Origin of the sequence: Sphingomonas sp. CCH21-G11 (assembly GCF_001555965.1) — a bacterium.
Classification (GTDB): Bacteria; Pseudomonadota; Alphaproteobacteria; order Sphingomonadales; family Sphingomonadaceae; genus Sphingomonas.
The window spans coordinates 1-57,373 of sequence record NZ_LSHX01000019.1 but is presented as its reverse complement, the minus strand read 5'-3'; the positions used below and the strand labels follow the sequence as shown (position 1 = coordinate 57,373).

The 57,373-nt window shown below is 68.5% G+C and carries 53 protein-coding genes (1 of these 53 cut by a window edge); 30 read left to right on the top strand and 23 right to left on the bottom strand.

The features are described from left to right. Positions 1–1,085: the 5' portion of an FAD-dependent monooxygenase gene (locus AX676_RS04410; protein ID WP_066477215.1), read on the bottom strand. 133 nt of this gene lie to the left of the window's left edge; the window shows 1,085 of its 1,218 coding nt (coding positions 1–1,085); the start codon lies at positions 1,083–1,085; its stop codon lies beyond the left edge, outside the window. Positions 1,086–1,213: 128 nt separating this feature from the next. Between AX676_RS04410 and AX676_RS04405 the strand changes: the two genes are divergently transcribed. The 4 genes from AX676_RS04405 (at position 1,214) to ribA (ending at position 6,362) form a co-directional block, all read left to right on the top strand. After that, a complete protein-coding gene (locus AX676_RS04405) occupies positions 1,214–3,553 on the top strand; it encodes a DNA translocase FtsK (RefSeq protein WP_066477217.1) in 2,340 nt (779 codons plus the stop codon). 78 nt (positions 3,554–3,631) lie between these two features. Further along, the gene (locus tag AX676_RS04400) at positions 3,632–4,261 is read left to right on the top strand and encodes a LolA family protein (RefSeq protein WP_066477220.1); all 630 of its coding nucleotides are present in this window, start codon (positions 3,632–3,634) and stop codon (positions 4,259–4,261) included. Positions 4,262–4,509: 248 nt separating this feature from the next. After that, positions 4,510–5,304, top strand: a complete 795-nt coding sequence (locus AX676_RS04395) for an exodeoxyribonuclease III (RefSeq protein WP_066477223.1) — start codon at positions 4,510–4,512, stop codon at positions 5,302–5,304. Beyond that, positions 5,301–6,362 (top strand): GTP cyclohydrolase II, encoded by a 1,062-nt coding sequence (ribA, locus tag AX676_RS04390; protein WP_066477226.1) that lies wholly within the window; start codon positions 5,301–5,303, stop codon positions 6,360–6,362. Before AX676_RS04395 ends, ribA begins: the two co-directional genes overlap by 4 nt. 309 nt (positions 6,363–6,671) lie before the next feature. Here ribA and AX676_RS04385 read toward each other — a convergent pair whose 3' ends face one another. Next, positions 6,672–7,352: an HAD family hydrolase gene (locus tag AX676_RS04385; RefSeq protein WP_066477228.1), complete on the bottom strand. Its 681-nt coding sequence runs from the start codon at positions 7,350–7,352 to the stop codon at positions 6,672–6,674. Next, a complete protein-coding gene (locus tag AX676_RS04380) occupies positions 7,349–8,032 on the bottom strand; it encodes a YggS family pyridoxal phosphate-dependent enzyme (RefSeq protein ID WP_066477229.1) in 684 nt (227 codons plus the stop codon). Before AX676_RS04380 ends, AX676_RS04385 begins: the two co-directional genes overlap by 4 nt. Before the next feature lie 22 nt (positions 8,033–8,054). Between AX676_RS04380 and AX676_RS04375 the strand changes: the two genes are divergently transcribed. Then, the gene (locus AX676_RS04375) at positions 8,055–8,618 is read left to right on the top strand and encodes a thiamine phosphate synthase (protein WP_066477235.1); all 564 of its coding nucleotides are present in this window, start codon (positions 8,055–8,057) and stop codon (positions 8,616–8,618) included. On the opposite strand, the gene AX676_RS04370 is transcribed toward AX676_RS04375, so the two are convergent. Next, on the bottom strand, positions 8,591–9,313 hold the full coding sequence (locus AX676_RS04370) for a hypothetical protein (protein WP_066477350.1): 723 nt from the start codon (positions 9,311–9,313) through the stop codon (positions 8,591–8,593). The two genes, AX676_RS04375 and AX676_RS04370, sit on opposite strands and share 28 nt — an antisense overlap. A 188-nt stretch (positions 9,314–9,501) precedes the next feature. On the opposite strand from AX676_RS04370, the gene AX676_RS04365 reads away from it, so the two are divergent. The 6 genes from AX676_RS04365 (at position 9,502) to AX676_RS04340 (ending at position 15,962) form a co-directional block, all read left to right on the top strand. After that, a complete protein-coding gene (locus tag AX676_RS04365) occupies positions 9,502–9,936 on the top strand; it encodes a DUF3576 domain-containing protein (RefSeq protein ID WP_066477351.1) in 435 nt (144 codons plus the stop codon). A gap of 10 nt (positions 9,937–9,946) precedes the next feature. Then, entirely contained in the window at positions 9,947–12,484 is a 2,538-nt protein-coding gene (gene leuS, locus AX676_RS04360; RefSeq protein WP_066477238.1) for a leucine--tRNA ligase, read from the top strand. Further along, a complete protein-coding gene (gene lptE / locus AX676_RS04355) occupies positions 12,481–12,978 on the top strand; it encodes an LPS assembly lipoprotein LptE (RefSeq protein WP_066477243.1) in 498 nt (165 codons plus the stop codon). The genes leuS and lptE overlap by 4 nt, the downstream gene beginning before the upstream one ends. A 10-nt stretch (positions 12,979–12,988) precedes the next feature. Beyond that, positions 12,989–13,999, top strand: coding sequence for a DNA polymerase III subunit delta (gene holA, locus AX676_RS04350; protein WP_066477244.1), 1,011 nt, complete (start codon positions 12,989–12,991; stop codon positions 13,997–13,999). A gap of 117 nt (positions 14,000–14,116) precedes the next feature. Further along, a complete protein-coding gene (locus AX676_RS04345) occupies positions 14,117–15,142 on the top strand; it encodes an AI-2E family transporter (protein WP_197417152.1) in 1,026 nt (341 codons plus the stop codon). Then, positions 15,135–15,962 (top strand): DUF72 domain-containing protein, encoded by an 828-nt coding sequence (locus AX676_RS04340; RefSeq protein ID WP_066477251.1) that lies wholly within the window; start codon positions 15,135–15,137, stop codon positions 15,960–15,962. Before AX676_RS04345 ends, AX676_RS04340 begins: the two co-directional genes overlap by 8 nt. On the opposite strand, the gene AX676_RS04335 is transcribed toward AX676_RS04340, so the two are convergent. The 7 genes from AX676_RS04335 to hemC form a co-directional block, all read right to left on the bottom strand. Next, entirely contained in the window at positions 15,946–17,331 is a 1,386-nt protein-coding gene (locus AX676_RS04335) for an alpha-amylase family glycosyl hydrolase (RefSeq protein ID WP_066477253.1), read from the bottom strand. The two genes, AX676_RS04340 and AX676_RS04335, sit on opposite strands and share 17 nt — an antisense overlap. 108 nt (positions 17,332–17,439) lie before the next feature. Further along, positions 17,440–18,567 (bottom strand): CaiB/BaiF CoA transferase family protein, encoded by a 1,128-nt coding sequence (locus AX676_RS04330; protein WP_066477256.1) that lies wholly within the window; start codon positions 18,565–18,567, stop codon positions 17,440–17,442. Beyond that, positions 18,564–19,085, bottom strand: coding sequence for a GNAT family N-acetyltransferase (locus AX676_RS04325; protein ID WP_066477258.1), 522 nt, complete (start codon positions 19,083–19,085; stop codon positions 18,564–18,566). The genes AX676_RS04330 and AX676_RS04325 overlap by 4 nt, the downstream gene beginning before the upstream one ends. 135 nt (positions 19,086–19,220) lie before the next feature. After that, positions 19,221–20,405 carry an acyl-CoA dehydrogenase gene (locus tag AX676_RS04320; protein ID WP_066477353.1) on the bottom strand — a complete coding sequence of 395 codons (1,185 nt, stop codon included), beginning with the start codon at positions 20,403–20,405 and terminating at the stop codon, positions 19,221–19,223. 9 nt (positions 20,406–20,414) lie between these two features. Continuing rightward, complete coding sequence (locus AX676_RS04315; protein ID WP_066477260.1) at positions 20,415–21,350, bottom strand: hypothetical protein; 936 nt, start codon at positions 21,348–21,350, stop codon at positions 20,415–20,417. 32 nt (positions 21,351–21,382) lie between these two features. After that, complete coding sequence (locus AX676_RS04310) at positions 21,383–22,042, bottom strand: uroporphyrinogen-III synthase (RefSeq protein ID WP_066544120.1); 660 nt, start codon at positions 22,040–22,042, stop codon at positions 21,383–21,385. Next, positions 22,039–22,959, bottom strand: coding sequence for a hydroxymethylbilane synthase (gene hemC / locus AX676_RS04305; protein ID WP_066477264.1), 921 nt, complete (start codon positions 22,957–22,959; stop codon positions 22,039–22,041). Before hemC ends, AX676_RS04310 begins: the two co-directional genes overlap by 4 nt. Before the next feature lie 42 nt (positions 22,960–23,001). On the opposite strand from hemC, the gene tsaD reads away from it, so the two are divergent. Then, positions 23,002–24,036, top strand: coding sequence for a tRNA (adenosine(37)-N6)-threonylcarbamoyltransferase complex transferase subunit TsaD (gene tsaD / locus AX676_RS04300; protein WP_066477265.1), 1,035 nt, complete (start codon positions 23,002–23,004; stop codon positions 24,034–24,036). Next, positions 24,033–25,004, top strand: coding sequence for an NAD(P)H-dependent glycerol-3-phosphate dehydrogenase (locus tag AX676_RS04295; protein ID WP_066477267.1), 972 nt, complete (start codon positions 24,033–24,035; stop codon positions 25,002–25,004). Before tsaD ends, AX676_RS04295 begins: the two co-directional genes overlap by 4 nt. 144 nt (positions 25,005–25,148) lie before the next feature. Here AX676_RS04295 and AX676_RS04290 read toward each other — a convergent pair whose 3' ends face one another. After that, positions 25,149–25,334, bottom strand: a complete 186-nt coding sequence (locus AX676_RS04290) for a DUF1674 domain-containing protein (protein ID WP_066477269.1) — start codon at positions 25,332–25,334, stop codon at positions 25,149–25,151. Between the two features lie 69 nt (positions 25,335–25,403). On the opposite strand from AX676_RS04290, the gene htpX reads away from it, so the two are divergent. The 5 genes from htpX to purH all read left to right on the top strand — a co-directional run bounded on the left by htpX (position 25,404) and on the right by purH (position 31,855). After that, entirely contained in the window at positions 25,404–26,351 is a 948-nt protein-coding gene (gene htpX, locus AX676_RS04285) for a zinc metalloprotease HtpX (protein ID WP_066477271.1), read from the top strand. A gap of 154 nt (positions 26,352–26,505) precedes the next feature. Then, entirely contained in the window at positions 26,506–27,789 is a 1,284-nt protein-coding gene (locus AX676_RS04280; RefSeq protein WP_066477273.1) for an RsmB/NOP family class I SAM-dependent RNA methyltransferase, read from the top strand. A 42-nt stretch (positions 27,790–27,831) separates the two neighbouring features. Beyond that, complete coding sequence (rpe, locus tag AX676_RS04275) at positions 27,832–28,494, top strand: ribulose-phosphate 3-epimerase (RefSeq protein ID WP_066477276.1); 663 nt, start codon at positions 27,832–27,834, stop codon at positions 28,492–28,494. Continuing rightward, on the top strand, positions 28,491–30,227 hold the full coding sequence (locus AX676_RS04270; protein WP_066477279.1) for a heparinase II/III family protein: 1,737 nt from the start codon (positions 28,491–28,493) through the stop codon (positions 30,225–30,227). The genes rpe and AX676_RS04270 overlap by 4 nt, the downstream gene beginning before the upstream one ends. Positions 30,228–30,265: 38 nt before the next feature. Further along, positions 30,266–31,855: a bifunctional phosphoribosylaminoimidazolecarboxamide formyltransferase/IMP cyclohydrolase gene (gene purH, locus AX676_RS04265; RefSeq protein ID WP_066477355.1), complete on the top strand. Its 1,590-nt coding sequence runs from the start codon at positions 30,266–30,268 to the stop codon at positions 31,853–31,855. Between the two features lie 15 nt (positions 31,856–31,870). On the opposite strand, the gene AX676_RS04260 is transcribed toward purH, so the two are convergent. The 7 genes from AX676_RS04260 to ubiG form a co-directional block, all read right to left on the bottom strand. After that, positions 31,871–32,029 (bottom strand): Flp family type IVb pilin, encoded by a 159-nt coding sequence (locus tag AX676_RS04260; RefSeq protein WP_066477281.1) that lies wholly within the window; start codon positions 32,027–32,029, stop codon positions 31,871–31,873. Positions 32,030–32,094: 65 nt separating this feature from the next. Then, positions 32,095–33,603: a lipopolysaccharide biosynthesis protein gene (locus tag AX676_RS04255; RefSeq protein ID WP_066477283.1), complete on the bottom strand. Its 1,509-nt coding sequence runs from the start codon at positions 33,601–33,603 to the stop codon at positions 32,095–32,097. Next, on the bottom strand, positions 33,600–34,862 hold the full coding sequence (locus AX676_RS04250) for a cation:proton antiporter (protein WP_231726125.1): 1,263 nt from the start codon (positions 34,860–34,862) through the stop codon (positions 33,600–33,602). The genes AX676_RS04255 and AX676_RS04250 overlap by 4 nt, the downstream gene beginning before the upstream one ends. Beyond that, the gene (gene polA, locus AX676_RS04245; RefSeq protein ID WP_066477290.1) at positions 34,859–37,630 is read right to left on the bottom strand and encodes a DNA polymerase I; all 2,772 of its coding nucleotides are present in this window, start codon (positions 37,628–37,630) and stop codon (positions 34,859–34,861) included. The genes AX676_RS04250 and polA overlap by 4 nt, the downstream gene beginning before the upstream one ends. Positions 37,631–37,680: 50 nt before the next feature. Next, on the bottom strand, positions 37,681–37,965 hold the full coding sequence (locus tag AX676_RS04240) for a DUF427 domain-containing protein (RefSeq protein WP_066477293.1): 285 nt from the start codon (positions 37,963–37,965) through the stop codon (positions 37,681–37,683). Positions 37,966–38,084: 119 nt separating this feature from the next. Beyond that, positions 38,085–39,572, bottom strand: a complete 1,488-nt coding sequence (locus tag AX676_RS04235; protein WP_443026017.1) for a S41 family peptidase — start codon at positions 39,570–39,572, stop codon at positions 38,085–38,087. Between the two features lie 328 nt (positions 39,573–39,900). Beyond that, entirely contained in the window at positions 39,901–40,650 is a 750-nt protein-coding gene (ubiG, locus tag AX676_RS04230; RefSeq protein ID WP_066477297.1) for a bifunctional 2-polyprenyl-6-hydroxyphenol methylase/3-demethylubiquinol 3-O-methyltransferase UbiG, read from the bottom strand. A 55-nt stretch (positions 40,651–40,705) separates the two neighbouring features. Between ubiG and AX676_RS04225 the strand changes: the two genes are divergently transcribed. After that, positions 40,706–41,971 (top strand): aspartate kinase, encoded by a 1,266-nt coding sequence (locus AX676_RS04225; protein WP_066477298.1) that lies wholly within the window; start codon positions 40,706–40,708, stop codon positions 41,969–41,971. Positions 41,972–42,354: 383 nt separating this feature from the next. Here the strand turns inward: AX676_RS04225 and AX676_RS04220 are convergent, their stop codons facing one another. The 4 genes from AX676_RS04220 to AX676_RS04205 form a co-directional block, all read right to left on the bottom strand. After that, a complete protein-coding gene (locus AX676_RS04220; protein WP_066477356.1) occupies positions 42,355–44,148 on the bottom strand; it encodes an AMP-dependent synthetase/ligase in 1,794 nt (597 codons plus the stop codon). A gap of 67 nt (positions 44,149–44,215) precedes the next feature. Beyond that, positions 44,216–45,883 (bottom strand): gamma-glutamyltransferase, encoded by a 1,668-nt coding sequence (gene ggt, locus AX676_RS04215; protein WP_066477299.1) that lies wholly within the window; start codon positions 45,881–45,883, stop codon positions 44,216–44,218. 46 nt (positions 45,884–45,929) lie between these two features. After that, a complete protein-coding gene (locus tag AX676_RS04210; RefSeq protein WP_066477307.1) occupies positions 45,930–46,166 on the bottom strand; it encodes a DUF2061 domain-containing protein in 237 nt (78 codons plus the stop codon). A gap of 130 nt (positions 46,167–46,296) precedes the next feature. After that, positions 46,297–47,286, bottom strand: coding sequence for a quinone-dependent dihydroorotate dehydrogenase (locus AX676_RS04205; protein WP_066477359.1), 990 nt, complete (start codon positions 47,284–47,286; stop codon positions 46,297–46,299). A 287-nt stretch (positions 47,287–47,573) separates the two neighbouring features. On the opposite strand from AX676_RS04205, the gene AX676_RS04200 reads away from it, so the two are divergent. From AX676_RS04200 to AX676_RS04150, 11 genes are all read left to right on the top strand, one after another. Beyond that, on the top strand, positions 47,574–48,425 hold the full coding sequence (locus AX676_RS04200; RefSeq protein WP_066544118.1) for an AraC family transcriptional regulator: 852 nt from the start codon (positions 47,574–47,576) through the stop codon (positions 48,423–48,425). Between the two features lie 58 nt (positions 48,426–48,483). Further along, on the top strand, positions 48,484–48,915 hold the full coding sequence (locus AX676_RS04195; protein WP_066477311.1) for an SUF system Fe-S cluster assembly regulator: 432 nt from the start codon (positions 48,484–48,486) through the stop codon (positions 48,913–48,915). 4 nt (positions 48,916–48,919) lie between these two features. Beyond that, positions 48,920–50,383, top strand: coding sequence for a Fe-S cluster assembly protein SufB (gene sufB / locus AX676_RS04190; protein WP_066477318.1), 1,464 nt, complete (start codon positions 48,920–48,922; stop codon positions 50,381–50,383). A gap of 445 nt (positions 50,384–50,828) precedes the next feature. Continuing rightward, the gene (sufC, locus tag AX676_RS04185; RefSeq protein WP_066477320.1) at positions 50,829–51,665 is read left to right on the top strand and encodes a Fe-S cluster assembly ATPase SufC; all 837 of its coding nucleotides are present in this window, start codon (positions 50,829–50,831) and stop codon (positions 51,663–51,665) included. After that, entirely contained in the window at positions 51,662–52,435 is a 774-nt protein-coding gene (locus tag AX676_RS04180; protein ID WP_066477323.1) for a SufB/SufD family protein, read from the top strand. The genes sufC and AX676_RS04180 overlap by 4 nt, the downstream gene beginning before the upstream one ends. Further along, positions 52,428–53,693 (top strand): aminotransferase class V-fold PLP-dependent enzyme, encoded by a 1,266-nt coding sequence (locus AX676_RS04175; protein WP_082731313.1) that lies wholly within the window; start codon positions 52,428–52,430, stop codon positions 53,691–53,693. The genes AX676_RS04180 and AX676_RS04175 overlap by 8 nt, the downstream gene beginning before the upstream one ends. Next, complete coding sequence (locus AX676_RS04170; protein ID WP_066477325.1) at positions 53,690–54,163, top strand: SUF system Fe-S cluster assembly protein; 474 nt, start codon at positions 53,690–53,692, stop codon at positions 54,161–54,163. The genes AX676_RS04175 and AX676_RS04170 overlap by 4 nt, the downstream gene beginning before the upstream one ends. Further along, on the top strand, positions 54,163–54,522 hold the full coding sequence (locus tag AX676_RS04165; RefSeq protein WP_066477328.1) for a HesB/IscA family protein: 360 nt from the start codon (positions 54,163–54,165) through the stop codon (positions 54,520–54,522). The genes AX676_RS04170 and AX676_RS04165 overlap by 1 nt, the downstream gene beginning before the upstream one ends. A gap of 504 nt (positions 54,523–55,026) precedes the next feature. After that, a complete protein-coding gene (locus tag AX676_RS04160) occupies positions 55,027–56,049 on the top strand; it encodes a GTA baseplate fiber-binding domain-containing protein (protein WP_066477330.1) in 1,023 nt (340 codons plus the stop codon). 22 nt (positions 56,050–56,071) lie between these two features. Further along, positions 56,072–56,575 carry a DUF2793 domain-containing protein gene (locus AX676_RS04155; protein WP_066477334.1) on the top strand — a complete coding sequence of 168 codons (504 nt, stop codon included), beginning with the start codon at positions 56,072–56,074 and terminating at the stop codon, positions 56,573–56,575. A 106-nt stretch (positions 56,576–56,681) separates the two neighbouring features. Then, positions 56,682–57,373, top strand: a 692-nt coding sequence (locus AX676_RS04150) for an outer membrane protein (RefSeq protein ID WP_156441212.1), incomplete at its 3' end; no start/stop codon positions are given.

Below are 57,373 nucleotides of genomic sequence, written 5' to 3'. Positions count from 1 at the left end.
CGGCCCGGTACGCCATAGATGCGGTTGAGGCTGTCGGTGGCGAGCGCGACCATGAAGGTGTCGAGGCTGCGCCAGCGTTCATACCGCTTGAGCAGCTCGGCATCGCCGGGGTCCAGGCCGATGCGCATGCCCTCCACCAGCACCTCGACCAGTGCCGCGGCATCGCGAAAGCCCAGATTGACCCCCTGGCCGGCGATCGGGTGGATGCCGTGGCCGGCGTCGCCCACCAGCGCCAGCCGCTCGGCGGTCAGGCGCGCGGTATGGTGAAAGCCGAGCGGATAGCTCGACCGCGGCGCCAGCCGGTCGAGCCGGCCGAGCACGCCGCCCATGCGCTTTTCGGCTTCGGCCAGCCAGGCGCGGTCGGACAGCTTGAACATGCCGGGCTGATCGGCGGCCTTGACCGTCCACACCAGCGCGGAGCGGTGGCCATGCGCGTCGTCGTTCAGCGGCAGGATCGCGAACGGCCCCTCGGGATAGAAGATCTCGAACGCGACATGGTCGTGCGGGCGTTCGTGGTGGAACGCGGTGATCATCGCGGCATGGTCATAGGTCCAGCGCGCGACCTTGATCCCCGCCGCCTCGCGCATCGGCGATCCGCGGCCGTCGGCGGCAACCACCAGCCGCGCGGCGACTTCGCTGCCGTCATCCAGCGTGGCGCGCACGCCATGGGCATCGCGCACCACGTCGACCGCGCGTCGTCGCGACCGCAGCTCGACCCCGCCGGCCGCCTGCACCGCGTCATGCAGCGCGGAGCGCAGCACGCGGTTCTCGTACATCGTGCCCAGCGCATCGTCGTCCGCGCCGGCGACGAAATCGAGCGCGCCGGGGGCCAGGCCGTCGCTGGCGCGGATCGCGCGGATCTCGCACCCCTTGCCCGCCATGCGGTCGGCAACGCCGATCGCGCCCAGCATCCGGTGCGACGCGCTGGAAATCGCCGATGCGCGGCCGTCGAAATCGGGGGCGAGCGTCGCCGCCGGATCGGCCGGATCGACGACGATCGCGGTCAGGCCATGGGCGTCGAGCGCGACGGCGAGCGCGCTGCCCACCAGTCCGCCGCCAAGGATAAGCAGGTCTGCACGGTCCATCCCGGCGGTCTAGAGCCGCGCGGCCACGCTGCCAATACGGACGTTGCATCCCCGCATCGGCTTGACGCCACGCGCGAACAAAGCGAGACTCCGTGCCGGTTTCCAGTTTTTCCCCGGGGGGTTTCGCGATGGCGAGCCGCACGCCGCCCAGTTTGTGGCGCGATTCGATGAAGGCCGGTGCGCGGCGCAGCATGGTCATGCTCGGCGCGCTGGCGCTGTTCGCGCTGACGCTGCTCGCGGCGGTCGCGCTCGCCTCCTATCATCCGGGCGACGCGTCGTTCAGCACGGTGGCGGGCCCGGACGTCGCCAACCGCGCCGGCGTGGTCGGGGCGTGGCTCGCCGACCTGTTGCTGATGGTGTTCGGCGTCGCGGTAGCGCTGGTGCTGCCGCTCGGGCCGATCCTGGCGGCGCGGATGTGGCGCGACGTGCCGGTCGGGCCGTGGGGGCGGATGCTGCGCGACTGCCTGATCGGCGTGGCGCTGATGGGCACTGCGCTCGCCTTCGTTTCGACGGCGTCGGTGCAGAGCCTGCCCGCGGGCTGGGGCGGCGTCATCGGCTATTCAATTGCGTCGCTGATCCAGTGGGTCGTCGGATTCATCCCCGATCCGGTCGCGGTCACCTGGACCAATCGCGGCGTGGCCGTGGCGGTGGCGATCGCCGGCGTCGTGCTGTGGGGGCGCGGGCTGACGATCGAATGGCCGGAGGCGCGCTGGCGGATGCCGCGCCTGCCGGCGCCACGCGCGCGCCGCGAGACCGGCGACGCCGATGGCGAGCCGATGCGGCGCGGGCGCGGCGATGTGGAGGACGACCTGCACGACGATCCGCCGCTGATCAGCGCCCCGCGCAAGGTCGCGCGGCCCGATCCGCGCCCCGGCCCGGTCATCGCCGACCGCGCGCTGCCGCCGTCGACCGCCCGGCCCAAGCCCCAGCAGGAATCGCTCGACCTGCGCGACAATTACCGCCTGCCGCCGCTCGACCTGCTCAAGCCCGCGCCCGAACGCGCCAGTCCTGTCGCGGACAAGGCCGCGCTGGAACGCAACTCGCGGCTGCTCGAAAGCGTGCTCGACGATTTCCATGTGAAGGGCCAGATCGTAAAGGTCTCGCCCGGCCCGGTCGTCACCATGTACGAATTCGAGCCCGCGGCGGGGATCAAGGCGAGCCGGGTGATCCAGCTCGCCGACGACATCGCGCGCAACATGTCGGCGATCTCGGCGCGCGTCGCCACCATTCCGGGCCGCAGCGTGATCGGCATCGAGCTGCCCAATGCCAAGCGCGAGATGGTCAGCCTGCACGAGCTGGTCGGCAGCCAGCAGTTCGAGGAACAGGGCGCGCAGCTGCCGATGGTACTGGGCAAGAACATCGCCGGCGATCCCGTCATCGCCGACCTTGCCCCGATGCCCCACCTGCTCGTTGCCGGCACCACCGGCTCGGGCAAGTCGGTCGGGCTCAACTGCATGATCCTGTCGCTGCTCTACCGGCTGACGCCCGATCAGTGCCGGATGATCATGATCGACCCCAAGATGCTGGAACTCAGCATGTACAAGGGGATTCCGCACCTGCTCGCCGACGTCGTCACCGATCCGCCCAAGGCGGTGCGCGCGCTGAAATGGGCGGTCGAGCAGATGGAGGAGCGTTATCGCATGATGGCGAGCGTCAATGTGCGCAGCCTCGCCAGCTTCAACGACAAGGTGCGCGCCGCCCGCGCCAAGGGCCAGACGCTCGGCCGCCGCGTCCAGACCGGCTATGATCCCGACACCGGCAAGCCGATCTATGAGGAGGAGACGCTCGACCTCCAGCCGCTGCCGCAGATCGTCATCATCGTCGACGAGCTCGCGGACCTGATGATGACCGCGGGGAAGGAAGTCGAGTTCCTGATCCAGCGCCTGGCGCAAAAGGCGCGCGCGGCGGGCATCCACCTGATCATGGCGACGCAGCGCCCCTCGGTCGACGTCATCACCGGGGTCATCAAGGCGAACCTGCCGACGCGAATCAGCTTCCACGTCACCAGCAAGATCGATTCGCGCACCATTCTGGGCGAACAGGGTGCCGAACAGCTGCTCGGCCGCGGTGACATGCTCTACATGCCCGGCGGCAAGCAGCTGGCGCGCGTCCACGGCCCGTTCGTGTCGGATGACGAAGTGCAGGCGGTGGCCGAGCACTGGCGCGCGCAGGGCGAGCCCGATTACATCACCGCCGTCACCGAGGAGCCCGAAGAGGGCGGCTTCGCGCTCGACGGGTCGCCGGTCGGCGGCGACAGCCCGGAGGACCAGCAGTATCGCCAGGCCATCTCCTTCGTCGCGTCGAGCCAGAAGGCCTCGACCAGCTGGCTGCAGCGCCAGATGCGGATCGGCTACAACAGCGCCGCGCGGCTGATCGAGCGGATGGAAAAGGAAGGGCTCGTCTCCCGCCCCGACCATGTCGGCCGCCGCGAAGTGCTGATGGACGAGGACGGGCGGCCGTTGAATTAGGCCCCGACCTGGCAACCGGGCGGGTTCACCGCGCGTTCAAGCCCCCCAACCTACGCCCGAACCATGATCCGGAGCCGCATGTCCCCCATCCTTCTCCTCCGCCTCGCGCCGCTGGCCGCCGTCGCCGCATTGCCGGTCGCGCTCCCCGCGCTTGCCCAGCCGACCGGCGATCTCGCTTCGGTTCAGCGGCATCTCGCCGCGGTCGACACCATGGTCGCCGCCTTCAGCCAGACCGACCGTGCGGGCAAGGTGCTGACCGGCACGCTCACGCTCAAGAAGCCGGGCCGGATCCGCTTTCAATATGAAAAGGGCGTGCCGATCCTGATCGTCGGCGATGGCAAGGCGCTTTATTTCCTCGATTATCAGGTGCGCCAGAAACAGCGCTGGCCGATCGGGGAATCGCCGCTCGGCATTCTGCTCAATCCTGCGCGCGACCCGTCAAAATTCGCGCGCGTGCTGCCGACCGGCGATTCGCGCGTCATCCGGGTCGAGGCCTATGACCCCAAGCATCCCGAATATGGGCGTATCGACATGATCTTCGCACGCGACGCGGCGGCGCCCGGCGGGCTTCGCCTGCAGGGATGGGTCGCGCTCGATGCCCAGAACAACCGCACGACGATCCGCCTGTCGAACACGCGATTCAACGTCCCGGTTTCCGATAACACGTTCCGCTGGCGCGACCCGACGAGCCGCACGCGGCCAAATTGACCGGCCGTTCATTTGCGCGACAGCTTTTGCACCCTACATAGCGGGAGTGGAAGCGCCCCGGCCGGGATTCCCCCCTGTTGACCGGCCCCCGCGTTTCCCGCCCTGCGTGACGAACGCTCGGTCGGCCCTCGCTCCTTGCCCCCGGAGCGGGGGCCTTTTCGTTGGTGGCGGCGACGTCGGGAAGTCGTGCCAGACGACTTGGGCGCGGCGCTGGCGCAATTCACGCCGCCCGATTACATCGACGCGGCATGGACACGCTCAAGATCGCATCGTGGAACATCAATTCCGTCCGCTTCCGCCTCGACATCGTCGAACGGTTCCTGCGCGAATCGCAACCCGACATCCTGTGCCTCCAGGAAACCAAGGTCATCGACGGCGATTTTCCGCACGCGCCGTTCCACACGCTCGGCTATCGCCACATCGCGATCAACGGCCAGCGGATGCACCACGGGGTCGCGGTGATCAGCCGCGTGCCGCTGGCAGAAGACGACCGGCTCGACTGGCAGGCCAATGGCGAGGCGCGGCATATCGGCGTGCGGCTGGAAAACGGCCTGCGGCTCGAGAATGTCTATGTCCCGGCGGGCGGCGACATTCCCGATCGCGAGCTCAACCCGAAATTCGGCCAGAAGCTGGATTTCGTCGAACGGATGACGCGCTGGTCGGAAGGGCTGGGCGGCGTGCCGACTTTGCTGGTCGGCGATTTCAACATCGCGCCGCTGGAATGCGACGTGTGGAGCCACAAGCAGCTGCTCGACGTGGTCAGCCACACCCCGGTCGAGGTCGCGGCGCTCGGCCGGCTACAGCGGGCAAACGACTGGATCGACCTCGGCCGACGCTTCGTGCCGCCGCCGCAGCGGCTCTATACCTGGTGGAGCTATCGCGCGAAGGACTGGCAGGCTTCCGATCGCGGCCGCCGGCTCGACCATATGTGGGCGAGCGCCGATGTCGCGGCCCAGGCGGTCGCGCATCGCGTGTATGAGGACTGCCGCGGCTGGCTGAAGCCGTCGGACCATGTGCCGATCGTCACCGAGTTTGCCCTGTGACCACGCAGCGCGACGTTTCGCGCGCGATCGACGCGCTGCGCCGGGGGTGGGCGATCGACGTCGCGGGTGATGCGGGCGCACTGAGCGTGTTACCGCTGGAAACATCGGATGCCGACGCGCTGACCGCGTTCGACCCCGCCGGTACGGCCAATGTGCTGGTGTCCGCCGGGCGGGCCGCGACGCTCCGGCTCGCCAACCAGCGCGACGCCGCCGATCCCGACCAGCCGGTGACGATCGTGCGCGCGCCGTGGATCGACCACCCATGCGCGACCGCGATTGCCGATCCGCAATTCGATCTCGGCACGCCGCTTAAAGGACCGTTCCGCGCGGTCGCGACGCCGGAGGTCGATGCCGCCGCCGCCGCGCTCCGGCTCGCGCGGATCGCGGGCATCCTGCCGGCATTCTTCGTGCGTCCCGGCGGCGGCGGGTTCGAGGCAGTGACAGCCCGGGCGATCGCGGCGTTCGAGGATGCGGCGACGTTGCGGATCGCGACGCGCGCGCGGCTCCCGGTCGGCGCGGCCGACGATGCGGAGATCGTGGCGTTCCGCACTCCCGATGCGCCCGGTGAGCATGTCGCGCTGGTCATCGGTCGACCGGACGGCAATCCGCCGCTGGTGCGCGTGCACAGCGAATGCCTGACCGGCGACGTGTTCGGATCGCTCAAATGCGATTGTGGGCCCCAGCTCGACGCGGCGCTGCGGGCGATGCACGATGGCTGCTGGGGCATCCTCATCTATCTGCGCCAGGAAGGGCGCGGTATCGGCCTGATCAACAAGCTGCGCGCCTATGCGCTCCAGGACCAGGGATTCGACACCGTCGACGCCAACACCCGGCTGGGCTTCGCGGTCGATGCGCGCGATTTCCGGGTCGCGGCGCGGATGCTGACCCTGCTCGGCCAGCGGCGCATCCGGTTGCTGACCAACAATCCGGACAAGGTCGCGGCACTGGCCGCCGCCGGGATCGACGTGGCCGAACGCGTCCCCCACAAACTGCCCGCCAATCCGCATAACGAACGCTATCTCGCGACCAAGCGCGACCGCACCGGGCACCAGCTTTGAGCCGGTTGGTATCGGCGGCTGGGCGCGGCAGCGATCGCCGGTGCGATCCTCGTCGCGGCGGCGGGCGGGATGGCTCGCGCCGGGAATCTGCCCCAGGGCCTGCCCGCAGTCGACGCGGCCCGCCGCTGCGACTGGACGTTGCCCGCCATGCTGCCCCACGACGCACGCGCGATCGTGGCAGCGTTGCCGCCTCCACGCCGGGGGACCTTGCCCGGTTCCTGATCGCGATGCGCCGCGCCCTTTTGCTGCCGCGCGCGATGCCGAGACACTCGATCTGCGCGGATCGATTCGGCCTGAACCGCGGCCCGATCAGGCCGGGGTCAGGCCGATCAGGTCGCGGACCGCGTCATAATCGGGCGCAATCGCCTCGACGCCCAGCGCGCGCAGGCGGTCCGCATGGCCATCGACGCAGTGGCGCCCAGCGGTCACCCCGATCACCGTCGCCCCGGTGCGCAGCGCGCCGGTGACGCCGACGGGTGAGTCCTCGAGAATGACGGTGCGCGCGATGTCGACGCCGATCGCACGCGCGGCGAGGCGGTAGAGGTCGGGCTCGGGCTTGCCGCGACCGGCGGGCACGTCCTCCTTGCCGCTGAAGATGCGCCCGTCGAACCGGTCGAGCAGGCCGATATGGTCGAGGTGGCGGCGGATCCATGCATGGCTGGAGGACGACGCGATCGCGACCGGCAGATCGGCGGGCAGCGACCGGATGAAATCGATCGCGCCGTCCACGGCACCGACGCCGTCGCGCATCGCGCGCGCATCCTCGGCGGCGCGTTCGGCAAAGAAATCCTCGGGCAGCGGCCGGCCGATCCAGCTCTCGATCGCGTCGATGAACTGGCGTCCCGACAGGCCCATGAAATGCGTCATCGCATGTTCGGCGCTCGTCGCGTGGCCGATGCGCGACAGATAGTCGGCGATATGGGCGTTGCCCTCATATTCGCTCTCGATGACGACGCCGTCGAAATCGAACAGGATCGCGTCGAACTTCATGCGCGCGCGCCGAACAGCGCGGTGCCGACGCGGACATGCGTCGCCCCCAGCGTGACCGCGGTCGGAAAATCGCCCGACATGCCCATGCTGAGCCCCGCCAGCCCATGGTCCCGCGCCAGTTTGGCGAGCAGCGCAAAATAGGGCGCGGGTTCGACATCGAGCGGCGGCACCGCCATCAACCCGGCGATCGGCAGTCCGGCGGTGCGCGCGTCCGCGAGCAGCGCAGGCAGATCGCCGATCGCGCAGCCGCCCTTCTGGGCTTCCTCGCCGATATTGACCTGGACGAAGCAATCGGGTGCGCGGCCGGTCCGTTCGATTGCGCGGGCGAGCGCGGTGACCAGCGACGCGCGGTCGACCGAATGGATCGCGTCGAACAGGCGGACGGCATCTTCGGCCTTGTTCGACTGGAGCTGGCCGACGAGGTGCAGCCGCACATCTGGGGTCTCGGCGCGCAGATCGGGCCATTTCGCGGCGGCCTCCTGAACGCGGTTCTCGCCGAACACACGCTGGCCGGCGGCGATCAGCGGCCGGATCGCGGTCGCGTCCTGCGTCTTCGACACCGCGATCAGCGTCACGTCGGCGGCTTTGCGTCCGGCGAGGCGGGCGGCCGCCGCGATCGCATCGCCGACAGCGCGCAGCCGGGCGGCGGGATCGCTCGGGAGAGTTGAATGCTTTGCCATCGCGCGCGCTATAGGTGCGGCGATGCCACGCCGCCACCCCATTCCCCGCACCTGGCTGATGACCGACGAGCGACTGGGCGACGCCCTGTTCGACGCGATCGGGCGGCTGCCGCGCGGCAGCGGCATCGTGTTTCGCCATTATGCGACCCCGCCGGCCGCGCGCCGGGCGCTGTTCGCACGGGTCGTGGCGATGGCGCGGCGGCGCGGACACCTGGTCCTGCGCGCCGGGCCCGATCGGCTGGGACGCGAAGACGGGGTGCACAATGCCCGGCGTGGCGCCCGGCACCGGATCGTGACGCGCGCCGCGCATGACCGGCGCGAAGCGATCGCGGCGATCCGGGCGGGGGCGGACGCACTGTTCGTCTCGCCCATATTCGGGACGCGGTCCCACCCCGGCGCGCGGGCGCTGGGACGCGCGAGGTTCGGGCTGGTCGTGCGCGGGCTGAAGATTCCCGTCATCGCGATGGGCGGCGTCGACGCGGTGCGCGCAGTCACACTCGCGCGCTTCGGCATTCATGGCTGGGCGGCGATCGACGCATGGGCCGCGCCGCGCCGGGATCAGAAGCGGAAGGCGGTTCCGATATAGACGGCCTGGCTGTCGCGACGCTCGTCGGGCAGGCGGGTCAACCGGTCGCGATCGGTGCGATAGCGCACGCCCGCAGTCACATCGAGATTGCGGGTGACGCGATAGGCGCCGCCCACGTCGACCGAATAGCTCGGCAGGTCGCTGATCAGCTTGGGCTGGTTCTCGATCGGACGCGAGGCGGCGGCGCGCACGCCCCCGCTGACACGCTTGCCCGAATAGCTGACGCCCAGATCGACCCGCTCCTGGCTGCCCGGCAGGCCGGCCAGATCGACCTTGGCCAGGTCGCCCGAAACCGCAAAACGCTTCCACCCGACCGAAACGCCGAGATTATAGGCGATCGGCGTAAGGGCGAGGCCGGTGGCGGTCGCCTCGCCCGGCGCGCGCTCGGCCGCGGTGGTGACGGCACGGGTGCCGCGCGCTCGCACCGCGACGGTAATCGGGCGCTTCTTGTCCACGCCGGCATCGGCCGGGGTGAAACGGAATCCGGAATTGGGCAGCCCGCTGCGCGAGATGATCGCGGCGAGCTTGGGATCGCCCGCAGCCGGGGTGAAGGATCCGATGCTCGCGACCGGCGCGGCGCTGCGCACCGGCACAACACGCCGCGTCTCGCGCGCCTGCGACATCGACGCGCACAACGCACCGGTCGCGACGATCGCCGCGATACCGGTGCTGAACAGGAGTCGATTCTTGCGCATCATGCCCTCGGTTGCTGCGCTACCATGCTTTGGCCGGGCGGTGCCACCGCGGAGAATCTTTTTCCCGTCACTGTTGCGCCTTATCCACAATCGATTCCTTACGGCCATCGGGTGCGGGCGCTTGCGGCGACCGTCCCAGCATCTATAGATGCCCGGATTTGATGAATGCTTCTTTCAAGGATGTGCCGATGATCCGCGTATCGCAACTGGCCGTGCTGGCAACGCTGACGCTGGCGCTGGCCGCATGCGGGGGTCGCGACCGGCCCAGGGCCGATCTCGCCGCGTCTCAGGTCACGACGATCGGCGTCAACAGCTATCTGTGGCGCGCCAGCCTCGACACGATCAGCTTCATGCCGCTGCTCCAGACCGATTCGAACGGCGGCGTCATCGTCACCGACTGGTACGTCAATCCCAACACCCCGACCGAGCGGATGAAGGTGACGATCGCCATTCTCGACCGCGACCTGCGCGCCGACGCGCTGCGCGTTGCGGCGCTGCGCCAGATCAACCAGAACGGCCAGTGGGTCGAAGCCCCGGTACAGGCGGCGACGGTGCAGAAGCTGGAAGACATCATCCTGACCCGCGCCCGCGATCTGCGTCGTAACGCGATCGCCGACAACTGAGGAACCCGCAATGGCGTCGCGCTTCAACGCGCTGAAGGCCGACGCCGCGTGGCAACAGGTCTGGGCCGAACACCGGACCTTTGCCGCCCGCGACGACAGCCCCCGGCCGAAAAGCTACGTGCTCGAGATGTTCCCCTATCCGTCGGGGAAGATCCACATGGGCCATGTCCGCAACTATACGATGGGCGACGTGCTCGCGCGCTTCCGGCGGATGCAGGGCATGGAGGTGCTGCACCCGATGGGCTGGGACGCCTTTGGCATGCCGGCGGAAAATGCCGCGATGGAGAAAGGGGTCCATCCCGGCGCGTGGACCTATGAAAACATCGCGACGATGCGCGCGCAGCTGAAACGGCTGGGTTTCGCGCTCGACTGGACGCGCGAGCTGGCGACCTGCGACCCGGCCTATTACGGGCATGAACAGGCGCTGTTCCTCGACCTCTATGCCGCCGGCCTCGTCTATCGCCGCGAAAGTGCGGTGAACTGGGATCCGGTCGACATGACCGTGCTGGCCAATGAACAGGTGATCGACGGGCGCGGCTGGCGGTCGGGCGCGGTGGTCGAACGGCGCAAGCTGAACCAGTGGTTCCTCAAGATCACCGATTTCGCCGACGAACTGCTCGACGGCCTCGGCACGCTCGACCACTGGCCCGACAAGGTCAAGCTGATGCAGGAAAACTGGATCGGCAAGTCGGTGGGGCTGCAGTTCTCGTTCGCACCCGTCGCGCCGTTCGACCAGCCGATCGAGGTGTATTCGACGCGGCCGGACACGATTTTTGGCGCGAGCTTCGTCGCGATCGCCGCCGATCATCCGATCGCTCAGCGGCTGGCGGCGGACAGCGCAGAGGTCGCGGCGTTCGTCGAACGCTGCAAGGCAGGCGGCACCTCAGCGGCCGAGATCGAGACGGCGGAAAAGCTGGGCTTCGACACCGGCCTGCGCGCCGCGCATCCGTTCGATGCGGCGTGGGAATTGCCGGTCTACATCGCCAATTTCGTGCTCATGGACTATGGCACCGGCGCGGTGATGGGCGTGCCCGCGCACGACCAGCGCGACCTGGAATTCGCGCGCAAATATGTGCTGCCGGTGCGCCGCGTCGTCGCCGATGGCGAGCAGAGCGATCCGGTGTTCGAGGGCGACGAGGCCTATACCGGACCGGGCCGCATCGTGAACTCGGGCCCGCTCGACGGGCTGAGCGTCGTCGACGCGAAGGCGGCGGTGATCGCGCGCGCCGAGGCCGAGGGCTGGGGGCGCGGCACCACCGTGTGGCGGCTGCGCGACTGGGGGGTCAGCCGCCAGCGTTACTGGGGCACGCCGATCCCGATCATCCATTGCAAGACGTGCGGCGCGGTGCCGGTGCCGCGCGACCAGCTGCCGGTGGTGCTGCCCGAGGATGTGAGCTTCGACGTGCCGGGCAATCCGCTCGACCGCCACCCGACTTGGCGCCATGTCGACTGTCCGACCTGCGGCAAGCCGGCGCGGCGTGAGACCGACACGCTCGACACCTTCATCAACTCGTCCTGGTACTTCATCCGCTTTGCCAGCCAGCCGGCGGACGAGCCGTTCGACCCGGCGGTGGCGCAGCAATGGCTGCCGGTCGCGCAGTATATCGGCGGGGTCGAGCACGCGATCCTCCACCTGCTCTATGCGCGCTTCTGGACGCGGGCGCTCAAGCGGATCGGGCGTCTTGACGTCAGCGAGCCGTTCGCCGGCCTGTTCACCCAAGGCATGGTGACGCACGAGACCTACAAGTCGCAGGATGACCGCTGGCTGTCGCCCGACGAGGTGCGCGACGGCATCGAGATTGCGACGGGGCAGCCAGTGACGCGCGGCCGCATCGAGAAGATGTCGAAGTCGAAGAAGAACACCGTCGACCCGACCGGCATCGTCGACCAGTACGGCGCGGATGCGGTGCGCTGGTTCATGCTGTCGGACTCGCCGCCCGAGCGCGACCTGGAATGGTCGGAAAGCGGGATCGAGGGCGCGTGGCGGTTCGTTCAGCGGCTGTGGCGGCTGTTCGACTCGGTCGATGTGGCGGCCCCTCCACAGGCTTCGCCGGTCCCCCTCCCCGAGCAAGCTCGGGGAGGACCGCTCGACAAGAAGCTGCACCGCACGATCGCGGGCGTCGCCGAGGATGTCGAGGCGCTCGCCTTCAACAAGGCGGTCGCCAAGCTCTATGAGCTGGTCAATGCGATCGAAAAGGCCGCGCCGTCGGCGTCGCGCACCCATGCGATCCGCACGCTCGCGCGCATCGTCGCGCCGATGACGCCGCATATCGCGGAGGAAGCCTGGGCGGCCTGGGGCAATGACGCGCTGATCGCCGACGCACCGTGGCCACAGGTCGACCCCGCGCTGCTGGTCGACGACGAGGTGACCGTCGCGGTGCAGGTCAACGGCAAGCTGCGCGACACGCTGATGCTGCCCAAGGGCGCAGCGCGCGAGGCCGCGGAAGCCGCCGCGCTCGCTTCCGACAAGGTGCAGCGCATCCTGGAGGGGGCCGCGCCGCGCAAGGTGATTGTTGTGCCCGACCGGCTGGTCAATATCGTCGCATGATCCGCCTGCTCACCCTAATCGCGATCGCACTGTCACTGGCGGGCTGCGGGCTGCGGCCGCTTTATTCGGGCGGGTCGACGGGGTCGGTCGGCAGCCTGTTGTCGAGCGTCGACGTCGCGCCGATCGAGGGGCGCGCGGGCTATCTGGTCGGCAATGCGCTGCGCGACCGGCTGGCGGCGAATGGCGGCGCGCCGCGCTATCGGCTCGATGTCCGGCTGGACGATTCGATCGTCGGCCTGGGCGTGCGCAGCGACGAGAGCATCGCGCGCGAGCGCCGGACGCTGCGCGCGCGCTATCAGCTGGTCGACCTGGCGACCGGGCAGACGCTGGTCGACGACACCGCGGGATCGGACGCGGGCATCGACGTCGTGCGGTCCGAATATGCGGTCATCGCGGCCGAACAGACCGCGCTGGAACGCCTGTCGGTGGTGATCGCCGACCAGATCACCGCGCGCCTCGCGCTGTTCGCGGACCGCACCGCCAAGACGCCGTGACGGGCGGCGCATGAAGATCAAGGAAGGCATCGCCGCGCGCCTCGACCGGCCGGGCGACGATGTCCGGCTGTATCTGTTGCACGGGCCCGACGAAGCCGGCGCGGCCGAGCTCGCCGCGCGGCTGGCCCGCGCGATGGGCGAGGGGGCGGAGCGCGTCGACCTGGACGGCGCGACGCTGCGTGGCCGGCCGGGGCTGCTGGCGGAGGAAGCCGCGTCGATGTCGCTGTTTGGCGAGCGCCGCCATATCCGCGTGACCGGCGTCGGCGACGAATCGCTCGCCGCGGTGGAACAGCTGCTCGCCGCCGACCGCGCCGGCAATCCCGCGGTGATGATCGCGCCCGCGCTCAAGGGCACGTCGAAGCTGCTCAAGCTGGTCGCCGCCGCGCCCAATGCGCTCGCCTACGCCTGTTACGTGCCGGAGGGGCAGGCGGCGACGCGGATCGCGGCGGAAGCCGGACGCGCGCACGGCATCACGCTCAACCAGGATGTCGCGGAGCGGCTGATGCGCGCGTGCAACGGCGACCGGGCGGTCATGGCGCGCGAGCTCGAGAAGCTGGCGCTGTTCCTCGACGCCGCGCCCGATGCCCCGCGGGTCGCATCGGTCGACGACCTGCGCGCGGTGTGCGCAACGGTCGACGAGGCCGAGCCCAGCGCGGCGATTCAGGCGCTGGTCGCCGGCGACAGCCCGGCATTGGCGGGCGAGCTGGTCGCGCTGACGCATGAGGGGGTCAGCATGATCAGCGTGGTGCGCCAGCTCGGCCGACGGCTGCATCGGCTGGCGGAGTTGCGCGCCGAGGTCGATCGGGGCCGGTCGATCCACGAGGTGATCGAGCGCGCGCACCTGTTCTGGAAGGACAAGGAGCCCACCCGCCAGGCGCTCCAGCACTGGAATGCGCCGCGGCTGAGCGAGGCGCTGGCGCGGCTCGGCCGGATCGAGCGCGACCTGAAGGCGTCCGGGACCGCGGGCGAGGTTGCGGGCGCGGCCGAGTTGCTGGGGATGACCCGGCGTCGCCGGCGCTGACCGGCGGCACCGGCGGTCGAGCGCAAGGAACGGGTGGCGGCGCGGACGGTTGTCGCGCATATCGGCGCAAGGCCGAGGCGGGGACCGGAAGGCGAGGGGGGAGCGATGGATCCGACGATGACTTCGCGGGTGGTGCGCACGACGCTGATCGTGCTGCTGCTGACCGGCCTGGCGCTGCTGATGACCCAGATGGTCGCGGTGTGGCTGTTGATCTTTGCCGCCATCCTGATCGCGGTGCTGATCCGCGCGGTCGCCGATCCGATCCATCGTTCGGGCGTCCCGGAAACCCCGGCGGTGCTGATCGCGGTCGCCGGCATCCTGGCGCTGCTCGGCCTGGTCGGATGGATGTTCGGTTCCGTGCTGGGCGAACAGTTCGGCCAGCTGGCGCAACGGCTGCCCGGTGCGGCGACGGACGTGCGCGACTGGTTGGCGCGCCAGCCCTTTGGGAGCGGCATCGCATCCACGACGCCCGACCTGCAGACGGTGGCGGGGCGCGCGCTCACCTTTGCCTTCGGCGCGGTGGGGGCGATCACCAACCTGGTGCTGGTGCTGATCGGCGCGATCTATCTCGCCCTCGACCCAAGCCTGTATGTGCGCGGCGTCGAATTGCTGTTTCCCAGGGCAAACGGGCCGCGCGTGGTCGCGGCGCTCAATGCCAGTGGCAATGCGCTGCGCAAGTATCTGCTCGGCCAGCTGTTCACGATGGTGTTCGTGGGTACCCTGGTCGGTATCGGGGTCGCGATCGTCGGCGTGCCGTCGGCCGCGGCGCTGGGCGTGATCGTCGGCCTCGCCAATTTCGTGCCGTTGATCGGGCCGTTCATCGGCGCGGTACCGGGTATCCTGCTCGCCTTTTCGGTCAGCCCGGAAACCGCCTTGTGGGCGGCGGTCGTCTATTTCATCGCGCAGCAGGTCGAGGGCAATGTGCTGACCCCGATCGTCCAGCGTTACGCGGTGTCGATCCCGCCGGCGGTGCTGATCTTTGCGCTCGCCGGGCTGGGCGGGCTGTTCGGCGTGATCGGCGTGCTGGTGGCGGCGCCGCTTGCCGTCGTCCTCTACACGCTCGTCGCGATGCTGTGGTCGCGCGACACGCTGGGGCACGATATCGGCGTGCCCGGCCAGGACAGGCGGGCTGGCGATGACTGAGGCGGCGGCGATCCGCGTCGGCATCGGCGGCTGGACCTATGCGCCGTGGCGCGGGCCGTTCTATCCCGACGGCCTGCCGCAGAAGCGCGAGTTCGAATATGCGACGCGCGCGGTTACCGCGATCGAGATCAACGCGACCTATCACGGCACGCAGAAGCGCGAGAGCTTTGCCAACTGGGCCAGGGGCGCACCCGACGGCTTCGTGTTCGCGGTCAAGGCGTCGCGCTATGCCACCAACCGCCGCGTCCTGGCCGAAGCGGGCGAGTCGATCGAGAAATTCCTTGGATCGGGGGTCGCCGAGCTTGGCGACAAGCTGGGGCCGATCCTGTGGCAGTTCATGGCGACGAAAAAATTCGATGCCGACGACTTCGGCGCGTTCCTCAAGCTGCTGCCCGGCGTGCAGGAGGGCGTGCGGCTTCGCCATGCGGTGCAGGTACGCCATGACAGTTTTCACGTGCCGGCGTTCGTCGCGATGTGCCGCGATGCCGGGGTCGCGATCGTCTATGCCGATTCGGCGGACTATCCCGCCATCGCCGATGTGACCGCCGGTTTCGTCTATGCGCGGCTCGAAAATGCGCGGGCGGAGGAGCCGGCGGGCTATGCGCCGGACGCGCTCGATCGCTGGACCGATGCGGCCCGCACCTGGGCGAAGGGCGGGGTGCCCGAGGGGCTGCCGACCTTCGGCCCGCCCGCGCCCCGATCGCCGCGCGAGACCTTCGTCTTCATGATCAACGGTGCAAAGGAGCGCGCACCGGCCGCAGCGCGCGCGGTGCTGGCGCGACTGGGCTGGGCGGGGGCAGACGCTAGCGGCCGCCCTTGACCAGCACGCGATAGCTCCAGGGCTGAAGCGTCATCGTCGCGTTCGCCGCCAGTGTCACCTTAGCGCCGCCGTCGAAATCGACATAGTCGCCCGCGAACGGACCGTCGGTGAAGCTGACCGTCTGGGGTTCGCCGGAGAAGTTGAGCGCTGCGAACACCTTGTCGCCGTCCTTTTCGCGCGTGAACGAAAACACCCTGGCGGGCTGGCTGTTGACGACGCGGACCATCGCGCCGCCCCAATCGGCGTTCCACAGCGCGCGATTGGCATGTTTCAGCGCGAACAGGCGACGGAACAGCGCGGCGTTGGGATGGTCGCGCCACATGATGGGATCGCGTTCAAAGAATTCGAGCCGCTTCTGGTTGCCCGCTTCCTGACCATTGTAGATCATCGGGATCCCCGCCCCGACCACGGACAGCACGATTGCATTGGTCTGCGCCTCGCGCAGGCGCTCGAACGCGGTGCCGTCCCACGAGTTGAAATCGTGATTCTCGGTCATCATCAGGCGCATGGCGTCATGCGGCCACATCGACGAATTGGCCGAGTAAAAGCCGTAGAGGCCGCCGACATCGCCATGCCCCTCGCCGATCGCCCTCATCGTGTTGGCCCAGCTCCAGCCATAGCTGGCATCGAACGCGCGGGCGTGGAGGGCGGTATCCTCGGCCTCGGCCAACATGAAGACCGGCTTGATCGCGTCAAGCTCGGCGCGGGCATTTTCCCAGAAATCAACCGGCACCGCGCCCGCCACGTCGCAGCGAAAGCCGTCGACCCCGGCCTCGCGCACCCAGAAGGCCATGGCCTCGGTCATGTACTGGCGCAGGCCCGGCTTGGAATAATCGAAGTCGATGATGTCCGACCAGTCGAACCAGGGCGTCGGCATGAAATCGCCCTTCCAGTCGCGGACATACCAGTCGGGATGTTCGCGCACGAGCGCGTTGTCCCACGCCGAGTGATTCGCGACCCAGTCGAGGATCACCTTCATTCCCAGCTTGTGCGCGGCGTCCACGAACTGCTTGAAATCGGCCATGTCGCCGAATTCCGGGTTGACCGCGCGATAGTCGCGTACCGCATAGGGCGAGCCGAGCGTGCCCTTGCGGTTCTTTTCGCCGATCGGATGAATCGGCATCAGCCAGATGATGTCCGCCCCCAGCGCCTTGATGCGCGGCAGCTCGCGCGTGGCGGCCGCAAAGGTGCCCTCGCGCGTGAACTGGCGGGTGTTGAGCTGATAGATGGTCGCGTTCTTCGACCATTCGGGGTGCTTGACCTGAACGAAGGGGCGCGGCGTGTAGCGCGCAGGCACGTCCTGCGCGGCGGCGGGGGCAGCGGCGATCAGCGGGGCAAGGGCAAGCATGAGGGCGAGGGTGCGGGTCATCCGGGGCTCCTGGGTCGGCAGCCCGTTGATCGGGCTTGTCTTGTGGCGGATAGGATCATGTTGCGCCTGCCGGGGCCAGCCGCCGGCGCCATGAATACGTATGGGGATTCAGTCTGTTGCGGTGCCGGCGGGTCGGGCGGGACTGGCGCGGTCGGTGACCATCCGCTCGCCATCGATGACGATCGGGCTGGCAACGCCGGGCAGGCCGTCTATGGCCACGCGCATCCCGCGCGCGATCACTTGAGGATCGGCAAAGGCCTCGTCGATGCGGTTGATCGGCCCGGCGGGGATGCCCTGCGCATCCAGCGCGTTGGCGAGATCGGCCTTCAGCCAGTGCGCGACCGCCACCTCGATCAGCGGGATCAGCGTGGCGCGATGGGTGACGCGCGCGGGATTGGTCGCAAAGCGCGCATCGTCGGCGAGGTCGAGGCCGAGCACGGCGCATAGCCGCCGGAACTGGCCGTCATTGCCGACCGCGATGATCAGCTCGCCGTCCGCTGCCGCGAACGCCTGATAGGGCACCAGATTGGCATGGCCGTTGCCCATGCGGCCCGGCACCTTCGCCGGATCGGCCATCCAGTTGAGCGCCTGGTTCGCCAGCACCGCGACCTGGGTGTCGAGCAGCGCCATGTCGATGTGCGCGCCCACCCCTTCCGAATCGCGCCGCCTGAGCGCGGCCAGGATCGCGACCGCCGAATAGACGCCGGTGAAGATGTCGGCATAGGCGATGCCCGCCTTTTGCGGCGGGCCATCGGGCTCGCCGGTCAGCGACATGAAGCCACCCATCGCCTGAATGATGAAATCATAGCCGGCGCGCGGCGCATAGGGACCCGTCTGGCCGAAACCGGTAATCGAACAGGTGATGAGGCGCGGATTGACGTCAAGCAGTCGCGCATGGTCGAGGCCGTATTTGGCCAGCCCGCCGACCTTGTAGTTCTCGAGCACGACATCGGCGTCGGCGACGAGCGCCCTGACCTCCGCCTGGCCCTCGGACGTGGTGATGTCGACGAAGCGACTGGTCTTGCCGCGATTGGCCGAGTGGAAATAGGCGGCATCCAGATTGCGGCCGTCGGCATCGTGGAGGAAGGGCGGCCCCCAATGACGGGTGTCATCGCCCGCGCCCGGTCGCTCGACCTTGATGACCTCTGCGCCGAGATCGGCGAGGAGCTGGCCGCACCACGGGCCGGCGAGGATACGCGCGAGCTCGACGATGCGGATGCCCTCGAGCGGCTTCACGGGCGGACGATTTCGTAGATGACGTGCGGCTTCATCTCGCCCGCCATCAGCCGCATTTCGGTGCCGGGGCGCAGCACGCCGCCGATCTTCTCCATCGCGCGGCGCGAGCGAACATTGGTCTCGCCGACCGTGAACACGACGGTGCGGACGTGCGCGTGGATGTGGCCGAGCATCAGCCGCTTGATCTCGCGATTATAGACGCCGCCCCAATAGGCGCGGGCGAGGTAGGTCCAGCCGATCTCGATCTCGTCCGCCTCGGGCTTCCAGTTGTCGTAACGGCTCGACCCGATCACCGCCCCGGTGGCGCGATCCAGGATGGTCAAAGCCCCGCCGCTCGCCAGCCCCGCGTCGAAATAGGCGCGGAACACCGGCTCCTGCCAGCGGTCGTGCGCAGGGTGGACTTCCCAGACCAAAGGATCGCTGGCCACCGCGAACAGCGCGTCCCAGTCGGCGGCGATGGTCGGGCGCAGCCGGACCAGCTCGCCCGCCAGCACGGGCTGACGATCGGGCGGGGTCATATCAGTCGTTTACCCCGTCACCCCGGACTTGTTCCGGGGTCCACCCCGCCGCGCCCGATTCCGGCCGCTGCCCTGGCGGCACGGTGGATGCCGGGACAAGCCCGGCATGACGAAGGAAAGGAAGTCTGGACCACATCAAAACGCCGCGATGCCGGTGATCGCCCGGCCCAGGATCAGCCCATGCACGTCGTGCGTGCCCTCATAGGTATTGACGGTTTCAAGGTTGATCGCGTGGCGCATCACATGGAAATCCGCGGAAATGCCGTTGCCGCCATGCATGTCGCGCGCGACGCGGGCGATATCGAGCGCCTTGCCGCAATTGTTGCGCTTGATGATGCTGATCGCGTCGGGGCTGAGCGTGCCTTCATCGAACATCCGCCCCGCGCGCAACGCTGCTTGCAGGCCCAGCGCGATTTCAGTCTGCATGTTGGCGAGCTTCAGCTGCACGAGCTGCGTCGCCGCCAGCGGCCGCCCGAACTGGTGGCGGTCGAGCGTATATTGCCGCGCGGCCTCCATGCAGAACTCGGCCGCGCCCATCGTGCCCCAGGCGATGCCGTAGCGTGCGCGGTTGAGGCAGCCGAACGGCCCCTTCAGCCCCTGGACATTGGGCAGCAGCGCGTCCTCGCCCACTTCGACGCCGTCCATGACGATTTCGCCGGTGATCGACGCGCGCAGGCTCAACTTGCCCTCGATCTTGGGCGCGGACAGACCCTTCATACCCTTTTCGAGCACGAAGCCCTTGATCCCGCCGCCATGCGCGTCGGACTTCGCCCAGACGACGAAAACGTCGGCGATCGGCGAATTGGTGATCCACATCTTCGATCCGGTCAGTCGGTAACCACCGTTCACTTGTTGGGCGCGCGTGCGCATCCCGGCGGGATCGGAGCCGGCATCGGGCTCGGTCAGGCCGAAACAGCCGACCAGCTCGCCCGATGCGAGACCGGGCAGATACTTCCGCTTCTGTTCCTCGGTGCCATAGGCGTTGATCGGGTGCATGACGAGCGAGGACTGGACGCTCATCGCGCTGCGATAGCCGCTGTCGATCGCCTCGACTTCGCGCGCGACCAGGCCATAGGCGACATAGCCCAGCCCCGCGCCGCCATATTCCGGGCTGATCGTCGGACCCAGCAGGCCCAATGCGCCCATTTCGCGCATGATGGCCCGGTCGAACGATTCGTCCAGGAACGCGCGGGTGACGCGCGGCAGCAACTGTTCGCGCGCATAGGCCCGTGCCGCGTCGCGGACCATCCGCTCCTCGTCGGTCAGTTGCGCGTCGAGCGCGAACGGATCCTGCCAGTCGAACCGGCCCATCTCAGCCATCATCTGTCCTCATTGCGTGTCGGTCGAACCCTGTCCCGCTGCCGGCGCGGGGCTGGCACCGGGCGATGGCGCGACGCTTGGCAGCGTCACGACGGGCGGGAGTACGGGCAGCGGCGTCGCGGTGGCGCGACCCTGGATCGCGGCGGATTCGATCGCGTTCAGCGCGCGCCGCGCATTGATGTAGCGCTTTGCTGCGGAAATCCAGCTTTCCGCGCTGGCGGCACCCGGCATCCGCGTGATCTCCGCCAGCGCGCCCTCGACCTGCCCGGCATCGAGGAGGCGGCGGGCGCGCACCAGCCGGTCGGCGGGCAGCGGGCTCTGCGTCGTTTCCTGGCGCAGCACGACGAGTGACGACAGTTCGCGGCGCAGGCCGTCCCACCAGCCGGTCTCCGGACCCGCGGTCAACAGTTTCGGCGCGATGGTGTCGAGCGCGAGCCGCAATTCCTCAAGCGTCACCGGCGCGCGCGAGGCGCGGATGATGATCGCGATCGCGGTCGGTTCGCTCGGTTCGAACCGCTGGCGCAGCTCGCCCTCGATATAGCCGAGCGGCAACCCGCGATCGAGCGCGCGGCGCGCGGCAAAGGCGAGCAGCAGCCCCTCGGCACGCCCGGCGAAGGTCGAGGCGAGCCGCGAGTCGCTGTCGATCGCGGCGAGCCGCCCTTCAAGCTCGCGGATGCGCGCCGAGAGCGCCGATTCGCGCGCATCAAGCGTCGCCAGGGTTTCCGGTGTCGCGGGCGCTTGCCCGGCGGGGTCCGCGCCGATCACCGGCTGGGGCGCGGCATCGGGCATGACCCACGCGTCGCCCCAGGTGCGATAGGCGAGCGCCATTGCGACCAGCCCGAGCACGAAGGCGGCCAGCGCGACCGTCCAGACCATCGGCCAGCGACTCCGGCGCGGACTTTGCGCCGGTGCCCCGGCGTCGAACGTCACTTCGGTCTGGTCCATGCGCGCCCTTATCCCGGTCAATGCCCGGCGGGTCAATCGGCGAGCGCGCGAGCGGCAGCGATCACGTCCGCGTCGGCCGGCCGGGCGGCGATCGCGACCGCGCACCATCCGCTGCCCGCCGCGGCGGCCGCGCTCGCGCTGATCGCCGCGATGGCCGTTCCGGCACGGGCCGGCGGCGGCATCAGTTCGGCGAGGCGCGCGCCCGCCCGCACCGAATGGACGAGCGCGACCGCGCCGTTCAGCGCGGCCAGCCGGCCGGGAGCCACCGTCAGCGCGTCGCTGGCATAGACGATACGGGTCGCGGTGACGATTTCGCCCGGCAACGGCCGATGATCGCGCCCGGCCAGGTGCAGCGCGCGACAAACCCCTGCAACGGCAACGAGGCGCGCGAGGTCCTGCGCATCGGTCGCACCGGTCGCGGCGACGCTCAGCCCGGCGGATCGTGCCGCCGCCGCCGTCCGCGCCCCGACGACATAGGCGGACCGCCCCGCCAGCCCCGAGCCGGCATGGCGCACCGCATTGGTGCTGGTCAGGATCAGCGCGTCATGATCGGCGGCATCCGGCGGCTGCCAGTCGATCGGCCGGATCGCGAACAGCGGCAGCCGGATCGCCACCTGGCCCGCCGCCTCGATCGCCGCCGCGGTACGGCCATTGCCCGGATCGGGCCGCAGCACCGCGATCGGACGGCTCATCCGCCGCTGAACAGCCGGGTGATCGATGCCGGCGCGCACGCCAGCAGCTCGGCGGCGAGGGCGCGCGGCATCATGGCGTCATCGCTGGCGGCTTCCGCCTCACCTGCGACGTGGTCGCTGCCGTCCTCCGCGAATAATTCGGCGCGCAGCCGCATCCGGCCGTCCGCGATCCGCGCGAGTGCTGCGACCGGCGAGTGACAGTCCGCCCCCAATGCCGCGAGCAGCCCGCGTTCGGCCATGACGCACGCATAGGTGTCCGCGTGGCTGATCGCTCCGATCATCGCGCGCATCCGCGCATCGTCCGCGCGGCACTCGATACCGACCGCGCCCTGCGACGGGGCCGGCAGCATCACGTCGATCGGGATCGCATGGCCGATATCGGCATGGCCCAGCCGTTCGAGCCCGGCGGCGGCGAGCAGCGTGGCGTCCGCCTCGCCCGCGTCCAGCTTGGCGATGCGGGTGGCGACATTGCCGCGGAACAGGACGATGCGCGCATCGGGGCGGAGCCGGCGGACCTGCGCCGCGCGGCGCGGCGAGCTGGTGCCGATGACGGGGTCCGGCTTCAGCTCGGCCACCGACGGCGCACCGAGGATGCGGTCGCGGACATCGGCGCGGGGCAGCATCGCCGCGATCGCGATCTCGGTCGGGCGGATCGTCTCGACATCCTTCATCGAATGGACCGAGGCGTCGATCTCGCCATCCATCAGCGCGCGGTCCAGCTCCTTGGTCCACAGCGCCTTGCCGCCGATTTCGGCAAGCGCGCGATCCTGTACCTGGTCGCCGGTGGTCTTGATCACGACGATTTCGACATCGTTTTCGTCGAGGCCATGCGCGGCGATCAGCGCCGCGCGCGTCATATGGGCCTGGGTGAGTGCGAGCGGCGAGCCCCGGGTGCCGAGGCGGATCGGATTTGGCATGGTGGCTTGTGCTAGCGCGGGCATGGGCTAGAGGACAAGGCCATGGCCCTGATCCTCGGTCTTGAATCGAGTTGTGACGAAACCGCAGCCGCGCTGGTCACTTCCACCCGCGACATCCTGGCGCACAAGCTGGCGGGGCAGGAAGCCGCGCACCGGCCGTTCGGCGGCGTGGTGCCCGAGATCGCCGCGCGCGCGCATGTCGAGATGTTGGCGCCACTCGTCGAGGCCGCGCTGGCCGAGGCGGAGGTCGATTTGAGCGAGGTTGACGCGATCGCGGCGACCGCCGGGCCGGGGCTGATCGGCGGGGTCATGGTCGGGCTGGTCACCGCCAAGGCGCTGGCGCTGGCGTCGGGCAAGCCGCTAATCGCGGTCAACCATCTGGAGGGGCACGCGCTGTCGCCGCGGCTGGCCGACCCGGCGCTTGCCTTTCCCTATTTGCTGCTGCTGGTATCCGGTGGTCACTGCCAGCTGCTGTTCGTGCGCGGCGTGGGCAACTATGCGCGGCTGGCCACCACGATCGACGATGCGGCGGGCGAGGCGTTCGACAAGACCGCGAAGCTGCTGGGGCTCGGCTTTCCCGGCGGGCCGGCGGTCGAACGCGCGGCAAAATCGGGCGATTCCGACATGGTGCCGTTGCCGCGCCCGCTGGTCGGATCGCCCGAGCCGCATTTCTCCTTCGCCGGGCTGAAGAGCGCGGTGATGCGCGCGCGCGACGAAAATCGCTGGCGCCCCGCCGACATCGCCGCCTCGTTCCAGCAAGCCGTGATTGATTGCCTCATCGACCGCAGCCGCCGTGCCATCGCACGCGCCGAGGGGGCGACCGCGTTCGTCGTCGCCGGCGGGGTGGCCGCCAACCAGTCGGTGCGCAACGCGCTGGCCGAACTGGCGGAGGCCAACGGTCTGCGCTTCGTCGCCCCGCCGCAATGGCTGTGCACCGACAATGCCGCGATGATTGCCTGGGCCGGGGCGGAGCGATTCGCCGCCGGGCTGACCGATCCGCTCGACACGCCCGCGCGTGCCCGCTGGCCGCTCGACCCCGATGCGGAGCATGCGCGCGGTGCCGGGGTCAAGGCGTGAGGATCGGGGTGATCGGCGGCGGTGCCTGGGGCACCGCGCTGGCGCAGGTGGCGGCGCGCGGCGACCAGCCGGTGATGCTGTGGGCGCGCGAGGCCGAAGTGGTGACTTCGATCAACGCCGCGCATGAAAATACGATGTTCCTGCCCGGCGTTACGCTGTCACCCGCCGTCGTCGCGACGGGTTCGCTGGATGATCTGTCCGGCATGGACGCACTGCTGGTGGTGACGCCGGCCCAGCATGTCCGCGCGACCGTTGCGGCGCTGGCGGTCGAGCGCACGCCGCTGGTGCTGTGCGCCAAGGGGATCGAGGCCGGCAGCCAGCTCCTGGTCGGCGAAGTAGCGCAGCAGGTGCACCCTGACGCGCCGATCGCGGTGCTGTCCGGCCCGACCTTCGCCCACGAGGTCGCGGCGGGCAAGCCGACCGCGGTGACGCTGGCGTGTGAGGACGACGGCCTGCGCGATCGGTTGATCGACCGGCTCGCGGGTCCCGCCTTTCGCCTCTATGCCTCCAGCGACGTGATCGGCGCGGAGATCGGCGGCGCGGTCAAGAATGTCATCGCGATCGCGTGCGGCGTGGTCGAGGGCGCGGGGCTGGGGCTGAATGCGCGCGCGGCACTGATCGCGCGCGGCTTTGCCGAGATGACTCGCTTCGGCCTGGCGCGCGGTGGCCGAGCTGAAACGCTGGCCGGGCTGTCTGGGCTGGGCGACCTGGTGCTGACCTGTTCATCGACCAACAGCCGCAATTTCAGCTTCGGCGTCGGGCTGGGTCGGGGCCGGGCAGCCGCCGAGCTGCTCGCCGACCGCCACACGGTGGCCGAAGGCGCGCATACCGCGCCGGTACTTCAGGCAGCGGCGCACGCCGCCGGCGTCGAGATGCCGGTGACCGACGCGGTCTGCGCGCTGATCGCCGGCGAGCCCGTCGGCGAGGTGATCGAGGCACTCCTTAACCGACCGCTCAAGGCCGAATAGCCCGAGCTGTACTTATCTCGTCACCTCGGGCTTGACCCGGGGTCCCGCCACCTGATCCGGCGCGAAGAACAGCGAGACCCCGGTCAAGCCCGGGGTGACGGTTTTTGGCGATCGGCTCTGAACGTCGACCGTCAGTATCCGTTGTCAAAAATCGATCGCGATGCCCTTCAGCTCCCAGTCGCCATAGCGCACCGGATCCTTTTCCAGTGGATCGCTGTCGGGGCGCACCATCGGCTCGGGCTGGGGCACCGGCGGGCTCTTCGACAGATAGGCCGGCGGCTTCACATGCGCCGGGCGCTGGCCGGGACGGTTGCGGGTCGATGCGGTCATCCCCGGGGGCTCCATGATTGAAGAAAAATCGGTCCTTCCCCACATTGGTCGGCGAAGGAGTAGGTTCAAGTGAACGGTTTGAAGACGACGATGCTGCTGGCGGCGCTGACCGCGCTGTTCATGGCGCTGGGGCTGACGCTCGGCGGGCGCGGCGGCATGATCCTCGCGCTCGTGATCGCGGTGGGGATGAACCTCTTCACCTATTGGAACGCCGACAAGATCGTCCTCAAGATGCACGGCGCGCGCGAAGTCGATGAACGCAGCGCACCCGAGTTCGTCGGGCTGGTCCGCGAACTCGCGACGCGCGCCGGACTGCCGATGCCGCGCGTCTATATCGTCGACCAGGCGCAGCCCAATGCGTTTGCGACCGGGCGCGACCCGGAGCATGCCGCGGTCGCCGCGACGACGGGTCTGCTCAACATGCTGAGCCGCGATGAAATCGCCGGCGTGATGGCGCACGAACTGGGCCATGTGAAGAACCGCGATACCCTGATCATGACGATGGTCGCGACGATCGCGGGTGCGATTTCGATGCTGGCCAATTTCGGGCTGTTCTTTCGCTCGGGCGATGGGCGCAGCGCGGGGCTGGCCGGGCTGCTGGCGGTGCTCGTCGCGCCGTTCGCGGCGATGATCGTCCAGATGGCGATCAGCCGGACGCGCGAATATAGCGCAGACCGGGCAGGTGCGGAGATCAGCGGCAACCCGCGCGCGCTCGCCTCGGCCCTGGCGAAGATCTCGCAGGGCGCGGCACGCATCCCCAATCCGGTGGCAGAGCGGATTCCGGCGACGTCGCAGCTTTACATCGTCCCCGGCCTCGCGCGTGGCGGCGACAGCCTGTTCTCGACGCACCCCGACACCGGCAACCGCATCGCCGCGCTGGAACAGATCGCTGCTGAGATGGGTGACATGGCGGCGATGACCGGCGGCGGCGGCCGTTCGGCCCGTCCTGCGGCCGCGACCAGCGTCCCGCGCACTCGCCGCCGCTCCAGCGCGCTCGATCCGCACCGGCGGGGGTGACGCCTGGGCGGCCGCGTGGACGTGATCGCCATGCTCGGCTAGGCAGCGGGTCAGTCTTCTCTCCGTTCGTGTCGAGCGAAGTCGAGACACGTGGCGCGCTTCTCGACTTCGCTCGAAGCGAACGGGCTGCAATGAAAGAGGTCTTCCCCCCGCAATGCCCAGACCCGTCCTGACCAGCGATCCGCCCGGTGTTCCTGCTCGCCGGGCGGCATTGCGGCTGCTCGACGCGGTGCTGCGACGCGGCCAGGCGCTGGAGGCGGCGCTCGATCAGGCGGCGCGCCCGCTCAAGAAGCGCGAAGATCGCGCGCTCGCCCATGCGATCGCGGCCGAAGTGCTGCGCTACCTGCCGGATCTCGACGCGCTGATCGACAGCGCGACGCCGCGCCCGATGCCCGATGATGCCAAGGCGCGCTTTGCGCTGCGCATCGCGCTCGCCCAGTGGCTGCGGCTCGGCACGCCGCCGCACGCGGCGATTTCGACCGTACTGCCGTTGGTCGATGGCGGCCCGCGCAAGCTGGTGCATGGCGTGTTCGGCACGCTCAACCGGGGCGCGGCCACGTTGCCGGACGCGCCGAGCCTGCCGCCCGCCACCGCCCTGCGCTGGCAAGCGGCGTGGGGGGACGAGATGGTCGCTGCGGCATCGCGCGCGATCGCTGCGCCGCCACCGGTCGATCTCTCACTGGCGGTCGCCGACGCATTGCCACGCATTCAGGCGGCGCACCCCGGCGTCAGCCTGATGCCCGGTCACCTGCGGCTCGCCGAGCGCGGCAACATTCCCGACATGGAGGGCTTTGCCGAGGGCGACTGGTGGGTGCAGGACCTGGCGGCATCGTTGCCCGCGCGGCTGCTCGGGCGCGGCTCCGGCCCGGCGCTCGATCTGTGTGCGGCTCCGGGGGGCAAGACGCTGCAACTGGCGGCCGCCGGCTGGGATGTGACCGCTGTCGACATTTCCGAAAGTCGTCTGGGACGACTGCGCGAGAATCTGGAGCGCACCTTGTTGCGCGCATCGGTGGTCACCGCCGACCTGCTCGATTGGGCACCGCCCACGCCGGTGGCCGCGATCCTGCTCGACGCGCCGTGCAGCGCGACCGGCATCTTTCGCCGCCACCCGGATGTGCTGCACCGCGCCCGGCCTTCGCTGATCGCGGAGACCGCCGCGCTTCAGCAGCAGTTGCTTGCGCGCGCCGCGCAGTGGCTCGCGCCCGGCGGCCGGCTGGTTTATGCGACCTGTTCGCTGGAACCGGCCGAGGGCGAGGCGCAGGTCGAACGCTTCCTGGCCGACCATCCCGAATTCGCGGTCGATCCGGTCCGCGTCGATGAGCTTCCGGACGGTGTTACCCCCGCGCCACGGGGCTGGGTGCGGGTGCTGCCGGGGATGCTGGCGGAAGAAGGTGGCGTCGACGGGTTCTTCATCGTGCGGCTGATGCGAAACGCGTGACGCATCGCTTGCCGGGCGGTGCCGGGATGCTAGAGACGCAACATGCAGCAACCCGTCCGCATCGCGCCATCGATCCTGTCCGCCGATTTCGCGCGACTGGGTGAGGAGGTTCGCGCGATCGACGCGGCAGGGGCGGACTGGATCCATATCGACGTGATGGACGGGCATTTCGTCCCCAACCTGACCATCGGCCCGGCGGTCGTGCGCGCGCTGCGTCCGCATTCGGCCAAGCCGTTCGACGTCCACCTGATGATCGCGCCGGTCGATCCCTATCTGGAGGCTTTTGCCGAAGCCGGCGCGGACTGCATCTCGGTCCATCCCGAATCGGGGCCGCACCTGCACCGTACGCTCCAGACGATCCGGTCGCTCGGCAAGCGCGCCGGCGTGGTGCTCAACCCCGCGACGCCGGTCGGCGTGGTCGATGAGGTGATCGACCTGATCGACCTCATCCTGGTGATGAGCGTCAATCCGGGTTTCGGCGGGCAGAAGTTCATCGAGAGCCAGCTCGCCAAGATCGCGGCGTTGCGCGCGCGCATCGACGCGAGCGGGCGCACGATCGACCTGGAGGTCGATGGCGGCATCGACCGGGCGACCGCGCCGCGCGCGATTGCCGCGGGCGCAGACGCACTGGTCGCGGGCACCGCCAGCTTCGCGGGTGGCCCCGCCAACTATGCCGACAACATCCGGGCGCTGAGGGCCGGGTGAACGATCCCGCTCCCGCCGGTCCCGCCGCCGACGGGATCGAGGAGGGCAAGCGGCTGGTCCGGGTGGGGGGCGATCATGGCCTGTCGCTTGCCGACCGGCTGGCCGAGCGGTTCCGCTGGATCGCGTGGCGCACCCCGCTCCACACGCTGCGGCTACGCGGGCGTTTTCCGCTCAAGCTGCTGGCGGTCGCCGACGATCCGTTTCTGGGCGATCCGCGCCGCGGCCAGGCGCTGCTCGACGGGATGCTCAGCTTTCGCGGTGAAGTCGTCAACCTGCCCGCGATCGACCTGGCGAAGCCGGCCTATTCGCCTGCATTTGCCGATTACCTGCACAGCTTCATGTGGCTGCGCGACCTGTCGACGGTGACGACGCGCGCGGTCGGCGCGCCGATCGCCGAGGGGCTGATGCGCAAATGGCTCGACGCGCATGGTGAGATCGTCGCCGATCCGGCGTGGCGCGCGGACCTGTGGGGGAAGCGCATCCTGTTCTGGGTGGCGCACGCGCCGCTGATCCTGTCGTCGACCGACCTCGTCTATCGTTCGCGCGTGCTGAACGGACTGGCGCGCGGCGCCCGGCACCTGGACCGCACCGCCGATCGCGCGCCTGCCGGCCCGCGCCGGATCGCGGCTTGCGCGGGGATCGTCGCGGCGGGGCTGATGATTCCGGGCGGCGATGCCCGCCGCGCGCTCGACGAAGCGGGACTGGCGCGCGCGATCGCCGCATCGGTCGGCAGCGACGGCGGGGTGACGGGCCGGTCGCCGCTGGGGCTGATCGACGCGATCATGGTGCTGACCATGCTGCGCGCGACCTATGCCGCGCGGCGGATCGATCCGCCCGAACTGATCGACGCGACGCTGGCGCGGATGGTCGGCGCGTTGCAGGGGCTCACGCTGGGCGACGGTGCGCTGTCGAGCTGGCAGGGCGGCAACCCGGTGGCGGCCGATCAGGTCGCCGCAATTGTCGAGGCGACCGGCGTGCGCACCCGGCCGCTGCGCCAGGCGCGCGACTGGGGCTATCATCGCCTCGCCGCCGGTCAGACGGTGCTGGTGATCGACGCCGCCCCGCCGCCCGTCGCGCGGCTGGTCGAGGGCGGATGCGCGTCGACGCTGGCGTTCGAGCTTTCCGACGGCACGCGCCGGCTGGTGGTCAATTGCGGGGGCGCGCGGTCGGTCCATGCGTCGGTGCCCGCCAGCCTGACCGAAGGGCTGCGCACCACGGCGGCGCATTCGACGCTGATCGTCGACGACAGTAATTCGACCGCGATCCACGGCGACGGCACGCTGGGGCGCGGGGTCGCTTCGGTCGAGCTGAGCCGTCAGGACGGGGGCGGTACCGCCCGGCTCGACGCCAGCCATGACGGCTATGTCCGGCGTTACGGCCTGATCCATCGCCGCCAGCTGCTGCTGTCCGCCGACGGGCGCGACCTGCGCGGCGAGGATTTGCTGATCCCGGCGGGCAAGAAGCGCCAGCGTGGCGACATCCCCTTCGCGATCCGCTTTCACCTGGCGCCGGGGATCGAGGTGTCGCCGACGACCGACAACCAGGCCGCGTTCCTGCGCCTGCCCGGCGGGGCGGTGTGGCAGTTCCGCTGTCGCGAGGCGACGCTGGCGATCGACGACAGCCTGTGGGTCGACGGAGCGGGTCGCCCGCATGCGACGCGCCAGATCGTGCTGTCGGGCCAGTCGCCGCCGGGCGGCGCCAGCGTCACCTGGCTGTTCCACCGCGCCAAATAGGCTTGCCCCGCGCGCCCGCTTGGCCGATGGGCACGCGCATGACCGACATCCCCCTTCGCCGCGCGCTGCTTTCGGTATCCGACAAGACGGGCATCGTCGAACTCGCGCAGTCCCTCGCCCGCCACGGCGTCGAGCTGGTGTCGACCGGCGGCACCGCCACCGCGCTGCGCGACGCCGGGCTTGTGGTGCGCGACGTGTCCGAGCTGACCGGCTTTCCCGAGATGATGGACGGGCGCGTCAAGACGCTGCACCCGATGGTGCATGGCGGGCTGCTGGCGGTGCGCGACGATGCGGATCACGCCGCCGCAATGGCCGCGCACGGGATCGGCGCGATCGACCTGGTCGTCGTCAACCTCTATCCCTTTGCCCGGACGGTGGCGCGCGGCGCCGACCGCGCGACGATCATCGAAAATATCGACATCGGCGGGCCGAGCATGGTGCGATCGGCCGCAAAGAACCACGCCTATGTCGCGATCGTCACCGATCCGGCCGATTATCCCGCGCTGGTCGCCGAGCTGGACGAAACCGGCGGCGCGACGCGGATCGATACGCGCCGCAAGCTCGCGGCCAAGGCCTATGCCGCCACTGCCGCCTATGACAGCGCGATCGCGCAATGGTTCGCCTTCGCCGACCAGGGCGAGATGTTTCCGGCGACCCTGCCGCTGGCGTTCACGCGCGGCGACACGCTGCGCTATGGCGAAAATCCGCATCAGTCGGCCGCGCTCTATCTGCCCCAGGGGCCGGCGGCGCGCGGGATCGCCCAGGCCGAGCAGCTGCAGGGCAAGGAACTGAGCTACAACAACTATAACGACGCCGACGCCGCGCTCGAGCTGGTCAGCGAGTTTCGCGACGGCCCGCCGACGGTGGTGATCGTCAAGCACGCCAATCCGTGCGGCGTCGCCAGCGCCGACACGCTGATCGACGCCTATCGCGCCGCGCTGGCGTGCGACAGCGTGTCGGCGTTCGGCGGGATCATCGCGGCCAACCGCACGCTCGACGGTGAGACGGCGGCAGCGATCGCGGACATCTTCACCGAAGTGGTCGCCGCGCCCGATGCGACCGATGACGCGCGCGCGATCTTTGCCGCGAAGAAGAATCTGCGCCTGCTGCTGACCGGCGACCTGCCCGATCCGGCGCGCGGCGGGTTGATGGTCAAGTCGATCGCGGGCGGGTTGCTCGTCCAGTCGCGCGACAACGGCCGGGTGGCGGACGATGCGCTGCGCGTCGTCACCCGCCGCCAGCCGACGGCGCAGGAGCTGGCCGATTGCCGCTTTGCCTGGACGGTCGCCAAGCATGTGAAGTCGAACGCGATCGTCTATGCCCGCGACGGTGCGACGGCGGGCATCGGCGCCGGCCAGATGAACCGACTGGAATCCGCGCGGATTGCCGCATGGAAAGCGAAGGATGCCGCCGAAAAGGCCGGCTGGGCGGAGCCGCGCACCATCGGCTCGGCGGTGGCGTCCGACGCCTTCTTCCCCTTTGCCGACGGGCTGCTGGCCGCGGTCGAGGCGGGCGCGACGGCAGTGATCCAGCCGGGCGGGTCGATCCGCGATGCCGAGGTGATCGCCGCCGCCGATGAGGCCGGGCTGGCGATGATCTTCACCGGGATGCGCCACTTCCGCCACTGAGCGGGCGAGGGCGCTCTAACCGTTCAGCGCGTTGGTGATCGTCGTGAAAATGCCCGCAAGGCTGAGACCGAGGGCATTGAACGCGGCGATCAGCGCGACCGAGATAAGGGCTGCGAGCAGACCATATTCGATGGCGGTCGCGGCGCGTTCGTCCTGCCATAGCGTGCGGGGCATTGCGTCGGCTCCTGTGCGGATGACGCTCCGCACATATGCCGCAATTCTTACCCGACGGTAACCGCTTACGCTGCTTCGGCCGCGTCCTCGCTCGCGGGGATCTCGGGCGCGCCGGGCAGCTTGCGGAACAGCGTGCGGTCCTGCGGCCCGAAGCCCCAGCGCCACAGGACGTACAGGTAGCTGAGCAGGATCGCCGGGATGCCGATTGCCAGCTCGGCCCATTCGGGCAGCTGGGTCGTCACGACCCAGCCGACCACGCCCGCCGCCGCCACCGCCCAGGCGAACGACCAGCGCAGCGACGATACCGGCGCGTCGAGCAGGCGGGCGAGCAGCCGCGTCTTGAGCAGCGAGCCGAGCGCCAGCGACACGGTCAGCGCAACCGCGGGCGCGGCAGCCGCCCATCCTTCCGGCAGGCCCAGGGTGCGCGCGGCGATGACCAGCGCGAAGCTGAGCCCGATCTGCAACGACAGGACGGTGATCGACAGGATCAGGTTGCGGTGCCGCGCGACATAGACCAGCCCGGCCTCCGCCACGGCCCCCGGTGCGGCGAGCACTTCGGCGGCGAGCAGGAAGATGAGCGCGCCCGCGCCCGCCACGAAGGCGGGGCCGACCACGCCCATGACGCCTTCGGCCGGCAGCCCGCCGATCAGCGCCAGGCCGGCCTGTGCGGCGATGATCCAGAAGCCGACCTGGCGGATCTGGCGGGCGACCGCGGCCCGGTCGCCGCGCGCGAGCGCCTGGGTGATGACGGGCCCGAGCACGGGATCGAAACTGGTCTTCAGCTTCTGCGGCAGCGACGCGACCTGCTGGGCCATGTAATAGATGCCGACGACATTGGGGGCGAAGAACAGGCCCAGGATGAAGCGGTCGACGTTGCGCGTGCCCCATTCGATCGCATCCGCCCCGGCCAGCGGCGCGTTGCGGCGGGCGAGCGCGAACATCTCGGGCAGATGCGGCGACCAGCCGTGCGGCAGGCCATAGCTGCGCACGAACGGCACCAACGAGGCCGCGAGCGCGGCGAGCATCGACAGGACATAGGCGATGATCAGCCCGTCGCGCGACGAAATGTAGGACAGCGCAAAGGCCGCGATGCTGATCGTCCATGGCTCGATCACCGCACGCGCGGTCACCGCCGCCCGGATATTGTGGCGATAGGCGAGCGCGGCGAGCGCGATGTCCGACCAGGCGATGGCGAGCACGACCAGCGGCAGCAGCCGTTCAAACCCGATGACCTGGCTGTTGGGATACATCGCCTGGGGAAAGGCGAACAGGACGGCGCTGGCGACCAGCGATGCGATGGCAGCGACCAGCATCGCGTCCCACACGACGTGCGCGTGCGGGCGATCGGTGTGCGCCAGCGCCTGGGCCAACCCGCGCTTGAGCCCGATCGTCGCGACGAGCGCGGCGAATTCGACCACCAGGATGGCAACCGCGAACCGGCCGACAATTTCCGCGCCGTAAATCCGCCCGGCGATGAACAGGAACGGGATCCGCGCCGCCAGCCGCAGGCCGAAACCGAGGATATTGGTCCGCCCGCCCCTGGCCAGCGCGGCCATTTCGTCGGGCGCGGTCATGCTTCGACCTCGCGCTGGCGGTCGAGCCGGCGCATCACCGGGGTGACGGTCGTGCCGTGCAGCAGGATCGAGATCAGGATCACAAGCGCGATCGCACCCCATAATCGCGTCGGCTGGTCGAACTGGCCATGATTGATGCCGTAGGCGAAATAAAACACCGAACCCAGCCCGCGAATGCCGAAAAACGCGATCGCGCCCCGCTCCAGCGGTGAGCGACGCAGCCCGGCCAGGGAGATCCAGCCGACCAGCGGGCGGACGAGGAACACCGCGATCAGCGCGAAGACGACATCGCTCCAGCGCACCAGCGCCAGCAGCCCGCCCGCGCTCAGCATGCCGCCGAACATCACGAGCATCACCATCATCAGCAACCGTTCGGTTTCGTCGGCAAAGTCGTGCAACCGGTCGTTGAACACGTCGGTGGCGGCGGCGCGGTTGAGCATCAGTCCCGCGATGAACACGGCCAGAAAACCATAGCCATGTGCCAATTCGGTCAGCGCATAGATGACGAGCGTCGCCCCCAGTGCGACGAAGCCGTCGCCGGTTCGCGACAGCCGCGTCTCGCCGGGCAGGCGATAGACGATCCAGCCGAGCAGCCAGCCGCCGGCCACCCCCGCAATCGCGCCGACGGCAAGCCGGAACACGACGTCGTCCAGCACCCACCATCCCATCGTCGCCCAGGTCCAGCCGCCTGCCGCCGCCGCAATGGCGAGATGGACGAAGGGAAAGGCGAGGGCGTCGTTCAGCCCGGCTTCCGAGGTCAGCGTGAAGCGTGCCTCGTCATCGCTGTCCGATCCCGGCTTTTCGATCTGGACGTCGGATGCCAGCACCGGATCCGTCGGCGCGAGCGACGCGGCGAGCAGCAGCGCGGTCGACAGTCCGACGCCGAGCAGCCCCGCACCCAGCAGCGTCAGCGCCACGATGGTGAGCGGCATGGCGATACCCAGCATCCGCCAGCATGGCCGCCAGCCCCGCCAGCTCAACGGCCGCGCGATCTTCAGCCCCGCCCCCATCAGCGACACGAGGACGATCAGCTCGGCGGCCTTCTCGACCATGAACGGCGTCTCGATCGGATGGATCGCAAAGGGCTGAAACCGCGGGATCGAAAACAGGCCCGCGCCGATGCCGACGCACACGATCGGCAGCGACAGCGGCCATTCCTTCAGGACCAGCGGCAGCCACGCGACCAGCAGGATCAGCAGGCCGAGGCCGAGCAGGACCGGGATGTACAGCTCGACGATCGCCGGCGGCGCTGCAATCAATGCGCGGCGCCCCAGCTTGGCCCGACCCCGATCTCGACGCCGAGCGGGACGGTGAGCCTGACTGCGGGTTCGGCGGCGGTCGCCATCACGTGCTCGATCACGGGCCTGGCCGCGTCGATGTCGCCCTCGGGCAGCTCGAACACCAGTTCGTCGTGGACCTGCATCAGCATGCGAACCCGGGGCAGGCCGGCCTGTTCCAGCGCGGGGCCCATGCGCGCCATCGCGCGCTTGATGATGTCGGCGCTCGTACCCTGGATGGGCGCGTTGATCGCGGCGCGTTCGGATCCGGCGCGCTCGTTCTGATTGGGGGACTTGAGGCGCGGGAAGTGCGTCTTCCGCCCGAACAGCGTCTCGGTATAGCCGCGTTCCTTTGCCGTCATCAGCGTGTCGGCGATGTAGCGGTTGATGCCGGGGAAGCGATCGAAATAGCGGTCGATCATCGCCTGTGCCTCATCGGGCGTCACGTCGAGCCGCCCCGCCAGCCCCCAGCGCGAAATGCCGTAGAGGATCGCAAAGTTGATCGTCTTCGCCCGCCCGCGCGTGTCGCGATTGACCTCGCCGAACAGCTCCATCGCGGTCATGTTGTGGATGTCGTCGCCGTTGGCGAACGCGTCGCGCAGCGCCGGCACGTCGGCGATGTGCGCGGCGAGGCGCAGCTCGATCTGCGAATAGTCGGCGGCCAGGATGACATGGCCCGGCTCAGCCACGAACGCGTCGCGGATCTGACGGCCGACCTCGGTGCGGATCGGGATGTTCTGGAGGTTGGGGTCGGTCGACGAGAGGCGCCCGGTCTGCGCCCCGGTCAGGCTGTAGCTGGTATGGACGCGGCCGGTGTGCGGGTTGATCTGGGCCTGGAGCGCGTCGGTATAGGTCGACTTCAATTTGCTGAGCTGGCGCCAGTCGAGCACCTTGAGCACCATGTCGCGGCCGGGCGAGTCCTTGTCGGCGGCAATCCGCTCCAGTTCGTTAACGTCGGTCGAATAGACGCCCGACTTGCCCTTGCGGCCGCCCTTGATCCCCATCTTGTCGAACAGCACGTCGCCCAGTTGCTTTGGGCTGCCGATCACGAACTTGAACCCGGCGAGCGCGTGGATCTCCTCCTCCAGCCGCGCGATCTGCTGGCTGAATTCGGATGAAAGCTGGGCGAGCCGCCCGGCATCGACCTTTACGCCCGCCATTTCCATCCCGGCGATGACGCGGACCAGCGGGCGATCGACCAGCTCATAGATCCGCGTTCCGCCTTCATAGGCGAGCCGCGGCTTGAACCGCCGCCAGAAGCGCAGCGTCACGTCCGCATCCTCGGCCGCGTAGCGGGTTGCGGCATGCAGGTCGATTTCGCCGAAATGCTTCTGGTTCTTGCCGGTACCGACCACGTCCTTGAACGCGATGCAGCTGTGCGACAGGTGCGTGGCGGCGAGCTCGTCCATGCCGTGCCCGTGCCGCCCGGCATCGAGGTCGAACGACATGACGATCGTGTCGTCATACGGCGCGACATCGATGCCGCAGCGCCGCAGGACGATCAGGTCGTATTTGAGGTTGTGGCCGATCTTGAGCACCGCCGGGTCCTCGAGCAGCGGCTTGAGCTTCGCCAGCGCGACCGTGCGCTCGATCTGTTGCGGGCGCTCGCTGAACATGTCGTGCCCGACATGGCCGACCGGGATGTAGCAGGCCCGATTGGGGGCGAGCGCCATGGAAATGCCGACCAGATCGGCCGACATCGCGTCGAGCCCGGTGGTCTCGGTATCGATCGCGACCCAGCCCTGGTGCCGGGCGGCGTCGATCCAGCGGTCGAGCGCGGCGTCGTCGACTACGGTTTCATAGGCGTCGTGATCGCACGCCGGATCGGCGGCCTGCTCGGCCGCGACCGGCGGCGGCGTGCTGCCGGTGTCGACCGGGTCGGCGACGGTGGACAGCTTGGCCAGCAGCGACTTGAAGCCGTGATGCTCCAGGAACGCGCGCAGCGGCGGTTCGGGAATGCCGTCGAGCGTCATCTCCTCGAGCGGGTGCGGCAGCGGCACGTCATCGGCGAGGGTGACCAGACGGCGCGACAGCCGCGCCATGTCGGCATGCTCGATCAGATTGTCGCGCAGCTTGCCCGGTTTCATGTTCGGCGCGGCGGCGAGCACGGCGTCGACATCGCCATGCTCCAGGATCAGCTTGGCGGCCGTCTTGGGGCCGACGCCTGGGACGCCGGGGACGTTGTCGACGCTGTCCCCCATCAGCGCCAGCACCTCGCCCAGCTTCTCGGGGCCGACGCCGAACTTCTCGACCACCGCCTCGGGCCCCATGCGGCGGTCCTTCATCGTGTCGAGCATGTCGATACCGGGTTCGGTCAGCAACTGCATCAGGTCCTTGTCGGAACTGACGATGGTGACGTGCCAGCCCTGGGCCAGCGCCGCCTTCGCATAGCTCGCGATCAGGTCGTCGGCTTCCCACCCCAGCTCCTCGATGCAGGGCAGGCTGAACGCGCGCGTCGCATCGCGGATCATCGGGAACTGCGGCACCAGATCCTCGGGCGCAGGGGGGCGATGCGCCTTGTATTGATCGTACAGGTCGTTGCGGAACGTGTGTTCGGACTTGTCGAGGATGACCGCCAGATGGGTTGGGCCGTCGGCTTCGTGCAGCTCCTTCGCGAGCTTCCACAGCATCGTGGTATAGCCATAGACCGCGCCCGCCGGCTCGCCATGGCGATTGGTCAGCCGGGGCAGCACGTGATAGGCGCGGAAGATGAAGCTCGAGCCGTCGACGAGGTAGAGATGGTTGGGCATGGCCGCGGCTTAGCAGGGCGCCGCGCGGGGGGCGAGCGGGTTAAACCGGCTCAGGCGACGGTCACGCCCTTCCAGAAGGCGAGACGGCCGGTGATCTCCCTCGCCGCATCCTTGGGCTCGGGATAGTACCAGGCCGCATCGACATTCTCCGCGCCGTCGACGACGAGCGTGTAGTAATGTGCGGTGCCCTTCCACGGGCAGACGCTGGTGGTGGCGCTCGGCTTGAGCTGCACCGCCTCGGTCATGCTGTCGGCGGGGAAATAATGGTTGCGCTCGACGACGACCGTGTCGTCGCTGCGTGCGATCACGTGACCGTTCCAGCGTGCCTCGACCATGTTACGCGTCTCCCGGGGTTCGACTCGTCACAGATGGGAAAGCGGTGGCGACCGCACAAGCCCGCGCCGCCGCCCGCCCGCCCGGATCGCAAGAAGCTGGAAATGCGCGGTATGCGGAGTCAGAACAGGCCGGGCGTCTCGCGCTGCGCAGCGGTCGGGCGGGTCGGGCTGAACAGCCGCCGGGCAGTCGTGCTGCGCGCGGCCTGCGGGCCCTGGGTTCCGACGGCGATCCGGGTGCAGCTGCGCCCCGCGAGAAAGTCGAGCGCCGTGCGCACCGATGCCTCGCGCGGGTCGCCGAGCGGGAAGCTGATATCGTCCGATGCCTGGCAGCTCGATTCCATCACCGACGCGAGACCGTTGTAGTAGCCGCCCTGGCCGTCGGCATTCTGGCTTGCAAAGGCGACGACGCGCAGCCGGTCGTCGCACGCCGGCCGGTCGAGCGCGATCTGGCCGACCGGCTTGCCATAGGTATTGGTGCCGATCAGCGCGGAATTGGCGCGCAGATAGGGCAGGGTCGCGTTGATGACCAGCTCGCTGGCCGACGCGGTGCCGCCGCTGCCGATGAACGCAATGCGCATCGGCGCGACCGACTGGGGCTGCGCACGATAATAGCGGGTTTCGTTCTGGGCCGATTTGGACGGGCGGAACGCGGTGATCGACTGGATATTCGACGCGGTCCGCGCCCCGCCGAGCAGGTCGCTCAGCAGCTCTGCCGTCGAGACGAGGCCACCGCCATTATAGCGGAAATCGATCACGAGGTTTGTCACGCCCGCGTCGCGGAACTGCTGGAAGGCGTTGCGCAGCGCCTGATCCGCGGTCGAGATGAAGGTGCGCAGGTTGAGATAGCCGACCCGCCGGCCGCCATCGTCGAGGATGCGGGTGCCATAGCGCGACGACACCGGGGTCAAATCGAAAATGCGCTTGGTAATGCTGACCTCGCGCGTGCCGGTGGCATCCTGGACGCGCAGCACGCGGACGGTGCCCTCGGTCGACGGGCCGAGCGCCGTACCGAGCCCCGTCTCGCCCTCACTGGCCAGGATGGCGGCGACGCTGCGGACATTCGCGCTCGTCGTGCCGACGCCGACGATCTCCGCACCGCGATCGACCCCGGCCGCGAGCGCGGGCCCGCCCTCGAACGCCTCGATCACGAACAGGCGGTCGCCCGAGAACCCGAAACGCACGCCGAAACCGGCGGTGGCGCCAGACGCGTAATAGGCGCTCTCCTCGGCGATCGAGGTCAGATAGGTGAAGTAACGGTCGCGGTTCAGCGTGCGGGCGTTGGCGGTCAGCGCGTCGATATACGCATCGACGGTGGCATAGGCGGCGGGGTTCAGTCCCGTCGCGAGGAGGTCGGGGAAAAGATACCATTCGTTGATTTGCGCCGCGACCCAGTCCTGGCGTTCGCGCACCGAGCATCCGGCGGTCGTCGCCGTCGGGGTGGGTGCGGGTGTCGGCGAGGGTGCGGGTGCGGGTGCGGGTGCGGCCGAGGTCGGCGGCGCAGTCACCGTTCCGCTCGTCCGGCTGCCGCCGCCGCCGCCGCCGCCGCATGCCCCAAGCAGGGCCAGCAAACTCAACCCTACGCCCAGACGTCCCGCACGCACGCGCACTCTCCCACCGCTCGCGCGGCCATGCATAACGCGGGCATTGGTGAACGCCAGCTGGATTTTGGTCCACATCCGCGCGACATGCGTGCGTCCCGCCGCGATACAGCCCGGCCGCTCCACGGCCGAATTGGCTGTTTCGCGCCCTGCGAAAATGACCGATGGTGCGAATGCGGGCGGTCGGGTTCACTCCCTTTTCCCGGACGCCCGCCTCCGCACGCCGCGGCATGTTGCCAGCCGCGCGGGCCTTCGCGTCGGCACCGGACCGGGAAAGCTGCCCGCCAGGGGGGAAGGCGGCGCGACGAGGCCCAGGGACGGTGCCGATCCGCGCGGATCAGCGCGGCCGGGCGGTCAGGATATAGTTCAGCCGCTCATCGTCGCCGATGCGAAAGCCCGCAGTCGGCGACCAGCCGATGCCGCGCCGCTCGCCGATCGCGAGCCCTTCCGCCTCCAGGAGCGCGATCAGCTCGTCGGGGGTGAGGAACTTGTCCCAGTCATGCGTGCCGCGCGGGATCGCGCCCAGCCCCTCGGCGACGCCGACCATCGCGAGCCGCGACAGCGCGGTACGGTTGGGGGTCGAGAGGATGAGCAGCCCATCGGGCGCGAGCGCTGCCGCAAGCCCGGCGACGAACGCCGCCGGATCGGTCACATGCTCGATCACCTCAAGCGCGGTGACGAGATCGAAGCGGGCACCCGCGACCTGTTCGATCCCGCCGGCGCGATAGTCGATCGCCAGACCCGATGCCTCGGCATGCGCGCGCGCCGCACCGATATTCTCCGGCGCGGCGTCGATGGCGGTGACGGTCGCCCCCATGCGGGCGAGCGGCTCGGCGAGCAGTCCCGCGCCACAGCCGACGTCGAGGGCGCGGCGGCCCAGCAGCGGTCGGAACGCGGCGGCGTCCGTATCCCAATGCGAATCGACCGCGGCACGGATGAATTTCAGCCTGACCGGGTTCAGCCGGTGGAGCATCGCGGACGTCCCGCGCGGATTCCACCAGTCGGCGGCGAGCGCACCGAAATGCGCGGCCTCGCGCGCGTCGATCGTGGATGCTGCGGGTGCGAGCGCGTCACTTGCCTTTGCCATGGTGCGCTCCTATCAGAGCGCCCCATTGCTCCCAAGAGGCGTTTGGCGAAATAAAATGGCGCGGATCGTGATGAAATTCGGTGGCACGTCGATGGCGGGCATCGAGCGTATCCGCAACGTCGCCCAGCGGGTGAAGCGCGAATGGGAAGCCGGAAACGAGATCGCGGTGGTCGTTTCCGCCATGGCCGGCGAGACCGACCGGCTGGTGGGCTTTTGCCGCGAGGCGTCCACGCTCTATGATCCGCGCGAATATGATGTCGTGGTGGCGAGCGGCGAGCAGGTGACATCGGGCCTGCTGGCGATCGCGCTGCAGGCGATCGGCGTGCCGGCGCGCAGCTGGCTCGGCTGGCAGCTGCCCGTGCGGACCAACGACGCGCATGCCGCGGCACGGATCGAGGCGATCGATACCGATGCACTGCTCGCCGCCACCGCCGCACGCGAAGTCGCGGTGATCCCGGGATTCCAGGGCATGGCCGGCGACGGACGGGTCACGACGCTGGGCCGTGGCGGGTCCGACACCTCGGCGGTCGCGGTCGCCGCGGCGATGAAGGCCGATCGTTGCGACATCTACACCGATGTCGACGGCGTCTATACCACGGACCCGCGCATCGTGCCGCGCGCGCGCAAGCTCAGGCGCGTGACCTATGAGGAAATGCTGGAGCTGGCGAGCGTCGGCGCCAAGGTGCTGCAGACCCGATCGGTCGGGCTGGCGATGAAGGAAGGCGTGCGCATCCAGGTGCTCTCCTCCTTCGGCGACGCGGACGGGGCCCCCGACGCCGCATCGCTGCCCGGTACGCTGATAGTGGGTGAAGAGGAGATCGAAGACGTGGAACGCCAGCTCATCACCGGCATCGCGCACGACAAGAACGAGGCGAAGATCACGCTGGCCGACGTGCCCGACCGGCCGGGTGCGGTGGGGTCGATCTTTGCGCCGCTCGCGGCCGCCAGCATCAATGTCGACATGATCGTCCAGAATGTGGCGCATTCGTCGGGATCGACCGACGTGACGTTCACGGTGCCGCAGGCGGAACTGGCGCGCGCGCTCGACGTGCTCGACAAGGCCCGCGACACGATCGGCTATACCAAGCTGGTCCACGACACCCGCGTCGCCAAAATCTCGATCGTCGGCGTCGGCATGCGCAGCCACGCCGGCGTCGCGTCGACGATGTTCCAGACGCTCGGTGATCGCGGCATCAACATCCAGGCGATCACGACCTCCGAAATCAAGGTCAGCGTGCTGATCGAGGAGGATTACACCGAACTGGCCGTGCGCGTGCTGCACACCGCCTATGGGCTGGATGCGGCGGACGAGGCGGCGTGAGTTTGGAGCGGTTTGCGATCCACCCGGCGCACCCCTCCCCTTCAGGGGAGGGGACGGGGGGCGTGCCTCAGGCGATGCGCCCGGCGGAGAGTCCCCACCCCAACCCCTGCACTGAAGGGGAGGGGCTTAGAGCGGGATGACCTTGCATGGAATCACCTTTCGTCACCCCGGCCTTGTGCCGGGGTCCACGGCGCCACACGTTACAACCGCCGGGACTGCGCCGCCCGGTGGACCCCGGCACAAGGCCGGGGTGACGAGGAAGTCGTTAGAGAGCGAGTCAAGCTAACGTCGTCACGCTCTAAGCGCATCAACTTGATCGCGAACCGCTCTACTGGGCTGACTGCCGTTGCGCGTCGTCCCGGCGGACGCCGGGGCGACGGGCCTTACGCGCGGTAGAGCTTTTCCAGCCGCTCGCCATAGACCTCGCGCAGGACGTGGCGGCGGATCTTGAGGCTGGGCGTCAGCTGCTGGTTCTCGATCGTGAAGGGTTCGTCGGCGATGATGAACTGGCGGATGCGTTCGATGACCGACAGCTCCTTGTTGACGCGCTCGACCGCCGTGCCCAGCGCGCTGCGGAACGCGTGATTCTGGGCCAGCGACTTGAAGTCGCAGCCGGTCGCGCTCTTCGCGCACCACTGCTGCACCCATTCGGGGTCGGGGACGAGCACTGCGACCATGTAGGGCTTGCGGTCGCCCGAAATCATCGCCTGCACAATCTCCGGCTGGAGGGTCAGCATCCCTTCGATCTTCTGGGGCGCGACATTGTCGCCCTTGTCGTTGACGATGATGTCCTTCTTGCGGTCGGTGATCTTGATCCGGCCCTTGTCGTCGATGATGCCGATGTCGCCGGTGTGGAGCCAGCCGTCCTTGAGCACGCGCGCGGTTTCCGCTTCGTTGCGCCAATAGCCGTGCATGACCAGTTCGCCGCGCACCAGGATCTCGCCATCCTCGGCGATGCGAACCTCGGTATTCTTGAGCGGCGGGCCGACCGTGTCCATCTTCAGCCCGACCTTGGGGCGGTTGCACGAGATCACGGGGGCGGCTTCGGTCTGGCCATAGCCTTGCAGGAAGGTGAGGCCGAGCGACTGAAAGAAGATGCCGACTTCCGGATTGAGCGGCGCGCCGCCCGACACCATCGCCTTGATCCGCCCGCCGAAGCGCTTCTGGATCTTGGGCTTGAGCAGCGAATTGACGATCAGGTTCATCGGCAGGTTGGCGACGCCGACGCTGCCCTTGTCCGCCTTGCGCCCGCCGATCGCGACGGCGCGGTCGAGCAGATAGGTCGACAGCTTGCCCTGTTTCTCGACCGTCTTGGTGATGCGCGTGCGCAGCACCTCGAACAGGCGGGGAACGACGACCATGATGGTCGGACGGACCTCCTCGATATTGGAGGCAAGCTTGTCGAGCCCCTCGGAATAATAGATCTGCGCGCCAAGCCCGATCGGGAAATGCTGGCCGCCGGTATGTTCATAGGCATGGCTCAGCGGCAGGAAAGACAGGAACACCTCGTCTTCCCAGCCGAAGTCCGTCGAGATGACGTCGATGCAGCCTTCGACATTGTGCAGGATCGCGCCGTGATGCTGCATCACGCCGCGTGGCGACCCGCCGGTGCCGCTGGTGTAGATGATGCAGGCCAGGTCCTCGCGCGCGAAGTCGCAGCGTTGGGCAACCAGGGCGGGCTCGGTCGGGTGCGCGGCGATCAGCCCGCGCCAGCTGTGAAACTCGACTGCGCCGGGTTGGCTCATGCGGAAATCGTCGATGGCGATGACGTGGCGCGCGGTGTTGGAGCGCAGCACGGCGGGCAGCAATGTCCGAGCGAGCTTGGCATTGGAGACGATCACCGCCGCCGCGCCCGAATTCTCCAGGATATGGTGATGGTCGCGTTCGGTATTGGTGACATAGGTCGGGACCGTCACCATGCCCGCCGCCATGATCGCCAGATCGCTGATGCACCATTCGGGGCTGTTTTCGGCAACGAGCATCACCCGGTCGCCGCGTGAGAGGCCAAGCCCCTCCAGCGCGGCGGCGAGCGCCGCGACCTGTCGCGCGGCTTCCGCCCAGCTGGTCGATTGCCATTGCCCGCCGCGCTTGGCCCACAGGAACGGCTTGTCGCCCTGTTCGCGCGCGCGGGTGAAGAACATCGTCACCAGGTTGGGGAAATGTTCCAGTTGTCGCATCGTTGCTCCCGCATCCACCCTGTTGGCCCCGGCGTCTGTCGCGCCGGTGGGGCCGGTCATTATCCGGTTATTCGGTCAGTGCCGTGCCGATGCTGCGCGGATCGGCCGCGCCGCGCCAGCCATCGGGTCCGCGCTGCAGCACGGTCAGCTTCGATCCGAGATCGCTTGCCTGGGTGTCCTGACCGAGCCTGGCGATTTCCGGGGCGAGCTGCTTGCCGAGCTCGTTGTCCTCGATCAGCAGCTTGCCGCCGCCGAAATAGAGATTGGGCAATGCCATCGCTTCCTCGGCCGACAACCCGAAGTCGAGCACGCCGACCAGCGTTTTCATCACGTGCATGATGATCCGCTTGCCGCCCGCCGAGCCGAGCGCCAGCACCGGCTTGCCCGCGCGGTCATAGACGATGGTCGGCGACATCGACGACAAGGGCCGCTTGCCGCCCTCCACCCGGTTGGCGACGGGCGCGCCGTCGCGCTCGGGCACATAGGTGAAGTCGGTCAGCTCGTTGTTGAGCACCAGGCCGTTGGCGATCAGTTGGCTGCCGAACGGCCCCTCGACGGTCGAGGTCATGCTGGCGATGTTGCCGTCGCGGTCGACCGCGACGAAATGGGTGGTGCCGGGCGTTTCGGCCTGAACGGCCAGCGTGCGCGGCCTGGCGCCCGGCGGCGTGCCGGGCTGGTAATCATTGAGCGCGCGGCGTTCGGCGATCAGCTTCGACCGCTTGCCGAGATAACCGGGGTCGATCAGCCCGGCGATCGGCACGTCGACGAAATCGCGGTCGCCCAGATACATTTCGCGATCGGCATAAGCGAGCTGCATCGCCTCACCCAGCACATGCCAGGCGACCGGGGATTTGGGCCCGAGCCGGTTGAGGTCGAATCGCTCGATCATGCCGAGCATCTGGAGAATGGTGATCGCGCCCGACGAAGGCGGGCCCATGCCGCAGACCGTATAGCCGCGATAGCCGCCGCACACCGGCGGGCGCTCCTTGGCCTGATAGGCGGCGAGGTCGGCGAGCGTCATGTCGGCGGGATTGGCCGGCGCCTTGGTCACCGCATCGACGATCGCCTGGGCGTTGGGGCCGGTATAGAAAGCGTCGGGTCCGCCCTCGGCAATGTCGCGCAGGAACTTGGCGAGCGCGGGGTTGCGGATGCGGGTGCCGACCGGCAGCGGCTTGCCATCGGGGCCGAGATAGAGCGCGGCGATGTCGGGGAAGTTCTTCCACAGCTCCGGGAAATAGCCGGCCGCGCCGTTGAGCGGCTTGGTAACTTCAAAGCCATCCTCCGCCAGCTTGATCGCCGGTTGGAACAGCGCCCGCCATTCGAGCTTGCCCCATTTGGCATGGGTCATCGCCGCCAGCCGGATATTGCCCGGTACGCCCACCGAAAGCCCGCCCGGCACCGCCTGGCGAAAGCCCATCGGCTTGCCGTCGGGCGTCAGGAACCGGTCGGGCCGCGCGGCGGCAGGGGCCTTTTCGCGGCCGTCGATCGATTCGAGCAGCCCGGTCTTGCCGCCGTGATGAATGATGAAGCCGCCGCCACCAAAGCCGCTCGATTGCGGCTCGACCACGGTGAGGGCAAGCATCATCGCCATCGCTGCGTCCGCAGCCGTGCCACCCTGGCGCAGGATGTCCCGACCGGCCTCTGTCGCGCGGGGATCAGCCGAGGCAACGACACCCTGCGCGGTGGCGGGGGTCGCGACGAAGAGCGCGAGGAGCGCGACGAACAAACGGATCATGGCACGGGGTGGTAGCGGGCTTTCGCGCCGGGGCAAAGCCGCTACGTCAAACGTCGGTTGCGGCGCGCAGGTCGTCGCGACCGAACCAGCGGCGCACGAACGCGGCATAGTCGCCACGCCAGGCGCGCTCATGAAAGAAAAAGGCGACCGCGTTGGCACAGGGTTCGATCAGCGCAATCCCGCCGGCAATCGCGACCGAGCCGGTAAGCAGATAGGCGACCGAAAAGCCGATCGTCAGGTGGACCGCCAGATAGGTCAACGTCTTGGCCAGGTCGTGCGACATGCTCAGCTCCTCGCACCCGATTGGATGTACGCTGGAGATGCGCCCATCCGGGGCGACGCGCCAACGGATTGATCCGGGCAGAGTTATCGACTTGTACGATAAGTTTTGGAAAAGTGATCGTTCTGGACGATCAGAGGTGGGTGGCGATGTACCGGGCGAGGCCGGGCCCGTGAAACACCAGTGCCGAATAGAGCTGAACGAGGCTGGCACCCGCATCCAGCCGGGCGCGCGCCTCCGCCGGGCTGTCGATTCCCCCGGCTGCGATCAACGCAATCGCGCCGCCGCTGGCCGCATGGACTTGCGCCAGCACCGTGCGGGCAAGGGGAGCGAGCGGCTGGCCCGACAACCCGCCCGTCTCGCCAGCTTCCGGGCTGTCGAGCGGCGGGCGCGACAGGGTGGTGTTGCCGACGATCAGCGCATCGACATGATGGTCGCACGCCGCACGGACGATGACGTCGATCGCCGCGCGATCAAGGTCGGGCGCGATTTTCAGGAACAGCGGCCGGCGGGTGCCGTCACCGAGGTGGCGGGCGGCGTCGCAGCGCGCGAGCAACTCGCCGAGCGCGGGCTGGCTCTGCAGATCGCGCAGGCCCGGCGTGTTGGGCGAGCTGATGTTGATCGTCACATAGTCGGCGGCAGGCGCGACACGGGCGACGCCGGTCGCATAGTCGCCGATGCGATCGTCCGACTCCTTGTTCGCGCCGACATTGATCCCGAGCACGCCAGCGCGCCGCGCCCGCGCCACGCGGCCTAGCGCGGCGTCGATCCCGCCATTGTTGAAGCCCATGCGGTTGATGACCGCTTCGTCCTCGACCAGCCTGAACAGGCGCGGGCGCGGATTGCCGGGCTGGGGCCGCGGGGTCAGCGTGCCGATTTCGACAAAGCCGAAGCCGAGCGCGAACGCGCCGTCGATCGCCTCGCCGTCCTTGTCGAAACCGGCGGCGAGCCCGACGGGATTGGGGAAATCCAGGCCCGCAATCGTGACCGGTCGCCGCGGGGCCGGGCCGCCGCCGGCCGGTGCGCCGAGGGCCGACCATGCTGCCAGCGCACGGATCGTGGCGCGGTGCGCGACCTCCGGATCGAGCGCGAACAGCGCAGGGCGAGCGAGGCGGAACAGCATGTCGCCGCGCATGACACCGTGGCACGGCGGCGTAAAGCGCCTCCCGATCTGGGACAGTTCGCCACCGGCGCCGCACGAATGTCCAATTCGTCCAAGCGAATCGGTGATCCGCCGATTTAAGGGACACACGCGACCCAAAGGCTCCCGGTCACGGGAACCTTTTCCTTTGAGCCCGGCCTTTGCGCCGGGCTTCTTTTTTTCCAGCCACGACGCTAGCTTGCGGCAAGTTGGACGGGGGCACGCAGCGCATGGGATCGCAGATTTTCCGTCGACGCGAGGCGGGCTGAGTGTCGCAGCCCTTGCTCGCCTTTGCGCAGCCCTCGCCGGCCGCGGCACCTTTCGCGACGCTCTATTATCTGTTCCGCTCCGAGGCATCGGTGGTCGAAGGGATCGAACGCGCCGATATCGGCCAGATCCGCTTCATGCTGAACGGCGCGGGTTCGGTCACCTTTCCCGACGGCCGGTGCGAACGGTCGACCCCGGTGATGATCCATGGCCCCGGCACCGGCGCCGCGCGCTATCGTGTCGAGGGGCCCTTTCATTGTTTCGGCGTTGCGTTGCGCCCGATCGGCTGGGGCGCGCTGGTCGGGCTGCCCGCGCACGAACGCGCCGACCATCTGACCGATGGCGCGACGATCTTCGGTGACGGGATGGTCGCGCTCATCGACCGGCTGCGCGCGGCCGATGATGTCGAGGCGATGAAGGCGATCGTCGAGCCGGCGCTGCTTGCCCATGCGCGGCCCATCCCCGATGCGCATCACCGGCTGGCCGAGGCGGTTCGCCAGTGGCTGGCGAGCGACGGCCCGATCTGTGTCGACGGCTTGTTCGCGCGCGTCGCGCTCAGCCCGCGCCAGGTGACGCGGTGGGTGAACCATTATTTCGGCGCGCCACCCAAATTCCTGGAGCGCAAGTTCCGGGCGGTCCGCGCGGCGAGCGACCTGGTCGAGGGGGCGGACCCGGCCGAAGTCGCCGGGCGCTTTTACGACCAGTCGCACATGATCCGCGAAATCCGCCATTTCACCGGCCACACGCCGGGCACGCTGGCGAGCGCCATCGACCCGGTGCTGGCGCTCACGCTGCAATCGACCGCGTTCAATGAACTTGCGCCAGTGACTGCGCCCCCGCACGCGGCCGGTTGACTCCCCCGGTACGGAAGCCCATCTGCAAAATCAGATTGAATTCGTCTGATTGGATCCGATGCGTCTTTCCAGCCTTGCCGACTATGCCGTCGTGATGTTGAGCGCGGCCGCGCGCCATTGCGGGGTGTCGGGGCGGCTAAACGCCACGGTGCTGAGCGAGGAAACCGGCCTGCCGCTGCCGACGGTGCAGAAATTGGTCAGCAAGCTGTCGGCGGCGGGTTTGATCGAAAGCGCGCGCGGCACCGGCGGCGGTTTTCGCCTGTCGCGGCCCCCCGCCGCGATCAGCCTGGCCGACATTGTCGAGGCGATTGAAGGCCCGATCGCGCTCACCGCGTGCGTCGATCATGGCCGGCATGACTGCGCGGTCGAAGCGAATTGCCGGGTCAAGCCGCACTGGGGCATGGTCAACGACGCGATGCGCGGCGCGCTCGCCGGGGTCAGCCTGGCCAGCCTGTCCGCCGACGCCCGGCCTCATGCAATTGGAAACTGAACCGATGGCCACCAAGAATGCCGAGGCGATTGCCGCCGCCAACAAGAAATATGAGTGGGGCTTCAGCTCGGATATCGAGCAGGAGTTCGCGCCCAAGGGGCTGAGCGAGGACACCGTCCGCTTCATCAGCGCCAAGAAGAACGAGCCCGAATGGATGCTCGAGTGGCGGCTGAAGGCCTATCGCCACTGGCTGACGATGACCCCGCCCGACTGGGCCAAGCTCAACGTGCCGCCGATCGATTACCAGGACGCCTATTATTACGCCGAGCCCAAGGCGAAGCCCAAGCTGGGCAGCCTGGACGAGGTCGATCCCGAGATCCTGCGCGTTTACGAGAAGCTCGGCATCCCGATCGAGGAGCAGAAGGTGCTCGCCGGGGTCGAGGGCGCGCGCAAAGTGGCGGTGGACGCGGTGTTCGACAGCGTGTCGGTGGCGACGACGTTCCGCAAGGAGCTGGAAGCCGCCGGTGTGATCTTCCGGTCGATCAGCGAAGCGATCAAGGAATATCCCGATCAGGTCCGCAAATGGCTGGGCAAGGTCGTGCCGATGCACGACAATTATTTCGCGGCGTTGAACTGCGCGGTCTTCTCCGACGGGACGTTCGTCTACATTCCGGAGGGCGTGCGCTGCCCGATGGAGCTGAGCACCTATTTCCGCATCAATGCGGAGAATACCGGCCAGTTCGAACGCACGCTGATCGTCGCCGACAAGGGCGCTTACGTCAGCTATCTGGAAGGCTGCACCGCGCCGATGCGCGACGAGAACCAGCTGCACGCCGCCGTGGTCGAGCTGGTCGCGCTGGACGATGCCGAGATCAAATATTCCACCGTCCAGAACTGGTATCCCGGCGACGCGGACGGCAAGGGCGGCATCTATAATTTCGTGACCAAGCGTGCCTTGTGCCAGGGCAGGAACAGCAAGGTCAGCTGGACGCAGGTCGAGACCGGCAGCGCGATCACCTGGAAATACCCCAGCTGCGTGCTGAACGGCGAGAATTCGGTCGGCGAATTCTATTCGGTCGCGGTGACCAACAACTGCCAGCAGGCCGACACCGGCACCAAGATGATCCACAACGGCAAGGGGTCGCGATCGACGATTGTGTCGAAAGGGATTTCGGCTGGGCGTTCGGACAACACCTATCGCGGGCTGGTGCGCGTGGCACCGGGCGCGGAGGGCGTGCGCAACTTCACCCAGTGCGACAGCCTGCTGCTGGGCGACCAGTGCGGCGCGCATACCGTGCCCTATATCGAGGTGCGCAATCCGTCGGCGCAGATCGAGCATGAAGCGACGACGTCGAAGATTTCCGACGACCAGCTCTTCTACGCGATGCAGCGCGGGTTGGACCAGGAAGCGGCGGTGGCGCTGATCGTCAACGGCTTCGCGCGCCAAGTGCTGCAGCAATTGCCGATGGAGTTTGCGGTGGAGGCGCAGAAGCTGCTGGGGATTTCGCTAGAGGGGTCGGTCGGATGACATTCCCCACCCCAACCCCTCCCCTGAAGGGGGGGGCTTAAGGAGGTCGAGGTGGAGAAAATTTTGGGGATTTCGCGCGAGAGGAGCATGGGGTGATGCTATTGTTGATTTTCTGCGTAGCAATACTCCTATGCCAGTTTGTTATTTCATCTATAATATTCTTCATTGTATTCAACACTGTATTTCATAAAAAACCCTTTAATTATGTTATCGCTTTAATCTCGCCGGCAATATTGTTTGGTTGGGTATATAGTTGGGATGGGGATTTAGGAATGCGAATATTTTTCGTTGTATTGTTATTCGTAATTTTCTCTATTCCTTTTTATTTGATATCACTTTTGTCGACGAAATATGGAGAGAGAGTTGGTTCTGGTCTTCATAAGCTTCTATTTCCAAATCCCGACGTAATTTAAACGTTCATTTATCATTAAGATCGCGATCATCCATGCTCGAAATCGATAACCTCCACGCCGAAATCGACGGCAAGCCGATCCTCAAGGGGCTGTCCCTCACCGTGAATGCGGGGGAGGTGCATGCGATCATGGGGCCGAACGGCGCGGGCAAGTCGACGCTGGGCTATGTGCTGGGCGGGCGGCCGGGTTATGAGGTGACGGGGGGATCGGTGCGGTTCCAAACAGCCGTCACCCCGGGCTTGACCCGGGGTCCCGCTTCTTCTTCTGACGCGCAAGGCAGCGGGGCCCCGGATCAAGTCCGGGGCGACGAAGGGTGGGTTGATCTCCTTGATTTAGACCCGCATGAGCGCGCCGCGGCGGGGCTGTTCCTGGGCTTTCAGTATCCGGTCGAGATCCCCGGCGTGTCGAACGTCCAGTTCCTGCGCGAGGCGCTGAATGCGCAGCGCAAGGGGCGCGAGGAGGCGCCGCTGTCGGGCGCGGAGTTCCTGAAGCTCGCCCGCGCGCAGGCGGCGGCGCTGGGCATGGATGCCGAGATGCTGAAGCGCCCGGTCAATGTCGGGTTTTCTGGCGGCGAGAAGAAGCGCAACGAGATGGTGCAGATGGGGATCATCGCCCCGCGGCTCGCCATCCTGGACGAGACCGACTCCGGCCTCGACATCGATGCGCTGAAGGCGGTGGGCGACGGCATCAACCGGATCATGCGCGCGCCCGACAAGTCGGTCATTCTAATCACGCACTATCAGCGGCTGCTCGACTATGTCCGACCCGATTTCGTCCATGTGCTGGCCGATGGGCGCATCGTGCGATCGGGCGGGGCGGAGCTGGCGCTGGAGCTGGAGCGCGAAGGCTATGCGGGGGTGGCGGCGTGAATATTGCCGCGCTTCCCACCCGGCGTGACGAGACATGGCGCTATGCCGATCTGGACGCGCTCGCCCGCGTCTGGCCGCGGCTGGACGCGCCCGAGAAGATTGTCGTGGCAGCGGGCGAAGCGCAAACCCTGTTGATCCCGGCGCTGGAGCCGGTCGACGGCGTGGCGGTGCGCGCGATCGAGGCGGAGCTGGGCGAGGGCGCGACGCTCAACGTCCAGGCGCTGGTCGCGGGCTGTGACTATGGGCGGCTGTCGATCGGCGTGCGGCTGGCGCGCGGCAGCCATTTCGAGCTGGGCGGTGCGATCCTGGGCACGGGCGCGCAGACGCTGGAGATCGTCACCGACGTGCATCATGCCGAGCCGGAAGCGACCAGCAACCAGACGGTGCGCAACGTGCTGGGCGGACGGGCGACGGGCAGCTATATCGGCGCGGTGCGCGTCGCGCGCCACGCGCAGAAGAGCGACGGCAGCCAGTCGGTCAAGTCGATGCTGCTCGACCGCACCGCCACCGCCAATGCGGTGCCGCAGCTCGAAATCTTTGCCGATGACGTGAAGTGCGCGCATGGCGCGACGGTGGGCGAGCTGGATAAGGCCGGCCTGTTCTACATGGCGGCGCGCGGCATTCCGCCGGAACTGGCCAAGCGGCTGATGCTGCAGGCGTTCGTGACGCAAGCCTTCACGGCTGCGGGTGCGGAAGGCGCGGCGCTGGAAATCGCGGCGCAGGCGGTGCTGGAAGCGATGCTGGGTGAGAAGGGTGGCGGGCATGGGTGAAGCGGTTCGGCTGGACCAGGCCCACCCCCCGACCCCCTCCCGCGCGCGGGAGGGGGAGCACAGGGCGCCGCTAGATGTGCGGGCGGATTTTCCGGCGATTCCGAAGGGCTGGGCGTATCTGGATACGGCTGCGACGGCGCAGAAGCCTCAGGCGGTGATCGATGCGATCGCGCGCGGCTATGACACGAGCTATGCGACGGTGCATCGCGGCGTCTATCGGCGGTCGGCCGACATGACGATCGCCTATGAAGCCGCGCGGGCGCGGGTGGCGACGTTCCTGAATGCGCGCGAGGCGGGCGAGGTGGTGTTCGTGCGCGGCGCGACCGAGGGGATCAACCTGGTCGCGCAAAGCTGGGCAGCGAGCCAGCTCAAGCCGGGCGACCGCATCCTGCTGTCCGCGCTGGAGCATCATTCCAACATCGTGCCGTGGCAGCTGGTCGCGGAGCCCATTGGCGCACATATCGACGTGGTGCCGCTGACCCCGGATCACCGGATCGACCTGGACGCGATGGCGGCGATGCTGACGCCCGCGCACAGGCTGGTCGCGCTGGCGCATGTGTCCAACGTGCTGGGATCGGTGCTGGACGCGCGGCGCGCAGCCGACCTGGCGCACGGCGTGGGCGCGAAGCTGTTGCTTGACGGATGCCAGGCGGTGCCACGGATGACGGTCGACGTTCAGGCGCTCGATTGCGATTTCTACGTCCTGTCCGCGCACAAGCTCTATGGTCCGACCGGGATCGGGGCGTTGTGGGCGCGCGCCGAGCTGCTCGAGGCGATGCCGCCATGGCAGGGCGGCGGCGCGATGATCGACCGGGTGTCGTTCGCGGGCACGACCTATGCCCCGCCGCCGGGCCGGTTCGAGGCGGGGACACCGCACATCGTCGGCGCGCTGGGGCTGCACGCGGCGATCGACTATGTCGAGGCGATCGGGCTGGAGCGCATCCACGCGCATGAAGCCGAACTGGTGGCCATGACGCGCGAGGCATTGTCGAAGATCAATTCGGTGACGCTGTTCGGGCCCAAGGATTCGGCCGGGATTGTGAGCTTTGCGGTCGAGGGCGTGCACCCGCACGACATCGGTACCATATTGGACGAGAGCGGCGTGGCGATCCGCGCCGGGCATCATTGCGCGCAGCCGCTGATGGACGTGCTGGGCGTGCCGGCGACGGCGCGGGCGAGTTTCGGGGTGCACAGCCAGGCGGCGGATGTCGAGCGGCTGGTCGAGGGCATCAAGCGAGTGACGAGGATCTTCGGATGAGCGACGAACCGGGTTTCAGGATCGAGGAAGTCGACGCGGTCGCGCCGCCGCCGCGTGCCCGGGTGCAGGACGCGCCCGCAGGTGCGCCCGAAGGCCCGCGCCGGCGCGACTATCTGGACGGGTTCCTGGCGCACAAGCCCGAGGGCGTGGCCCCCGACGCGCCGGGCGGCGAGATTTACGAAAACGTCATCGCCGCGCTCAAGGAAATCTATGACCCGGAAATTCCGGTCAACATCTATGAGCTCGGCCTGATCTATGGCGTCGAGGTGAGCGCGGACGGGCATGTCGACGTGATGATGACACTGACTACGCCGCATTGCCCGGTCGCCGAGACGATGCCGGGCGAAGTCGAATTGCGCGTCGGCGCGGTGCCGGGCGTCGGCACCGTCGACGTCAACCTGGTGTGGGATCCGCCCTGGGACCCGGGCAAGATGTCCGACGAGGCGCGGCTCGAATTGGGAATGCTGTGATGACCACGACGACCACCACCCGCCAGCGGCCCGCCGCCGTCCTGCTGACCGAACGCGCCGAAGCGCGCGTCGCCGAGCTGATGTCGCGCGCGCCGGCGGATGCGATCGGGGTCAAATTGTCGACGCCCAAACGCGGCTGTTCGGGGCTGGCCTATTCGGTCGATTATGTCACCGCCGCCAATCCGATGGACGAGCGGATCGAGACGCCAGGCGGCACCTTCTTCGTCGATGGCGGGTCGGTTTTGTACCTGATCGGTTCGACGATGGACTGGGTGGAGGATGATTTCACCGCCGGTTTCGTGTTCAACAACCCTAACGCCAAGGGTGCGTGCGGGTGTGGGGAGAGCTTTACCGTCTGAGGGCGGTTGCAACGGATAGGTCCCACCCCAACCCCTCACCTGACGGGGAGCTTTTGACGGTCGCAACATTTAACCGTAGCGGTTAGATTTGCTTGACATCGTCACGCTGATCTGGCACATAACGGGAACGATGACGAATTGCGAGTCGGGCCGGGGCGGCGACGCCTTCCGGCCCGATTGCGTCTAGGGCGGCCAGCGGCGGTTCGGACAGTCAGGGGGAGGACCAAATGGCGGGGGCAAAGACACAGGCGCGATTACCCCGCAAGCGCACGCCGGGCGCGCGCTATACCAAGAAGGACATCGACCGGTTCCTGAGCGCGCTGGCGATGACGTGCAACATCCGGCGTTCGGCCAAGGCGGCGGGCATTTCCGAGGAAGGCGTGCAGCGCCGCCGCCGCGCCGATCCGGCGTTTCGCGCGGCGATGGCCGAAGCGCTGTCGGAAGGGTTTGTCCGGCTGGAGATGATGCTGCTGGAGCGCGCGCTCCAGACGCTCGACCCCGAGGATGACCGGCTGGACCCTGGAAGCGATGACGGTCGTGCTCGAGCTGCGGCGCATCACCGGCGCAGGGGTGATCGACGCCGGTTCTTCGGGCCGGGTCGCGCCCGCGCCCGATCTGGTTCACGGGCCCACCGTTCTGGCGATCGCCGAGGCGCCGCTGATCGACGATGCACCGGTCGAGCGCGCGCAGTTGCTGATCGCGGCCGCCGGCACGTCGTCGGGCTGGCGCAGCGCGGCGATCGCGACGAGTCCCGATGGCGCGCGCTGGACGCCGCAAGGCCGCACGGCCCCGCCGAGCGTGATCGGCGGCGTCGCGGCGCCGCTGCGCGACGGTCCGGCCACGATCGAGGACCGGCGGAACGAGATCGTCGTCGCACTCCTGAACGCGGCGATGACGCTGGAAGATGCGGATGACCGTGCTCTGGCGGCAGGTGCCAACGCGGCGCTGATCGGGGACGAGCTGGTGCAGTTCGGATCGGCCGTGCCGCTGGGGGCGAACCGATGGCGGCTGTCGCGCCTGTGGCGCGGACGGCGCGGCACCGAATGGGCGATCGGCACGCATCAGCCGGACGAGCGCTTCGTCCTGCTCGACCGCGACGCGTTGCGGTCGATCGATCTGTCGCCCGCGCTGATTGGCGTCGACATGCAGGTCGAGGCGAGCGGGATCGGCGACCGGCCCGACCCGTCGCGCGCGACGGTCCGGATCGATGGTCGGTCGCTGGTGCCGCCCGCGCCGGTCCATGGCACGTGGCAACGCACGCCGGGCGACGCACTAATGCTGTCGTGGCGGCGCCGCGGCCGCAGCGGCTGGACCTGGATCGACGGCGCCGATGTGCCGCTGGGCGAAGACGCGGAACGCTATCGGGTCACGTTGCACCGGGCGGATGGCGACGTGGTGGCCGAGGTGTCCATGCCGGCCCTGGCCATTGACGATCCCGCCGTCGCCGCGGCGCTGGCGAGCGTCGAGGTCAGACAGCTCGGTACGCATGGCGCATCCCGCCCGCTGATCATCTCCGCACCGCAATGACCCGCTCATGAAAGGTGGACCCATGGATGACGACAAGACCCCCCGGTTCTCGCTGCCGATGCTCTATGCCGGTCAGGCGCAGAAGGAACTGACGCACAACGAGGCCCTGGTCGCGATCGACACGCTGCTCCACCTCGTGGTGCGCGGGACGACCGGGCTGCCTCCGGAAGATCCCACGCCTGGCGACTGCTGGATCGTCGGTGCGCCAGCGACCGACATCTGGACCGGACGGGAGGGCCAGATCGCGACCTGGACGACCGGCGGCTGGCGGCACCACGTGCCCACCGTCGGCATGTCCGCATGGTCGATCGTTGACGGGGTCATGCTGACATGGCTGGGTGCGGAGTGGTCGCAGGGCGAGCTTCGCGGTACCCGGTTCGAGGTCGCGGGCATGCAGGTCGTCGGGGCACGCCAGCCCGCGATCGCGGACCCGTCCGGCGGTGCGGTGGTGGACCAACAGGCGCGTGCCACGATCGCCGCACTACTTGCCGCACTTCGCATACATGGTCTGATTGCTGCAGCTTGATTGTGTCTATCGCGCAACAACGGACGATATTGTGCGCTTGCACGGAAACTAACACCCGAGTAGGGAGTTTGCGCTGTCCGTAGGACAACCAGGAAAGGGGATTACAATGCGGAAGCTTGCCATCACATTGGCGCTTGCGACTACCGCGCTCGCTACTCCCGCCCTCGCCCGCGACAACGCGTGGTATGTGGGCGTCGAAGGCGGCGCGATGATCGTTGAAGATCATGATTTCGACCTGTCGAGCACTGGCCAGAACATCCTGTCCACCGACAATGACTATGGCTGGGATGTCGATGCCACGATCGGCTATGACTTCGGGCCGTTCCGCGTCGAAGCCGAAGTCGGCTATCGCGAAGCGAGCGTCGATGCGCACCAGCTGACCATCCCGGTCGGTGGCGTTCCGGCGGGCATTTACGAGAATCCGGCCACGGGTGACTCGTCGGCGCTGAGCTTCATGGCCAACGGCCTGATCGACTTTGGGCCCGACGACGGTGCCCAGGGCTTTGTGGGCGGCGGCGTCGGTGTCGCGCGCGTCAAGTACAGCGATTTCGGCGTTCTGCCGCGCGTCCTGCTCGACGACAGCGACACGGTCTTTGCCTGGCAGGTTCTGGCCGGTGTGCGCGCGCCGCTCTCCGACAATGTCGACGTCAGCGTGAAGTATCGCTTCTTCAACGCCGATGACGTGACCGTTGTCGCGGCCACCGGTGCGAGCCTCGACTCGCGCTTCCGGTCGCACAGCATCCTCGGCGGCCTGACCTTCAACTTCGGCGAGCCCGCGGCACCGCCGCCGCCTCCGCC

Coding starts and splice junctions, on each gene's coding strand:
- AX676_RS04405 (WP_066477217.1), top strand. CDS start 1,214: ATGGCGAGCCGCACGCCGCCCAGTTTGTGGCGCGATTCGATGAAGGCC.
- AX676_RS04400 (WP_066477220.1), top strand. CDS start 3,632: ATGTCCCCCATCCTTCTCCTCCGCCTCGCGCCGCTGGCCGCCGTCGCC.
- AX676_RS04395 (WP_066477223.1), top strand. CDS start 4,510: ATGGACACGCTCAAGATCGCATCGTGGAACATCAATTCCGTCCGCTTC.
- AX676_RS04385 (WP_066477228.1), bottom strand. CDS start 7,352: ATGAAGTTCGACGCGATCCTGTTCGATTTCGACGGCGTCGTCATCGAG.
- AX676_RS04380 (WP_066477229.1), bottom strand. CDS start 8,032: ATGGCAAAGCATTCAACTCTCCCGAGCGATCCCGCCGCCCGGCTGCGC.
- AX676_RS04375 (WP_066477235.1), top strand. CDS start 8,055: ATGCCACGCCGCCACCCCATTCCCCGCACCTGGCTGATGACCGACGAG.
- AX676_RS04370 (WP_066477350.1), bottom strand. CDS start 9,313: ATGCGCAAGAATCGACTCCTGTTCAGCACCGGTATCGCGGCGATCGTC.
- AX676_RS04365 (WP_066477351.1), top strand. CDS start 9,502: ATGATCCGCGTATCGCAACTGGCCGTGCTGGCAACGCTGACGCTGGCG.
- leuS (WP_066477238.1), top strand. CDS start 9,947: ATGGCGTCGCGCTTCAACGCGCTGAAGGCCGACGCCGCGTGGCAACAG.
- lptE (WP_066477243.1), top strand. CDS start 12,481: ATGATCCGCCTGCTCACCCTAATCGCGATCGCACTGTCACTGGCGGGC.
- holA (WP_066477244.1), top strand. CDS start 12,989: ATGAAGATCAAGGAAGGCATCGCCGCGCGCCTCGACCGGCCGGGCGAC.
- AX676_RS04345 (WP_197417152.1), top strand. CDS start 14,117: ATGACTTCGCGGGTGGTGCGCACGACGCTGATCGTGCTGCTGCTGACC.
- AX676_RS04340 (WP_066477251.1), top strand. CDS start 15,135: ATGACTGAGGCGGCGGCGATCCGCGTCGGCATCGGCGGCTGGACCTAT.
- AX676_RS04335 (WP_066477253.1), bottom strand. CDS start 17,331: ATGACCCGCACCCTCGCCCTCATGCTTGCCCTTGCCCCGCTGATCGCC.
- AX676_RS04325 (WP_066477258.1), bottom strand. CDS start 19,085: ATGACCCCGCCCGATCGTCAGCCCGTGCTGGCGGGCGAGCTGGTCCGG.
- AX676_RS04320 (WP_066477353.1), bottom strand. CDS start 20,405: ATGGCTGAGATGGGCCGGTTCGACTGGCAGGATCCGTTCGCGCTCGAC.
- AX676_RS04315 (WP_066477260.1), bottom strand. CDS start 21,350: ATGGACCAGACCGAAGTGACGTTCGACGCCGGGGCACCGGCGCAAAGT.
- AX676_RS04310 (WP_066544120.1), bottom strand. CDS start 22,042: ATGAGCCGTCCGATCGCGGTGCTGCGGCCCGATCCGGGCAATGGCCGT.
- hemC (WP_066477264.1), bottom strand. CDS start 22,959: ATGCCAAATCCGATCCGCCTCGGCACCCGGGGCTCGCCGCTCGCACTC.
- tsaD (WP_066477265.1), top strand. CDS start 23,002: ATGGCCCTGATCCTCGGTCTTGAATCGAGTTGTGACGAAACCGCAGCC.
- AX676_RS04290 (WP_066477269.1), bottom strand. CDS start 25,334: ATGACCGCATCGACCCGCAACCGTCCCGGCCAGCGCCCGGCGCATGTG.
- AX676_RS04280 (WP_066477273.1), top strand. CDS start 26,506: ATGCCCAGACCCGTCCTGACCAGCGATCCGCCCGGTGTTCCTGCTCGC.
- rpe (WP_066477276.1), top strand. CDS start 27,832: ATGCAGCAACCCGTCCGCATCGCGCCATCGATCCTGTCCGCCGATTTC.
- purH (WP_066477355.1), top strand. CDS start 30,266: ATGACCGACATCCCCCTTCGCCGCGCGCTGCTTTCGGTATCCGACAAG.
- AX676_RS04260 (WP_066477281.1), bottom strand. CDS start 32,029: ATGCCCCGCACGCTATGGCAGGACGAACGCGCCGCGACCGCCATCGAA.
- AX676_RS04255 (WP_066477283.1), bottom strand. CDS start 33,603: ATGACCGCGCCCGACGAAATGGCCGCGCTGGCCAGGGGCGGGCGGACC.
- polA (WP_066477290.1), bottom strand. CDS start 37,630: ATGCCCAACCATCTCTACCTCGTCGACGGCTCGAGCTTCATCTTCCGC.
- AX676_RS04240 (WP_066477293.1), bottom strand. CDS start 37,965: ATGGTCGAGGCACGCTGGAACGGTCACGTGATCGCACGCAGCGACGAC.
- ubiG (WP_066477297.1), bottom strand. CDS start 40,650: ATGGCAAAGGCAAGTGACGCGCTCGCACCCGCAGCATCCACGATCGAC.
- AX676_RS04225 (WP_066477298.1), top strand. CDS start 40,706: ATGGCGCGGATCGTGATGAAATTCGGTGGCACGTCGATGGCGGGCATC.
- AX676_RS04220 (WP_066477356.1), bottom strand. CDS start 44,148: ATGCGACAACTGGAACATTTCCCCAACCTGGTGACGATGTTCTTCACC.
- ggt (WP_066477299.1), bottom strand. CDS start 45,883: ATGATCCGTTTGTTCGTCGCGCTCCTCGCGCTCTTCGTCGCGACCCCC.
- AX676_RS04210 (WP_066477307.1), bottom strand. CDS start 46,166: ATGTCGCACGACCTGGCCAAGACGTTGACCTATCTGGCGGTCCACCTG.
- AX676_RS04205 (WP_066477359.1), bottom strand. CDS start 47,286: ATGCTGTTCCGCCTCGCTCGCCCTGCGCTGTTCGCGCTCGATCCGGAG.
- AX676_RS04195 (WP_066477311.1), top strand. CDS start 48,484: ATGCGTCTTTCCAGCCTTGCCGACTATGCCGTCGTGATGTTGAGCGCG.
- sufB (WP_066477318.1), top strand. CDS start 48,920: ATGGCCACCAAGAATGCCGAGGCGATTGCCGCCGCCAACAAGAAATAT.
- sufC (WP_066477320.1), top strand. CDS start 50,829: ATGCTCGAAATCGATAACCTCCACGCCGAAATCGACGGCAAGCCGATC.
- AX676_RS04175 (WP_082731313.1), top strand. CDS start 52,428: ATGGGTGAAGCGGTTCGGCTGGACCAGGCCCACCCCCCGACCCCCTCC.
- AX676_RS04170 (WP_066477325.1), top strand. CDS start 53,690: ATGAGCGACGAACCGGGTTTCAGGATCGAGGAAGTCGACGCGGTCGCG.
- AX676_RS04165 (WP_066477328.1), top strand. CDS start 54,163: ATGACCACGACGACCACCACCCGCCAGCGGCCCGCCGCCGTCCTGCTG.
- AX676_RS04160 (WP_066477330.1), top strand. CDS start 55,027: ATGACCGGCTGGACCCTGGAAGCGATGACGGTCGTGCTCGAGCTGCGG.
- AX676_RS04155 (WP_066477334.1), top strand. CDS start 56,072: ATGGATGACGACAAGACCCCCCGGTTCTCGCTGCCGATGCTCTATGCC.